The 57,671-nt window shown below is 61.6% G+C and carries 42 protein-coding genes (1 of these 42 running past the window's edge); 28 read left to right on the forward strand and 14 right to left on the reverse strand.

Annotated features, from left to right (window positions below):
- Position 1 precedes the first annotated feature (1 nt).
- Positions 2 to 5,284 (forward strand): type I secretion C-terminal target domain-containing protein, encoded by a 5,283-nt coding sequence (locus G4923_RS18470; protein ID WP_338120474.1) that lies wholly within the window; start codon positions 2 to 4, stop codon positions 5,282 to 5,284.
- A gap of 236 nt (positions 5,285 to 5,520) precedes the next feature.
- On the opposite strand, the gene G4923_RS18475 is transcribed toward G4923_RS18470, so the two are convergent.
- The gene (locus G4923_RS18475; protein ID WP_163137937.1) at positions 5,521 to 5,850 is read right to left on the reverse strand and encodes a translation initiation factor; all 330 of its coding nucleotides are present in this window, start codon (positions 5,848 to 5,850) and stop codon (positions 5,521 to 5,523) included.
- 119 nt (positions 5,851 to 5,969) lie between these two features.
- On the opposite strand from G4923_RS18475, the gene G4923_RS18480 reads away from it, so the two are divergent.
- Genes G4923_RS18480 through G4923_RS18490 form a run of 3 tightly spaced genes read left to right on the forward strand, consistent with a single transcriptional unit; the run spans position 5,970 to position 8,750 of the window.
- The gene (locus tag G4923_RS18480; protein WP_025327407.1) at positions 5,970 to 6,197 is read left to right on the forward strand and encodes a FeoA family protein; all 228 of its coding nucleotides are present in this window, start codon (positions 5,970 to 5,972) and stop codon (positions 6,195 to 6,197) included.
- Positions 6,194 to 8,464 (forward strand): Fe(2+) transporter permease subunit FeoB, encoded by a 2,271-nt coding sequence (feoB, locus tag G4923_RS18485; RefSeq protein ID WP_163137938.1) that lies wholly within the window; start codon positions 6,194 to 6,196, stop codon positions 8,462 to 8,464. Before G4923_RS18480 ends, feoB begins: the two co-directional genes overlap by 4 nt.
- A 43-nt stretch (positions 8,465 to 8,507) precedes the next feature.
- Positions 8,508 to 8,750, forward strand: a complete 243-nt coding sequence (locus tag G4923_RS18490; protein ID WP_163137939.1) for a FeoC-like transcriptional regulator — start codon at positions 8,508 to 8,510, stop codon at positions 8,748 to 8,750.
- 103 nt (positions 8,751 to 8,853) lie between these two features.
- Here G4923_RS18490 and glgC read toward each other — a convergent pair whose 3' ends face one another.
- The 3 genes from glgC to G4923_RS18505 form a co-directional block, all read right to left on the reverse strand.
- A complete protein-coding gene (gene glgC / locus G4923_RS18495; protein WP_111912664.1) occupies positions 8,854 to 10,125 on the reverse strand; it encodes a glucose-1-phosphate adenylyltransferase in 1,272 nt (423 codons plus the stop codon).
- Between the two features lie 287 nt (positions 10,126 to 10,412).
- Complete coding sequence (gene tapW, locus G4923_RS18500) at positions 10,413 to 11,552, reverse strand: type IVa pilus ATPase TapW (protein WP_139751448.1); 1,140 nt, start codon at positions 11,550 to 11,552, stop codon at positions 10,413 to 10,415.
- Positions 11,553 to 11,607: 55 nt separating this feature from the next.
- On the reverse strand, positions 11,608 to 11,964 hold the full coding sequence (locus G4923_RS18505; RefSeq protein ID WP_010675200.1) for a DMT family protein: 357 nt from the start codon (positions 11,962 to 11,964) through the stop codon (positions 11,608 to 11,610).
- A 112-nt stretch (positions 11,965 to 12,076) separates the two neighbouring features.
- Here G4923_RS18505 and G4923_RS18510 point away from each other — a divergent pair, with 112 nt between their 5' ends.
- From G4923_RS18510 to G4923_RS18520, 3 genes are all read left to right on the forward strand, one after another.
- A complete protein-coding gene (locus G4923_RS18510) occupies positions 12,077 to 12,826 on the forward strand; it encodes a substrate-binding periplasmic protein (protein ID WP_163137940.1) in 750 nt (249 codons plus the stop codon).
- A gap of 86 nt (positions 12,827 to 12,912) precedes the next feature.
- Positions 12,913 to 13,920 carry a vitamin B12 ABC transporter permease BtuC gene (btuC, locus tag G4923_RS18515; RefSeq protein ID WP_163137941.1) on the forward strand — a complete coding sequence of 336 codons (1,008 nt, stop codon included), beginning with the start codon at positions 12,913 to 12,915 and terminating at the stop codon, positions 13,918 to 13,920.
- Positions 13,907 to 14,692 (forward strand): ATP-binding cassette domain-containing protein, encoded by a 786-nt coding sequence (locus G4923_RS18520; protein ID WP_163137942.1) that lies wholly within the window; start codon positions 13,907 to 13,909, stop codon positions 14,690 to 14,692. The genes btuC and G4923_RS18520 overlap by 14 nt, the downstream gene beginning before the upstream one ends.
- A 105-nt stretch (positions 14,693 to 14,797) precedes the next feature.
- Here G4923_RS18520 and G4923_RS18525 read toward each other — a convergent pair whose 3' ends face one another.
- Entirely contained in the window at positions 14,798 to 15,862 is a 1,065-nt protein-coding gene (locus G4923_RS18525; RefSeq protein ID WP_163137943.1) for a 3-deoxy-7-phosphoheptulonate synthase, read from the reverse strand.
- Positions 15,863 to 16,003: 141 nt separating this feature from the next.
- Between G4923_RS18525 and G4923_RS18530 the strand changes: the two genes are divergently transcribed.
- A complete protein-coding gene (locus G4923_RS18530) occupies positions 16,004 to 16,384 on the forward strand; it encodes a diacylglycerol kinase (RefSeq protein ID WP_106886448.1) in 381 nt (126 codons plus the stop codon).
- 210 nt (positions 16,385 to 16,594) lie between these two features.
- Here the strand turns inward: G4923_RS18530 and serA are convergent, their stop codons facing one another.
- From serA to G4923_RS18555, 4 genes are all read right to left on the reverse strand, one after another.
- Positions 16,595 to 17,827, reverse strand: coding sequence for a phosphoglycerate dehydrogenase (gene serA / locus G4923_RS18535; protein ID WP_163137944.1), 1,233 nt, complete (start codon positions 17,825 to 17,827; stop codon positions 16,595 to 16,597).
- A 353-nt stretch (positions 17,828 to 18,180) separates the two neighbouring features.
- A complete protein-coding gene (gene rpiA / locus G4923_RS18545) occupies positions 18,181 to 18,834 on the reverse strand; it encodes a ribose-5-phosphate isomerase RpiA (RefSeq protein WP_025327396.1) in 654 nt (217 codons plus the stop codon).
- 171 nt (positions 18,835 to 19,005) lie between these two features.
- Positions 19,006 to 19,602, reverse strand: coding sequence for a 5-formyltetrahydrofolate cyclo-ligase (locus tag G4923_RS18550; RefSeq protein WP_163137945.1), 597 nt, complete (start codon positions 19,600 to 19,602; stop codon positions 19,006 to 19,008).
- 338 nt (positions 19,603 to 19,940) lie between these two features.
- Positions 19,941 to 21,287 carry a Na+/H+ antiporter NhaC family protein gene (locus G4923_RS18555; RefSeq protein ID WP_163137946.1) on the reverse strand — a complete coding sequence of 449 codons (1,347 nt, stop codon included), beginning with the start codon at positions 21,285 to 21,287 and terminating at the stop codon, positions 19,941 to 19,943.
- Between the two features lie 321 nt (positions 21,288 to 21,608).
- Between G4923_RS18555 and dapB the strand changes: the two genes are divergently transcribed.
- The 6 genes from dapB to G4923_RS18585 all read left to right on the forward strand — a co-directional run bounded on the left by dapB (position 21,609) and on the right by G4923_RS18585 (position 32,123).
- The gene (gene dapB, locus G4923_RS18560; RefSeq protein ID WP_163137947.1) at positions 21,609 to 22,421 is read left to right on the forward strand and encodes a 4-hydroxy-tetrahydrodipicolinate reductase; all 813 of its coding nucleotides are present in this window, start codon (positions 21,609 to 21,611) and stop codon (positions 22,419 to 22,421) included.
- A 668-nt stretch (positions 22,422 to 23,089) separates the two neighbouring features.
- Positions 23,090 to 24,226, forward strand: a complete 1,137-nt coding sequence (gene carA / locus G4923_RS18565) for a glutamine-hydrolyzing carbamoyl-phosphate synthase small subunit (protein WP_163137948.1) — start codon at positions 23,090 to 23,092, stop codon at positions 24,224 to 24,226.
- Between the two features lie 16 nt (positions 24,227 to 24,242).
- On the forward strand, positions 24,243 to 27,467 hold the full coding sequence (gene carB / locus G4923_RS18570) for a carbamoyl-phosphate synthase large subunit (protein ID WP_106886452.1): 3,225 nt from the start codon (positions 24,243 to 24,245) through the stop codon (positions 27,465 to 27,467).
- 525 nt (positions 27,468 to 27,992) lie between these two features.
- The gene (gene leuA / locus G4923_RS18575) at positions 27,993 to 29,651 is read left to right on the forward strand and encodes a 2-isopropylmalate synthase (RefSeq protein ID WP_163137949.1); all 1,659 of its coding nucleotides are present in this window, start codon (positions 27,993 to 27,995) and stop codon (positions 29,649 to 29,651) included.
- 254 nt (positions 29,652 to 29,905) lie between these two features.
- A complete protein-coding gene (locus tag G4923_RS18580; protein ID WP_163137950.1) occupies positions 29,906 to 30,811 on the forward strand; it encodes a GGDEF domain-containing protein in 906 nt (301 codons plus the stop codon).
- Positions 30,812 to 30,953: 142 nt separating this feature from the next.
- On the forward strand, positions 30,954 to 32,123 hold the full coding sequence (locus G4923_RS18585) for a DUF1615 domain-containing protein (protein ID WP_163137951.1): 1,170 nt from the start codon (positions 30,954 to 30,956) through the stop codon (positions 32,121 to 32,123).
- A gap of 66 nt (positions 32,124 to 32,189) precedes the next feature.
- Here G4923_RS18585 and G4923_RS18590 read toward each other — a convergent pair whose 3' ends face one another.
- Together G4923_RS18590 and G4923_RS18595 are read right to left on the reverse strand one after the other, a co-directional pair.
- Positions 32,190 to 33,083 carry a nuclease-related domain-containing protein gene (locus G4923_RS18590; protein WP_163137952.1) on the reverse strand — a complete coding sequence of 298 codons (894 nt, stop codon included), beginning with the start codon at positions 33,081 to 33,083 and terminating at the stop codon, positions 32,190 to 32,192.
- A 41-nt stretch (positions 33,084 to 33,124) separates the two neighbouring features.
- The gene (locus G4923_RS18595) at positions 33,125 to 34,054 is read right to left on the reverse strand and encodes an autotransporter domain-containing protein (RefSeq protein WP_234569368.1); all 930 of its coding nucleotides are present in this window, start codon (positions 34,052 to 34,054) and stop codon (positions 33,125 to 33,127) included.
- Positions 34,055 to 34,448: 394 nt separating this feature from the next.
- Here G4923_RS18595 and G4923_RS18600 point away from each other — a divergent pair, with 394 nt between their 5' ends.
- From G4923_RS18600 to G4923_RS18610, 3 genes are all read left to right on the forward strand, one after another.
- The gene (locus tag G4923_RS18600; RefSeq protein ID WP_106886458.1) at positions 34,449 to 35,099 is read left to right on the forward strand and encodes a DedA family protein; all 651 of its coding nucleotides are present in this window, start codon (positions 34,449 to 34,451) and stop codon (positions 35,097 to 35,099) included.
- A gap of 280 nt (positions 35,100 to 35,379) precedes the next feature.
- The gene (locus G4923_RS18605) at positions 35,380 to 36,675 is read left to right on the forward strand and encodes a DEAD/DEAH box helicase (RefSeq protein WP_162520135.1); all 1,296 of its coding nucleotides are present in this window, start codon (positions 35,380 to 35,382) and stop codon (positions 36,673 to 36,675) included.
- Positions 36,676 to 36,766: 91 nt separating this feature from the next.
- A complete protein-coding gene (locus G4923_RS18610) occupies positions 36,767 to 37,420 on the forward strand; it encodes a DUF2913 family protein (RefSeq protein ID WP_163137953.1) in 654 nt (217 codons plus the stop codon).
- Positions 37,421 to 37,561: 141 nt separating this feature from the next.
- On the opposite strand, the gene G4923_RS18615 is transcribed toward G4923_RS18610, so the two are convergent.
- Positions 37,562 to 38,548: a questin oxidase family protein gene (locus tag G4923_RS18615; protein ID WP_163137954.1), complete on the reverse strand. Its 987-nt coding sequence runs from the start codon at positions 38,546 to 38,548 to the stop codon at positions 37,562 to 37,564.
- Between the two features lie 72 nt (positions 38,549 to 38,620).
- Here G4923_RS18615 and soxR point away from each other — a divergent pair, with 72 nt between their 5' ends.
- The 4 genes from soxR to G4923_RS18635 all read left to right on the forward strand — a co-directional run bounded on the left by soxR (position 38,621) and on the right by G4923_RS18635 (position 41,678).
- Positions 38,621 to 39,079, forward strand: a complete 459-nt coding sequence (gene soxR / locus G4923_RS18620; RefSeq protein ID WP_205597081.1) for a redox-sensitive transcriptional activator SoxR — start codon at positions 38,621 to 38,623, stop codon at positions 39,077 to 39,079.
- A 353-nt stretch (positions 39,080 to 39,432) separates the two neighbouring features.
- Entirely contained in the window at positions 39,433 to 40,206 is a 774-nt protein-coding gene (locus G4923_RS18625; protein WP_163137956.1) for an amino acid ABC transporter substrate-binding protein, read from the forward strand.
- A 57-nt stretch (positions 40,207 to 40,263) separates the two neighbouring features.
- Complete coding sequence (locus G4923_RS18630) at positions 40,264 to 40,920, forward strand: amino acid ABC transporter permease (RefSeq protein WP_205597074.1); 657 nt, start codon at positions 40,264 to 40,266, stop codon at positions 40,918 to 40,920.
- Positions 40,917 to 41,678, forward strand: coding sequence for an amino acid ABC transporter ATP-binding protein (locus G4923_RS18635; protein WP_163137958.1), 762 nt, complete (start codon positions 40,917 to 40,919; stop codon positions 41,676 to 41,678). Before G4923_RS18630 ends, G4923_RS18635 begins: the two co-directional genes overlap by 4 nt.
- A gap of 83 nt (positions 41,679 to 41,761) precedes the next feature.
- Here G4923_RS18635 and G4923_RS18640 read toward each other — a convergent pair whose 3' ends face one another.
- A complete protein-coding gene (locus G4923_RS18640; RefSeq protein ID WP_163137959.1) occupies positions 41,762 to 43,177 on the reverse strand; it encodes an FAD-dependent oxidoreductase in 1,416 nt (471 codons plus the stop codon).
- A gap of 12 nt (positions 43,178 to 43,189) precedes the next feature.
- Positions 43,190 to 47,647 (reverse strand): glutamate synthase large subunit, encoded by a 4,458-nt coding sequence (gene gltB, locus G4923_RS18645; RefSeq protein ID WP_111912632.1) that lies wholly within the window; start codon positions 47,645 to 47,647, stop codon positions 43,190 to 43,192.
- Between the two features lie 613 nt (positions 47,648 to 48,260).
- Between gltB and mnmL the strand changes: the two genes are divergently transcribed.
- The 7 genes from mnmL to G4923_RS21310 all read left to right on the forward strand — a co-directional run.
- Positions 48,261 to 49,196: a tRNA modification radical SAM protein MnmL/YtqA gene (mnmL, locus tag G4923_RS18650; protein ID WP_163137960.1), complete on the forward strand. Its 936-nt coding sequence runs from the start codon at positions 48,261 to 48,263 to the stop codon at positions 49,194 to 49,196.
- Positions 49,197 to 49,567: 371 nt separating this feature from the next.
- Positions 49,568 to 51,712 (forward strand): type I secretion system permease/ATPase, encoded by a 2,145-nt coding sequence (locus G4923_RS18655; protein ID WP_106886467.1) that lies wholly within the window; start codon positions 49,568 to 49,570, stop codon positions 51,710 to 51,712.
- On the forward strand, positions 51,705 to 53,120 hold the full coding sequence (locus tag G4923_RS18660) for an HlyD family type I secretion periplasmic adaptor subunit (RefSeq protein ID WP_025327371.1): 1,416 nt from the start codon (positions 51,705 to 51,707) through the stop codon (positions 53,118 to 53,120). Before G4923_RS18655 ends, G4923_RS18660 begins: the two co-directional genes overlap by 8 nt.
- 35 nt (positions 53,121 to 53,155) lie before the next feature.
- A complete protein-coding gene (locus G4923_RS18665) occupies positions 53,156 to 54,487 on the forward strand; it encodes a TolC family outer membrane protein (RefSeq protein WP_106886469.1) in 1,332 nt (443 codons plus the stop codon).
- 99 nt (positions 54,488 to 54,586) lie between these two features.
- Positions 54,587 to 55,357, forward strand: coding sequence for a transglutaminase-like cysteine peptidase (locus G4923_RS18670; protein ID WP_420884905.1), 771 nt, complete (start codon positions 54,587 to 54,589; stop codon positions 55,355 to 55,357).
- A 3-nt stretch (positions 55,358 to 55,360) separates the two neighbouring features.
- Positions 55,361 to 57,286 carry an EAL domain-containing protein gene (locus tag G4923_RS18675; RefSeq protein ID WP_106886470.1) on the forward strand — a complete coding sequence of 642 codons (1,926 nt, stop codon included), beginning with the start codon at positions 55,361 to 55,363 and terminating at the stop codon, positions 57,284 to 57,286.
- A gap of 269 nt (positions 57,287 to 57,555) precedes the next feature.
- Positions 57,556 to 57,671, forward strand: part of the annotated coding region (locus G4923_RS21310) for a retention module-containing protein (protein ID WP_240455372.1) (this coding region is incomplete at its 3' end). 1,540 nt of the annotated region lie beyond the right edge of the window; 116 of its 1,656 annotated nt are in view.

Genomic DNA, 57,671 nt, shown 5'->3' on the forward strand with positions numbered 1-57,671 from the left:
CATCACCGGTACCAACGACGCCCCGGTCTCGACCAATGACAGCGTGACCACGGACGAAGGCACGGCGATTCTCCTCTCGCTGTTGGACTTTGGCAGTTACGCCGACGCGGAAGGCAGTGCCATTGCCGCAGTGAAAATCACCACCCTGGAAAACAACGGCAGCCTCGAGTTCTTCAATGGCAGCAACTGGGTCGGGGTTACGGCGGATCAGGTGATCAGCGCAGCAGACATCTCGGGAGGCAAGCTGCGTTTCGTGCCGGATGGCAACGAGAACGGCAGCCCATACGGCACCGTCGGCTTCAAGGTGAGCGACGGTGCCGTGTTCAGCACCAGCGAGTACGCTCTGACCCTGAATGTCACCGCAGTGAACGACAGCCCGAGCATAGAATTGTCTCCCACCACAAACAGTTACAACGTTCGTGATGAGTTCAGCGCAACGGCCTACAACAACAATGACGGGAGCACAAACTGGGCAAACAACTGGACGGAGAACGGCGAAGCTACGAATGCCACAGCTGGGGATATCCGTATTGTCAACGTTAGCGGAGCCATGGCTCTGCAGTTCGGTGACAGCGTCGGCGCCATCGACAATGCGGACGACTCCATCCAGCGCACGGTGAATCTGAGTGGAGCAGAGTCAGCAACCCTGAGTTTCGACTATCGTCGTGTAGACTTGGATAACGCCGGCGATCAGGTGCTTGTGCAGGTCTCCAGCGACAATGGCGCCAACTTCACCACGGTGCAAACCCTTGCAGGTGCTGGGAACGACGCATCATTCCTGAGCTCTAGCATTGATATCTCGGCGTACATCTCCGCTACGACCGTAGTCCGGATTGTTGCAAGTGCCGGCTTGAACAGCCTGACGGAGGGCGATTTTGTTTACATCGACAACGTCAACGTGGCCTATGTCATATCGAACACTCCTACCTACACAGAGGGCGGGGCCGCGGTACTTCTTGATAGTGGCGCGGCGCTGAGCGACCTGGAACTCGACGCGGCGAACAACTACGCCGGAGCAACGCTGACGCTGTCGCGAAATGGCGGAGCCAACGCCTACGACGTCTTCTCGGGCAACGGCTTGCTGTCCCTGAGCGGTGGCAACGTCATTTACAACGGCACCAACGTCGGTGCCTATACGCAATCAGGCGGCATGCTGGCCATCACCTTCAACGGCAACGCCACCAGCGGAGTGGCCGATGGGGTGCTGCAAAGCCTTGCCTATGCCAACACCAACACCACACCGCCGGCATCCGTGCAGATCCACTATGTGTTCAGCGACGGCAACAGCGGTGCTCAGGGCAGCGGCGGCGCCTTGTCGGCGGCTGGCGATGTCACTGTGAATATCGTCGCAGTCAACGATGCACCGGTGAACTCGGTACCGACGTCGATCTCGGTGACCGAAGACACGGCAACCAAGCTCACCGGCATCTCCGTCTCGGATACCGACATCGGTGGTTCCAACCTTACCGTAACGCTATCCATCCCGGGCAGCAGCGGTGCGCTTTCCGCGTTGAGTGCGGGCGGCGTCACGATCGGAGGCTCGGCAACCGCCATCACCCTGACCGGGACGCTCACGGCGATTAACGCCTTCCTGGCCAATCCGGCCCAGGGTGTGACTTATACACCGGTGGCCAACGCCACGGCGGATGTCATCCTCACAGTGACGTCGAGCGATGGCGGCGCCACAGGTACGGGTAGCACGCAAACGGACAGTGATACAGTGACGCTCGACCTACTCGCGGTGAATGATGCGCCAGTGCTGAATACAGCGGCCACCCCGACCGGAACTGCAGTTGCAGAGGATGCCGTTGCACCCGCGGGGGGCGTGGGCACACTGGTGTCGAGCTTGGTGGATTTCAACCCGCCAGCGGGAGGCAACAACAACGTATCCGATGTAGATAGCGGTCCGGTGACGGGCATCGCAGTCACCGCCGCCGATGCGGCCAACGGCACCTGGTACTACTCGCTCGATGGCGGCACGAACTGGCTTCTGCTGGGCATACCCACTGGCGGCGCGGCCCGGTTGCTGGCCGCGGACGTTGACAACCGGCTTTATTTCAGGCCTTACGCCGACTACGACGGCAGCGCCAGCATCACTTTCCGGGCCTGGGATCAGACAGCAGGCACTGATGGCGGCATCGCCGACACTACTGTGAACGGTGGCAGCACCGCCTACTCGACGGCGACCGATACGGCGATCTTCGACGTGACGGCGGTGAATGATGCCCCAGTTTTCGCGGCTTCAGGAGGCTTGCTGACCATTATCAGCAACTCCGGCAGCGGCTCGGTCAGTTTTACCGAAGCGGCGCTGGCGGCCTATTTCTCCGACCCGGAGGGATCGGCAATCGGCATCAATACCGTGCAGGAAAGCTCCGGGCTGGATGATGCCTCTGGGACTAGCCTGGGAGCAGGTAACGTTGGCACAGCCGGCACTATCACTATCGACGACAACGGCACGCTGGACGGCAGCTTCCTGGTCAATGCGACCGATGGCTCGGCCAGTAGCGCGACCGTCTCGATCGCATTCGACAATAACAACACCGGCACCTTCACCCTGAGCGCCACTGGCAGCGGGGACTCGATTATCGTCGCCGACCAGTCTTCGGACACTACGCTCAACGGTGGCGCAGGAGCGGATTACCTGATTGGCAACTCCGGCAATGACAAGCTGGTCGGCGCGGATAACGACAAGGTATTGAACGGCGGCAATGGAACCGACACCTTGCAGATCAACGCCCACTTCACCAGCAGCAGCGATTCGCAGATCGTCAATGTCGAGAGTGTGGTCTTGACGGTTGCTGCGACTCTGAATCTTAGCAATCAGAGCGAGGGCTTCACCGTTTCCGGCTCCACAGGGGCAGATAGCATCACCGGCGGCTCAGGAGGTGACCGCATCAATGGCGGCTCAGGCAACGATACCTTAATGGGGGGCAGCGGTAGCGATCAGTTCCGCCTACAGACCAATGGCGGCAATGACACCATTGTCGATTATGTCGATGGCACGGACGAGATTGCATTTCTCGATAATGGCTCTACAGGCAGCGGCAGCGTCAACTTTGGCAACACCAGTGGAGATACGGACGGCAATACGTTGAGTGGATCCGACTTCGATGCCCGAGCAAGCTTTGCTGCAATACAGAGCAGCGATGACAACCAAGTCGTGCGGATCAGTGCTGCTGGTATTGCCAGTGCCGATATTCTCGCGGCGGATGCAGGTGATGACGCCACCAACACCTATGTCATAGTGTTCAATGACGAACTGGATCGGGGTGAGATCTGGTTCGACACGAACTGGAATGACACGGCCAACCGCGTTCAGGTGGCAACGCTGAACAACATCACCACCCTGGCGCAACTCAACGCAATCGATGAAGACGATATCGATGTCTACAGCAGCCCAGTGGTTGCACCCGCAGGTGTAGCTGGATCACCGATCAACCTCGCTTTGACCGAGCCGACTGATGCCGCTGGCGACCTCACGGTCACCGTCAGCGGTGTCCCCGTCGGCTGGTCCATCAGCGGTGGCACCGACAACGGCGACGGCAGTTGGACCGTGGTCACCGATGATCCAAGCAGTCTCACCGTGACCACGGCTGCTGATTTTGCCGGTGCCATGGTGCTTCCGGTGAGCATGAGCTGGACCAACGCCGATGGCAGCGAAGGCCATGCCACCTTGCTGGACAATGTCGAAGCCTACGCCCCCGGCTCGCCGATCTTTGCGTTGTCCCAGGATGACAACCTCAGCGGCTCGTCCGGTGCCGATACCTTTGTGTTCGCCCAGCCCATAGCCCACAACCAGGTCTATGGCTTCGATGTGGCGGCCGACCGGCTGGATCTGATTGGGTTTGGTGCAGGTCTGGACTTCACCAGTCTGCAGATCGCAGGCGATGGTCAGGGCAATGCCGTCATCACCCTGGGCCCGGACTCCAGCATCACCTTGCGCGGGGTGGATGCCGGGGCGCTGGGGGCGGCGAACTTCGTGTTCGACCTGGCCCCCGAGATGAGCAACAGCGGCACCATGATACTGCACGATGGCGCCATGCTGCCGCTGGGGGGCTTCCTCGACAACAGCGGCAGCCTGGTGCTCGACTCACAGGGACGGGACACCCGCCTGGAGGTGCTGGTCGAGCACCTCACTCTGCGCGGCGGTGGTCAGGTGGTGCTGTCCGACAGCCCGACCAACCTGATCGTCGGCAGCACGCCGCAATCACGCCTGGTGAACGAGAACAACACCATCTCGGGCGCCGGCCAGCTGGGTGGCGGGCAGCTGATGCTGGCGAATGCGGGCCTTATCCTGGCCAACGGCCTGCATGCCCTGCTGCTGGATAGCGGCAACAACGTCATCGACAACAGCGGTACCCTGGCAGCGACGGGGGCGGGGGGCATGACGGTGACCAGCGCGCTGGATAACAGCGGACACCTGTGGGCCAACGGTGGCGATCTGCGCCTGCTTGGGGATGTGACGGGCGGCGGCAGTGCCACCATCGACGGCGATGCGACCCTCGCCTTCGGCGGGGCAGCCCGGCTTGGCAGCGTGGCCTTCCACGGTGACGGGGCGGGCACCCTGGCGGTCGAGGCGGATGATGCCATGTCGCTTGGCACCATCCTCGGCCTGGAGCAGGAGGACGGGCTGCTGCTGAGCGATCTGATCTTCGGCGCCGACACCCGGCTCAGCTACAGTGCCAGTGCCGATGGCACCGGCGGCTTGCTGACGGTGAGCGACGGTACCCAGAGTGCCGCACTCCGCCTGCTTGGCCACTACTCGGAGGGGGACTTCCAGCTGGCCGGGGAGGCGGATGGCAGCGTCAAGGTCGGCTATGGTGGCGCCGCCAGCGGTACCCTGATCGGCACCATGGAGGACGACGATCTGCAGGGAGGGGCTGGCAACGACATCCTGGTGGGCAGGGCAGGGAGCGACCTGTTGCACGGCAGCGGTGGCGCTGACACGTTCGCCTGGCTGCAGGGGGACCTCGAGGCTGGCAAGGTGACCCGGGACTATGTGGCTGACTTCAATCAGGGGGAGGGCGACAGGCTGGACTTGAGTGATCTGCTGGATCAGGATGGCAGCCAGACGATGGACTCTCTGAAGAGCCTGCTCTCCATGGTGCAGGAGACGGACGGGATCCATCTGCAGGTGCAGGACACCACCACCCATCAGGTGGCGCAGGATATAGTGCTGATGAATCACACCTTCGGCTCCCTGACAGGGGATGCAAGCAGCACGGCCTCCCAGGTGATCGACTACATGCTGAGCAACCACAGGCTTGATATCGATAACCCGTAAGCAGGAAGAGACGGGTAGGGAAGCGGCGGGTCATTCCGCCGCTTTTTTATCTCCCCCATTGCCCGGCGATAAAAGTGGGGGCGACGTGCTCGCCAGGGAGGGGGAACACCGGGAGTGCCAAGGCCCGGGCTGCACCTCAATAGACCCGACCATAGCAACTGGCCAGGTTTCGAAGTCTTGCCGAGCTCCCTGCCCCCTCAACCATCGATCCGGCAAGGGAGAGTGTCAGGCAGGGATCACCCGCCCACCAGCTTGACTTGAAAGCCGGCCTTCTCCAGCTCGGCCTTGATAAGGTCCCGTTTGTCCCCCTGGATCTCGATGATCCCCTCCTTGAGGCCGCCTCCGGTACCGCACTTCTTCTTGAGCAGGGTGGCGATGGTTTTCTGCTGGTCGGCTGGCACGCCGTGGATGCTGATGACACCGGCGCCCTTGCGACCCTTGGTCTCGCGGCGGATGCGCACGACCCCGTCGGCGGGGAAGGGGGAGGCGCTCTGGGTGGGGGTGGATTCCTTGATCATGCCGCCGTCCGTGCTGTAGACCAGGCGGCTGTTGTTGTCGTGACTCATGGCAATACTTTGTCGGTTAGCTAAGCGGAGTTTGATTTTACGCAAATAAATGTTGAGGGCACAGCTTATAATCCTCCCACTAAAAGCGAATTATTCTTGTTTAACTTCAGGAGCCCGTCATGGTACTCACAGAGTTGTCGCCGGGGCAGCGTGCTCGCATCAAGAACATGAACCATCTTGGCCGTACCTTGCGACGCAAGCTGATGGTGATGGGGCTCTTGCCCCAGACCGAGATCCTCTATCTGCGGGCGGCCCCCCTGGGGGACCCGCTTCAGATCCAGTGCCAGGGCATCTGCCTCTCCATGCAAAAGAGCCTGGCCCAGCAAATCGAGGTCGAACCGGTATGAACTACTCCCTGGTAACCGTAGGCAACCCCAACAGCGGCAAGACGTCCCTGTTCAACGCCCTGACCGGTGCCCGCCAGCAGGTGGGCAACTGGAGCGGGGTCACCGTCGACAAGAAGATGGGCGAGTTTTCCGCCAAGGGGCAGGATTACACCCTGGTGGACTTGCCCGGTATCTACTCCCTGGCCAATCAGGAGGCGAGCCTGGACGAGCAGATCGCCAGCCGCTTCGTGCAGGGCCAGCAGCCGGATTTGCTGCTCAACGTCATCGACGCCGCCAATCTGGAGCGCTCCCTCTATCTCACCCTGCAACTGCGGGAGCTGGGCCTGCCCATGGTGGTGGTGCTCAACAAGATGGATCTGCTGCAAAAGCGCCGCATCACCATAGACGAGGGGCTGCTTGGCCAGGCGCTCGGTTGCCCCGTGGTGTCGCTCTCGGCCCACAATCGCCAGCAGGTGGCGGCCTTCAAGGAGCAGATCCACCAGTTCATCGGCCAGCCCCAGCCCGCCCTGGTGCTCGATTACGGTCAGCCGCTGGAAGCCGACATCGCCGAGCTTGAGACCCTGCTCGCCCCCCACCACCTCAGTGACCGCGGCCGTGCCCTGCGTCTGCTGGAGGAGGACGTTGTCATGCAGGAGACCCTGGCGGCGGGTCAGCAGGCGGCGGCCGACAACGTGGTGAGCCGTGCCCACCACGCCCAGGACATAGATCTGCAACTGGCTGACTTGCGCTACGGCCACATCCACCACTGGTGTCAGCAGGCGTGCCGCCATCAGGACAAGCTCACCGTCGCCCAGAGCGAGCGGCTGGACAGGGTGCTGCTCAACCGCTGGGTGGGCATCCCCTTCTTCCTGCTGGTGATGTACCTGATGTTCATGTTCGCCATCAAGGTGGGCAGCGCCTTCATCGACTTCTTCGATATCCTGGGGGGCGCCCTGTTCGTGGACGGGGTGCATCACCTGCTGGGGCTGGTGTCGGCACCCGACTGGCTGGGGGCCGTGCTGGCGGACGGCGTCGGCGCCGGTCTGCAGACGGTGGCGACCTTCATCCCCGTGGTGGGCTGCCTCTTCCTGTTCCTCGCCGTGCTGGAGAGCTCGGGCTACCTGGCCCGCGCCGCCTTCGTGGTGGATGCCCTGATGCGCCGCCTTGGGCTGCCCGGCAAGGCCTTCGTCCCCATGCTGATGGGCTTTGGCTGCACAGTGCCCGCGGTGATGGCGACCCGCACTCTGGGGTCGGAGCGCGAGAGGCTGATGACCTCGGCCATGGCGCCCTTCATGTCCTGCGGCGCCCGGCTGCCGGTCTATGCCCTGTTTGCGGTGGCCTTCTTCCCCGAATCGGGCCAGAACCTGGTGTTCGGCCTCTACCTGCTCGGCATACTGGTGGCCGTGCTCACCGGCCTCTTCCTGCGCAGCACCCTGCTGCCGGGCAAGAGCGACTCCATGGTGATGGAGATGCCGGACTACGAGTGGCCCCGTCCGGTGGACGTGGGGCTGCGTACCTGGCAAAAACTCAAGGCCTTCATCTTCGGCGCGGGCAAGACCATAGTGCTGATGGTGGCGGTGCTGAGCGTGCTCAATTCGCTGGGTACCGACGGCAGCTTCGGCAACCAGGATCAGGAAAACTCTGTGCTGAGCAAGATCAGCCAGTCGGTGACCCCAGTGCTGCATCCCATCGGGATCCGGGAGGAGAACTGGCAGGCCACGGTCGGCATCCTCACCGGCATCTTCGCCAAGGAGGCGGTAGTGGCCACCCTCAACAGCCTCTATGCCGGCAGCGCCGGTGACGAGGAGGAGAGTGAATACTCCCTGCTCGGGAGCCTGAAGGAGGCGCTGGCCACCATTCCCGCCAACCTGGCGGACATAGATCCCGCCGATCCCATGGGGCTCAAGGTCGGGGAGCTGGCGGATCAGCAGGCGGCCGCCGAGGCCCAGGAGGTGGATACCTCCACCTACGGCAACATGCAGACCCACTTCGACGGGGCGGCCGGTGCCTTCGCCTACCTGCTGTTCGTGCTGCTCTACATGCCCTGTGCCGCCGCCATGGGCGCCTTGGTGCGGGAGACCGGCCGCCAGTGGGCCCTGTTCACCGCCGCCTGGTGCAACTACATGGCCTTCATGTGCGCCACCCTCTTCTATCAGCTGGCGACCTTTGCCGCTCACCCCGAGCAGAGCCTGCTCTGGACCCTGAGCTACGGGCTCTCCCTGGTGCTGCTGTGGTGGTTCGGCCGCCGCCACGGGGACATAGTCGCCCGCAAGGTGGTGACCCTGTGACGGCGCAAGAGAGGAGATGGACCCATCAAGGGGAGGTCACGCCATGATATTGCGAGAGCTGGGTGATTATCTGGCGGCGCAGCAGAAGGTGAGCCGGCGGGATCTGGCCCGCCACTTCCACACCTCGGAGGATGCGGTGGAGGCCATGCTCGGCGTCTGGATGCGCAAGGGCCGCGTCACCAAGCGGGAGACCCGGGTGTGCGGCGGCAGTTGCTGCGGCAAGAGCGAGGAGGTGATGTTCGAGTGGTGCGAACCCGGCCGGATCGGCCTGGTACAGCGGCGCTGAACGCGCTGCCGCCTGAGAGCGTTATCTGACAACAAGAGACCCGCCATTGGCGGGTCTCTTTTTTGCGTCTGCTGCCGATAGGCGGGGCGGGCAGATGTGGCCATCACAGCCTGGCCAGCATCTCCTGGGTGACCAGCACTATGCCCTGCTCGGAGCGGTAGAAGCGGCGGGCATCCTCGCAGGCGTTTTCCCCCACCACCAGCCCTTCCGGCAACCGGCAGCCCTTGTCGATCACCACCCGGCGCAACCGGCAACCGGCCCCTATCTCGACCCCGGGGAAGATCACCGCCTGATCCAGGGTGCAGAAGGAGTCGACCCGCACGTTGTTGAACAGCACGGAGCTCACTATGAAGGAGCCGCTGACTATGGTGCCGCCGGCGAACAGGGAGTTGATGGTCATGCCGTGCTGGCCGTTCTGATCCTGCACGAACTTGGCGGGGGCCGTCATCTTCTGGCTGGTCCAGATGGGCCAGTCCTGATCGTAGATGTCGAGCTCTGGCGTCACAGAGGCGAGATCCATGTTCGCCTCCCAGAAGGAGTCCACAGTGCCCACATCGCGCCAGTAGGGGCGCTTCTGCGGGCAGCAGCCGACGCAGGAGAGGCTGAACGGATGGGCATAGGCGGTACCCTCCTTGACCACCCGCGGGATCACGTCCATGCCAAAGTCGTGGTGGGACTGCTCGTTGGCAAGATCCTCTTCCAGCAGCTGATAGAGGTAGTCGGCGTCGAAGATGTAGACCCCCATGGAGGCCAGCGCTGTGTCGGGTTTGCCCGGCATGGCGGGCGGGTCGGCGGGCTTCTCGACGAAGGCGTTGATCTTGCGGCTCTCATCCACCGCCATCACGCCAAAGGCGCTGGCCTCCTGGCGCGGCACCTCGATGCAGGCCACCGTCACCCGGCTGCCCAGGTTGACGTGATCGAGCAGCATGGCGGCGTAATCCATCTTGTAGATGTGATCCCCCGCCAGCACCACCACATATTTGGGGCCGTGCTCGCGAATGATGTCCATGTTCTGGTAGACGGCATCGGCGGTGCCGCGATACCAGCTGACCTCGTCAATGCGCTGCTGGGCCGGCAGCAATTCGATGAATTCGTTCATCTGGTAGCGCAGGAAGGACCAGCCCGACTGCAGGTGACGCAGCAGACTGTGGGACTTGTACTGGGTGACCACGCCGATCCGGCGGATCCCGGAGTTGATGCAGTTGGAGAGAACGAAGTCGATGATGCGGAACTTGCCACCAAAATGAACGGCCGGTTTTGCCCTGCTGTCCGTCAGCTGCTGGAGCCGACTGCCTCGCCCCCCGGCTAACACCAACGCCATGGTCTCGTTCAATAACTGCCTGGACCTTGCTGTGTTGGCTGGTTGTAACAACATTGAATACCCCTTTATTGATATACCTCCTCAATGGTGCCTCTTTTGAGGCCTGTTTGAAAGGGCTTTCAATCAGCAGGGGATTCAAATTGATTTTTTTGTCATTTATGTGAGCGAGCGCCATTGCCAATCAGGAAGATGGCTAGGTTTGTGGTCGAATGCTGGGCAGAGGGCAGAGGGCAGAGGGCAGAGGGCAGAGGGCAGAGGGCAGAGCGAAGGGGGGCTGCCGTGCTCTTATCGAACACCCGGCCGCGAGGGCGGCCGGGTGTTGCGGGGGAGGGGGCGCCTGACTAGAAGAGATCGTTGTTATCATCCTTGGTGGGCTCCAGGCTCCAGCCGCTGGCCGCCGCACTGTTGCCTATCTGCCCCTTCTCTCTCCACAGCTTGATCTTGAGGCGCAGGTTGTTCTGGGAATCTGCGTTCTTGACCGCCTCTTCTTCGTCTATCACCCCCTCCACCACCAGATCGAACAGGGTGCTGTCGAAGGTGACCATGCCGAGGGCCCTGGATTTCTCCATGATCTCCTTGAGGCCGCCAAACTCGCCGCGCTTGATGAGATCGCGAATGGTGTGGGTGCCGAGCATGACCTCCACCGCCGCCCGGCGGCCGCCGTCTGTGGTCTTCACCAGCCGCTGGGAGACGAAGGCCTTGAGGTTGTTGCCAAGATCGTTGAGCAGCTGGGGGCGGCGCTCCTCGGGGAAGAAGTTGATGATGCGGTCCAGCGCCTGGTTGGCGTTGTTGGCGTGCAGGGTGGAGATGGCCAGATGCCCGGTCTCGGAGAAGGCCAGCGCATGCTCCATGGTCTCCCGGTCGCGAATTTCACCGATGAGGATGACGTCCGGCGCTTGGCGCAGGGTGTTCTTCAGGGCCGCGTGGAAGCTGCGGGTATCCACCCCCACCTCCCGCTGGTTGATGATGCTCTTGCGGTGGCGATGGACGAACTCCACCGGATCCTCGATGGTGATGATGTGGCCGCCGCTGTTGCGGTTGCGATGGTCGATGAGGGCCGCGAGCGAAGTGGATTTGCCCGAGCCGGTGCCGCCGACGAAGAGCACCAGACCGCGCTTCTCCATGATGGTATCGAGCAGCACGGGGGGAAGCTTCAAGTCTTCGAAGCGGGGGATCTCTGTCTTGATGTTGCGCGCCACCAGGGAGACCTCGTTGCGCTGCTTGAAGATGTTGACCCGAAAGCGGCCTATCTGGGGCAGGGAGATGGCGAGGTTCATCTCCAGCTCCTTCTCGAACTGCTGCTTCTGCTCCGAGTCCATGAGCTCGGCGGCTATCCTGGCCACCTCGCCCGGCTCGAGCGGCACCTCGTTCAGGGGGCTAAGGGCGCCGTTGAACTTGGCGCAGGGGGGCGCCCCTGTGGAGAGATAGAGGTCGGAGCCATCCTGCTTGGCCAGGATCTGTAGCATGTCTCGCAATTCCATGTGTTGCCTCGTCACTCAAAGAAATAGGGGGAGCAATGTGCTTGAGTGTACAGCCTCAGGCACCGGTCAGTTTCTCGCGAAACACAAAAAACACCGCGCCCAGGATGCACAGGCCGGCCCAGAGGTAGTCCCACTTCAGGTCCTCTTTCAGATAGAAGATGGAGAAGGGGACGAACACGGTGAGGGTGATCACCTCCTGCAGTATCTTGAGCTGACCGACCGAGAGCACGGTGTGGCCGATGCGGTTGGCGGGCACCTGCAACAGGTACTCGAACAGGGCGATACCCCAACTCACCAGGGCGGCGATGATCCAGGGTTTGTGGTTCATGCTCTTGAGATGGGCATACCAGGCGAAGGTCATGAAGACGTTGCTGCAGATCAGCAGACCGATACTGGTCATGATAGGGTTCATTAGGTTCTCCTTTGAAATCAATGCATTTTATCTCGACTCCATGGGTTTTCATAAGTGGCACATGAGGGTATTTTTAACCCACAAGGATGTGACAACAGAAGGTTGAAACTGGATGGGCAAGACAAGCTGGGGAGTGCTTTGTCTGTTGTTTGCCTGTATGACGCCCGTTACCGCTATGGCAAACGGCGCGCCAACCCTGACGGTGGTGACCGATGTCTGGCCCCCGTTTCGCATGCTGGCGCAGAACGACGAGTTCCATGGTCTGGATATCGACATTCTGCGCCAGTTGCAGGCTCGCAGCGGCATAGCGCTCACCCTCAAGCGGGTGCCCTGGGGACGGGCACTCAAGCAGATGCAGACAGGTCAGGCGGACTTGATGATAGGGTTGGCCCACACCCCGGAGCGGGCGGCCTTCATCGATTACCTGCAACCTGCCTATTACCAGTGCCGGCCAGCCTTCTACGGCAAGGCGGCGGCGGTGGCCACCCTGAAAACCTACGAGGATCTGCGCGGCAGGGAGATAGGCTATGTGCTCAACTCCGCCTATTTCGCCCCCTTCGACGACGACGGCCAGCTCGACAAGCACGGGGTGCCCACCGAGGATCAGTTGCAGCGCATGGTGGAGCGGGGCCATCTGCCCCTGATGATAGGCACCGACTGCCAGGTGGATTACGCCCTGAGCCAGCGCAACGACGCCGGTCTCATCAAGGCGGACTATCGTCCGCCCCATCCTGTGGTGCTCTATCTGGGCATGAGCAAGTACTCACCCCACCATGATCTCGGGCCTGCACTGGCGCAGGCGTTGCAGACCATGGTGGAGAGCGGCGAGATAGAGGCGCTGGCACGGCCTTACCAGCCTTGACCTTGGGTGGTAACGCGCTGTTATCATGCAGCTTTCCTGCTGGCCCCCGGTTCGGGGCGGCACCTGTCTCATTTCGGGGATCCCGCGTGTATCTCGCTCTCATCCACCGCCAGCAGCGCTGGCAGCGCCACTGGCTGCTCGCCCTGTCGCTGCTGGTCCTGTCCCTCTTCCTGCTCTCCCTTGCCCTGGGGGAGTTCGTGCTGCTGCCCTGGCAGCCCCAGGGGGAGCTGGAGCTGCGTATCTTGCTGGAGCTGCGCCTGCCGCGCGCCCTGCTGGCCCTGCTGGCGGGGGCGGCGCTCGCCTGTGGCGGGGCCGTGCTGCAGGTGATGCTGCACAACCCTGTGGCCGAGCCCGGCCTGCTCGGCGTCTCGAGCGGGGCTGGCCTCGCCGCCATGGTGGCGATGGCGGTGGCCAAGTCCCTCGGCGTCTATCTGCCGGGCTGGGGGTTGTCGCTCGCGGCCTTTGGTGGCGCCCTGGTGGTGACCATGCTGCTCATCCACCTGGCGCGCCGGGCCAGGCTCGGCCATACCCGGCTGCTGCTGTTCGGGGTGGCCATCGGCATCCTCACCAATGCGGCCATGACCTGGCTGATGTACTTCGCCGACGACGGCTCCCTGCGGGAATTCATGTTCTGGATGATGGGCAGCCTCTCCTATGGCAGCCAGCAGCTCGGCTGGTGGTGGCTGGTGCTGCCGCTGACCCTCGGCTGGCTCTGCTGGCAGGGCAGGGCGCTGCAACAACTGCTGCTGGGGGAGACCCAGGCCCGGCTGATGGGGATGAACGTGGACAGGATGCGGGTGCGGCTGGTGCTGGCGGTCTGCCTGCTCACCGGGGTCGCGGTGTCCCTGTGTGGTGTCATCGGCTTCGTCGGCCTGGTGGTGCCTCACCTGCTGCGGCTGTGCGGCGGCAGCGATCAGCGCTTCCTGCTGCCCGCCTCGGCGCTGGGAGGGGGCGCCCTGCTGCTGGGCGCCGATCTGGTGGCGCGCTCGGCCCTTAGTGCCGGTGAGCTGCCCATTGGCGTCATCACCGCCTCGGTCGGGGCGCCGCTCTTTATCTATCTGCTGCTGAGGCAAGATGCCGATGTCTCCCGTTAACTCCTCCCCCGATCCCCTCTGGTTGCTGGAGGCGCGGGCCCTCGGGATCCCCGCGCGGCTCGCGCCCCTGGATCTCGCCTGGGCCGGGGGCCAGCTGGTCGCCCTGCTCGGCCCCAACGGCAGCGGCAAGTCGACCCTGCTCGGCGCCCTGGCGGGCATTCTGCCCGCCGAAGGCGCCGTGCTGCTGGGAGGGGAAGTGCTCACTGACCTGAGCTGGCCTGAGCTTGCCAGGCGCCGCGCCATGCTGCCCCAGCGTCAGCCCCAGCTGTTCCATATCCCGGTGTTCCAGGTACTGAGCCTGGGACTGGAGGAGGGGGGGCTGCCAGAATCACAGGGTCGGGCGGTGGCCGAGATCTGCGCCGCGCTCGAGCTGGATGCCCTGCTGGCGCGGGACTTCAGCCGCCTCTCCGGCGGTGAGCAGCAGCGGGTGCTGATCGCCCGCACCCTGCTGCAACTGTGGCCCGGCCTCAACACTGATGGACGGGTGCTGCTGCTGGACGAGCCCCTGGCGGGGCTGGATCTGCACCATCAGCTGGCCCTGCTGCGGCTGCTCAAGCGCCTCTCCCGGCAAGGTCTGTTGGTGGTGATCGCCATCCACGACATCAACCTGGCCATCGACTGGGCGGATCGCATCCTCTGCCTGCAACAGGGTCGGGTGGTGAGCGAGGGGGGCGTCGATGTCATCGACGAAGCCTTGCTGGAGCGGGTGTTCCAGATAAGGACGGATCGCATCGAGGCGGCCGGCCGCACCTGGTTTATGCCGAGCCTGTAACGACGGGTCAAACTGTCTTGGGCGGCAGGTGCCTTGATGAGAATGCGAGGAAAAGAGAAAGGGGCCGGAATCAGTGATACCGGCCCCTTTGCATGGGGGGATTGCTCAGGCTTTCTGCTTGTCCAGCCGCACCTGGGCCGCGTCGGCCAGCATGGCCAACAGGGTCTCTGTGTCTTCCCACGACAGGCAGGCATCGGTGATGCTCTGACCGAAGGTGACGGCGCAGCCGTTCTCCACATCCTGACGCCCTTCCACCAGGAAGCTCTCGGCCATGATGCCGGCGATGCCGGTGCGGCCGCGGCGCAGCTGATCGCAGATATCCTGCGCCACCAGCAGCTGGCGACGGTGATCCTTCATGCTGTTGCCGTGGCTGAAATCCACCACCAGCCGCTCGGGCAGGCCGACATCGGCCAGTGCCTCACAGGCCTCGTCTATGCTGGCGGTGTCGTAGTTGGGCCTGTGGCCGCCACGGAGGATCACGTGGCCATAGGGGTTGCCGGCGGTGCGGTAGATGGTCATCTTGCCGTCCTTGTCCGGGGAATAGAAGATGTGGCTGTGGCGGGCGGCGCGCACCGCATCGATGGCGATGCGGGTGTTGCCGTCGGTGCCGTTCTTGAAGCCCACCGGGCAGGAGAGGGCGGAGGCCATCTCGCGGTGCACCTGGGATTCTGTGGTGCGCGCCCCTATGGCGCCCCAGGTGATGAGGTCGCTGATGTACTGGCCGGTCACCATGTCGAGGAATTCGGTGGCGGTGGGCATGCCCATCTCGTTGATGTCCACCAGCAGCTGGCGGGCCAGCTTCAGCCCTTCATTCACGTCGAAACTGCCGTCGAGGCGCGGATCGTTGATAAGCCCCTTCCAGCCGACTATGGTGCGCGGCTTCTCGAAGTAGGTGCGCATCACTATGCACAGGCTCTCTTTGTATTGCTCGCGCAGGGTGTTGAGGCGCTGGGCGTATTCGCGGGCGGCGGCCGGATCGTGGATGGAGCAGGGGCCAACGATGACCAGCAGGCGCTGATCCTCACCGGCCAGAATGGCTTCTACATCGTGGCGGGCATCCAGCAGATTCTGGGCGACGGTGTCGTTTAACGGGAAGGCGTGCGCCAGCTCGCTCGGAGTGATCAGAGACTCCAGGCGACGGGTGCGCAATTCATCGGTGTGAATGGACATACGACTCTATTCTCGAGTGAATAAGGGGGGCGGGATGCCAAAATGCAAGGGGATAAAATAAAGCAAAACTCCCCCGATGGAAACCTTGGGAGGCTCTGATAGGATGTGAGCCTAAAAGCCATTTCAAATGAGGTAGTTATCGTGGCAAAGCCAGGCGCGACCGGGGTCACCCGCATCATCAACGCAACCGGTTACAGCATGAAGGGTCTCAAATCGGCCTGGATTAACGAGGCGGCCTTCCGTCAGGAGCTGGTGCTTGTCTTGGCTCTGATGCCGCTGGCTGGCTGGCTCGGCGACTCCCTCAACGAGATCCTGCTGCTCATCTGCATCAGCTGGCTGGTGGTGATCGTCGAGGTGCTCAACTCCGCCATAGAGGCTGTGGTGGATCGCATCGGCTCAGAGCATCATGAGCTGTCGGGGCGCGCCAAGGATCTCGGCTCCGCCGCCGTCTTTATCGCCCTTGCCCTCAATGCCCTGGTGTGGGGCGCCTTGATTGGCCGCAATCTGCTGGGGTGGTGGTAGAGCACATATCTTGCGGGTGAGTTTGCACCCTCTCCCTCTGGGAGAGGGCAGGGTGAGGGTTGTATCTTCTCGCCCCTCATCCCCAACCCTTCTCCCGCGAGGGGAGAAGGGGGCAAAGGAGCAAAGACGCGGACGTGCGTTGAGCATCGCGACATAAAAAAGCCCGTCATATGACGGGCTTTTTGCTGGCCGAGCAACCGGCTCAGGGCATCAGTGCAGGATCCGGGCACGTATGGTGCCGTTGATCTCCTTGAGACGGGAGAGCGCCTTCTCGCTGTGCTCAGTCTCCACGTCGATCACCACATAACCGATCTCGCTGCTGGTTTGCAGGTACTGACCGGCGATGTTGATCCCCTCGTCGGCGAAGATCTGGTTGATCTGGTTCATCACGCCCGGCTGGTTGCGGTGGATGTGCAGCAGACGGCTGGAGCCCTTGTGGCCCGGCAGTGAGACTTCCGGGAAGTTGACTGCGGAGAGGGTGGAGCCGTTGTCTGAGTATTTGACCAGCTTGTTGGCCACTTCCAGACCTATGTTTTCCTGGGCTTCCTGGGTGGAACCGCCGATATGGGGGGTCAGGATGACGTTGTCCAGGCCGCGCAGCGGGGTCAGGAACTCCTCGTCGTTGGACTTGGGCTCGCTCGGGAAGACGTCGATGGCGGCGCCGGAGAGGTGACCGCTCTTGATGACGTCGGCCAGGGCATCTATGTCCACTACGGTACCGCGGGAGGCGTTGATGAAGATGGCGCCCGGTTTCATCATGCGCAGCTGCTCGACACCGATGAGATCCTTGGTGGAGGCTGTCTCCGGCACGTGCAGGCTGATGACATCAGACATGTTGAGCAGCTCCACCAGGTTCGGCACCTGGATGGCGTTGCCCAGCGACAGCTTGTTCTCGATGTCGTAGTAGTAGACCTTCATGCCGATCATCTCGGCGATGATGCCAAGCTGGGTGCCGATGTGGCCATAGCCTATGATGCCGAGCTTCTTGCCGCGGGCTTCCACCGAACGGTTGGCGAGTTTCTCCCAGACGCCGCGATGGCACTTGGCGTTCTTCTCGGGGATACCGCGCAGCAGCAGCAGTATCTCACCCAGCACCAGTTCGGCCACGGAGCGGGTGTTGGAGAAGGGGGCGTTGAAGACGGGGATGCCGCGCACGTGGGCGGCATCCAGGGAGACCTGGTTGGTGCCGATGCAGAAGCAACCGATGGCGACCAGCTTGCCAGCGGCATCCAGCACCTTCTCGGTGATCTGGGTGCGTGAACGCAGGCCCACGAAATGCACGTCACGAATGCGCTCGATCAGCTCCTCTTCCGACAGTGAGGTCTTCAGATACTCAACATTGGTGTATCCGGCTGCCCGAAAGGTCTCTACCGTGTTGGGATGCACTCCCTCCAGCAGCAGTACTTTGATCTTATCCTTGTCCAGCGAAAACTTGGCTGTCATGACGTTCCCTCTATTGTTTGAAAATGCGTTCAGGCTTGCAGTGTGAAGAAAACCGTAAAGTAGCAAAAACGTTTGGGAGAGGGAATATTTGTGACGAAAGTCAAATTCTTTGAAGTTATCAACGTTTTTTGCAGCCTGCTTGGTGCAACCCATTGAGCCATAAATAGAAACGGCACCATCAGGCGCCGTTGTCCATTCGCGGGGGCAATAATGGGGTCTGGTGACCCCGCGTGCCCCCCCGCAGTCAGCCTTATTGCGTGACTACGCCCTCTGGCGTGCCAATCAATACCACGTCAGCGCCGCGATGGGCGGAAGATAGATCGTTGGTGACCACGCCGACCATGGCAGATGCCTTATTGGGTGACGACCCCATCCGGAGTACCGATCAGTACCACGTCAGCGCCGCGGTGGGCGAACAGGCCGTTGGTGACCACGCCAACGATGGCGTTGAGCTGAACTTCCAGCCCCTTGGCGTCTGTGATGGCCATGCCCTTGACGTCAAGAATGATGTTGCCGTTGTCGGTCACCACACCCTCACGCCAGACTGGGTTGCCACCCAGCTTCCTGATCTCGCGGGCCACGTATTCGCGGGCCATGGGGATCACTTCGACCGGCAGCGGGAACTGGCCCAGCACCTCGACTGTCTTGGTGTTGTCGATGATGCAGATGAACTGGTCGGCCACGGCGGCGACTATCTTCTCGCGGGTCAGGGCGGCGCCACCGCCCTTGATCATGTCGCGGGTCCCGTTGATCTCGTCGGCACCATCCACGTAGACGGAGAGGGCATCGATGTCGTTGAGATCAAACACCGGGATGCCGAAACCCTTGAGACGCTCGGTGGAGGCGATGGAGCTCGATACCGCGCCCTTGATCTCGTCCTTCATGGTCGCCAGTGCGTCGATGAAGTGATTGACGGTAGAGCCGGTGCCCACCCCGACTATGGTGCCGGGTACCACGTATTTGAGCGCAGCCCAACCGGCCGCCTTCTTCATTTCATCTTGAGTCATGATGGATCCTTATGGAAAAAGCGGGCGCATTATATCCAAGCATCCTGCCCAGAGCGACCATGGCGGTCACGTTCCGGGGCAAAAAGCCCCAAGATGTAAATCGTTTGCCTGTTTATTGAACCAATGTGCGGGGGAAGGGGAACCTGTCCCCCGGCAGCAGGGCAGTGCCTGCTAGGAGAAGCGCCAGCAACGGGCGGGGGTGATGATCTGGGGCAGCGGCACGTCCCACTGCGACTGGGGCACTGACTCCACCTGCTGGCAGTCGTGGGCGAGCCCCAGCGGCCTTGGGCCCAGCCCGTGTTCGTGCCAGCAGGCCAGGGTGCGATCGTAATAGCCGCCCCCCATGCCGAGCCGGTTGCCCTCGGCATCGAAGGCCACCAGCGGGGTGCAGATGAGATCCAGCATGCTGTGGGGCAGCACCTGCTGCACATCGAGTTCGGGCTCGGCGATGCCATAACGGTTGCGGGTCATGGGGCTGGTGGCGGTGTAGCGCAAGAAGAGCAGGTGACCCGGGGTGAAGGGGTGCAGCACCGGCAGGTAGACCTCCTTGCGCTGGCTCCAGAGCCAGTGAATGGCGGGCAGGGGATCGAGCTCGCCGTCATTGGCCAGATAGAGGGCGATGCGTCTGGCCGCCTGGATCTCGGGGTGTTCCTGAAAACGCGTGACCAGTTGCTGGGCCGCCGCCTGCTGCTCGGCCTGACTCAGGCTCTTTCTGCGTTGGCGGATGAGTTGGCGCAGGCTCTGCCGCTCGGGTTGGGTATCCGGCATGGGTGCTCCTGTGGTGGGGCTAAAGGGCAGAGTTACCTTAACAAGGGGCCATCGGGATGAAAAGTGGGGAAGGGACTGTGCCGGGATCTGGCCGAGGACGATGGGATCGTCCCCGGCCAGCGAGGGCCCTGACTCAGCTCTGGGGGGAGGGCTCGGCCGCCGTACGCAGCTGATGCTTGACGAACACCGCGATTATGGCGGCCAGCCCCAGGTCTCAGTGGTAGAAGCTGATGATCAGGCAATCTGTCGACTATCGGCGCCGCCGCGCACCTGGTGCTTGATAAAGACGGCGACGAGTGCGGCCAGCCCCATTGCCCATCAGCGGTAGAAGCTGATGATCAGGCGACCTGTCGACTATCGGCGCCGCCGCGTACCTGATGCTTGATAAAGACGGCGATTATGGCGGCCAGGGCCAGGGCCATGGGGTAGAAGCTCATGCTCACCACGGCCAGGGGGGAGAGGGCGAAGATGGAGCCCAGCAGCAGCGCCTGGGCGCCCCAGGGGATCAAGCCCTGCACCACGCAGGAGAAGATATCCAGCATGGAGGCGGCGCGGCGCGGGGTGACACCGTGATGCTCAGCCAGATCCCGGGCCACCTTGCTGGCGACTATGATGGCCACCGTATTGTTGGCGGTGCAGAGGTTGGTCAGCCCCACTACGCCGGCGATGCCGAGCTCGGCCGCCTTCTCGTTCTGCTCGCCGTCATGATGACGGGTGAAGCGCGCGATGAGGGCGGCGATGCGGGCGCTGATCCAGGCAAGGCCTCCCTGGCGCTCCATCAGGGCGCCGAGGCCACCGATGAGCATGGAGAGCAGGAAGATCTCCTGCATGCTGGTGAAGCCCTGGTAGATGTCCTTGCTGAACTGGCCCAGGGGATAGCCTCCGATCATGCCTACGCCACCGGCGGCCAGTATGCCAAGGCCGAGCACCACGAAGACGTTCATGCCACCGAGTGCCAGCACCAGGATCAGCAGGTAGGGCATTACCTTGAGCAGATCCGCGCTGGCGGTGGCGGTGGGGGCATCACCGGTGGAGCCCAGCAGCAGGTAGAGCAGGATCACCAGCACGGCGGCGGGGGTGGCAATCTTGACGTTCTCGCGGAACTTGTCCTTCATCTCGCAGCCCTGGCTGCGGGTCGCGGCTATGGTGGTGTCCGAGATGATGGAGAGGTTATCGCCGAACATGGCGCCGGAGAGAATGGTGCCCGCCATCAGCACGGGATCTATGCCGGTGGCCTGGGCGACGCCGAGGGCCACGGGGGCCACTGCCCCTATGGTGCCCATTGAGGTGCCCATGGCGGTGGCAATGAAGGCGGAGATGAGGAAGAGCCCCGGCAGCAGGAACCAGCCCGGGATGAGCGACAGGCCGAGGGCGACGGTGGCATCCACCCCGCCGGTGGCCTTGGCCACGGTGGCGAAGGCGCCCGCCAGCAGATAGATGAGGCACATGGCCATGATGTTGCTGTCACCCACCCCCTTGAAGAAGGTCTCAAGGTTGCGGTTGAAGCCCTCTTTGCCCAGCATCAGCGCCAGCATGACGGCGGGCAGGGCGGCCACGGGGGCGGGTAACTGGTAGAAGGCGAACTCGACCCCCTGCAGGGTCAGCCAGGTGCCGGTACCGATGAAGAGAGCAAGAAAGACCAGAAGGGGCAGCAGGGCTCTGGCACTGGGTTGGGTCTGGATCATGTGTTCCTCGAAACTTGAACAATGACCTCCTGTCGCAGCCTGTGTTGGCCCGAGTATGCTCGGACACAGGGTAGGCATCCTGCCGCTATGGGGGGCTTACAGTAGTGAGTCGGGGGCATCCGGTCAAGATAGACGTCCAGATGGATAAGTCTTTTTCTCTTGTGATTCTGATGTACTGATTAAATCCGTCAATTATTCGGATTTAATAACTATTTGTTGTTGATATGGCGGCACTGTGCGAGCGGCCACGGAAGGCTTTTCAAAGCCGGCGCGGGCTGGTAAAACGGTCTCTTTCCATAATAAAGAGATGAGAGGGTGGAGATGGACAATCCGATCCGTGTGGCCGTGATGGGCTGTAATGGTCGTATGGGCAAGGTGCTGCTGGAGGCCATCACCAACGCCGAGGGCGTGGTGGTGGGTGCGGCGCTGGAGCGACCTGGCTCTGCCGTGATAGGCCTGGATGCGGGTGAACTCAATGGCCTGGGCCGACTTGGGGTCATCATCAGCGACAGCCTGGACAAGGTGCGCGATGAGTTTGATCTCATCATCGACTTCACCCGTCCCGAGGTGACCCTGGCCAACCTGGCCTTCGCCCTGGCCCATGGCAAGCAGATGGTGATAGGCACCACCGGCTTTGATGAGGCAGGCAAGGCCGCGCTGCAAGAGGCGGGCAAGCAGATCGGCATCGTCTTCGCGTCCAACTACTCGGTCGGCGTCAACCTGGTGTTCAAGCTGCTGGAGCAGGCCGCCAAAGTGATGGGGGATTACACCGACATCGAGATCATCGAGGGGCACCACAGGCACAAGGTGGATGCACCGTCCGGCACCGCGCTCTCCATGGGGGAAGTGGTGGCCAAGACCCTCGGACGTGACTTGAAAGAGTGCGCCGTCTATGGCCGCGAGGGGATCACCGGCGAGCGGGATCGCAACACCATCGGCTTTGCCACCATTCGTGCCGGGGATCTGGTGGGGGAGCACACCGTCATGTTTGCCGACATCGGCGAGCGGGTGGAGATAAGCCACAAGGCCTCGAGCCGCCTGACCTTTGCCAATGGCGCCGTGCGGGCTGGCAAGTGGCTCGGCCAGCAGGGGGCGGGTCTCTACGACATGCAGGACGTGCTCGACCTCAAATAGGGCACAGTGGGAGCCCGACCAGGGCTCTCCTCTCTACGTTCAGGTTGTCAGACCCCGGCTCGCCGGGGTTTTGTTTATGGTTTTTGTAAAAACAAGCATTAAGCGCCGCTTTTGTGGTGAACTAGCCTAAATAGCCCCCTTCTCATTCCAGTGCCACACTCATGCGACAAAAATGTCATCAGAGGGTAACGGGATTGGGTCTCAATCTCCCCTGTAGTCCGCTTTTTTCACACCCAGCTAAACAGACTAAAAATGCAATCAAAGAAAAACGTTTTCTATTTTTCTCGGTCAGTTTTCTATCGCCAAATGGCGCTTTTTGGCTTTCGTTGTTTGTTTTTTAAATTCATATTCATCTGTTTATTAACGATAAAATATCGATTTTTGTCTGTTGGGTGGCATGGGTGCATGCTTTTGTTTCGGGTTTTGGCTTTTCTTTTGGGGGAGGGGGTTGCAAAGCGCTTTAGTGCATAGATAATGGGTAATGTTGCTTGTTTATTGAATTTAGATGCATTTCAAACGAGAAAAGACGTTGAAATGCGATCGTTTTTAAGTAGAATGCGCCCAATTTGCCAGAAATCTGCCGGGTTTGAGCCCTGTTTCAAACAGCGTTCGGACCCGCAACACCCAGGTAAATTGCTGAATTTAAAGCTAAATAACTGGAGGTTGTCTTGAATCACACTGCATTGCTAGTGCTGGAAGATGGAACTGTGTTCAAAGGCGTGTCGATAGGCGCCGAGGGATGTTCCGTTGGTGAAGTGGTTTTCAATACGTCGATGACGGGCTATCAGGAAATCCTCACCGATCCCTCTTATTCCCGTCAGATAGTCACCCTCACTTACCCCCATATAGGCAACACCGGCACCAACAGCGAAGATGAAGAGTCCAGTCAAATCCACGCGCAGGGATTGATCATCCGGGACCTTCCGATACTTGCCTCCAATTTCCGCAATCAGCAATCCCTCTCCGATTACCTCAAGTCTCACAACATCGTTGGCATCGCCGACATCGACACCCGCAAACTGACCCGCATCCTGCGCGAGAAGGGTGCCCAGGCCGGTTGCATCCTGGCCGGCAAGCAACTCGATGAAGCCCATGCCCTGAACCAGGCCCGCGCCTTCCCCGGCCTCAAGGGGATGGATCTGGCCAAGGAAGTGACTGTGTCTGACGCCTACGCCTGGACCGAAGGCAGCTGGCAGCTCGGCAAGGGGCACGTCACCCCGGCGGCCGACGAGCTCAAGTACCACGTGGTGGCCTACGACTTTGGCGTCAAGCGCAACATCTTGCGCATGCTGGTGGACCGCGGCTGCCGCCTGACAGTGGTACCGGCCAAGACCCCGGCCGCCGAGGTGCTGGCGATGAATCCCGATGGCATCTTCCTCTCCAACGGCCCCGGTGACCCCGAGCCGTGCGACTACGCCATCGAAGCCATCAAGACCTTCCTTGGGACCAACACCCCTGTGTTCGGCATCTGCCTGGGTCACCAGCTGTTGGGTCTGGCCTCCGGCGCCAAGACAGTCAAGATGAAGTTCGGCCACCACGGTGCCAACCACCCGGTGAAGAGCCTGGACGACAACACAGTGATGATCACCGCCCAGAACCACGGGTTTGCGGTGGACGAGAACAGCCTGCCCGAGTGCCTGCGTGCCACTCACGTCTCCCTGTTCGACGGCTCCCTGCAAGGCATACATCGCACCGATCGTCCGGCCTTCAGCTTCCAGGGTCACCCCGAAGCGAGCCCGGGCCCCCACGATTGTGCCGGTCTGTTCGACCACTTTATTGAATTGATTAAGCAGTATCGCGCCTAAGAGGATAAAGAGAGCCATGCCAAAACGTAACGACCTACAGAGCATCCTGATCCTCGGCGCCGGCCCCATCGTCATCGGTCAGGCCTGCGAATTCGACTACTCCGGCGCCCAGGCCTGCAAGGCCCTGCGTGAGGAGGGATACCGCGTCATCCTGGTGAACTCCAACCCGGCCACCATCATGACAGACCCGGAGATGGCGGACGCCACCTACATCGAGCCCATCACCTGGGAAGTGGTGCGCGAGATCATCAAGAAAGAGCGTCCGGATGCCGTGCTGCCCACTATGGGTGGCCAGACCGCGCTCAACTGTGCGCTGGATCTGGAGAAGCACGGCGTGCTGGCGGAGTTCGGTGTGGAGATGATAGGCGCCACCGCCGATGCCATCGACAAGGCGGAAGATCGTCGTCGCTTCGACATCGCCATGAAGAGCATCGGCCTCGAGTGCCCCCGTGCCGGTATCGCCCACAACATGGAAGAAGCGTGGAAGGTGCAGCAGATGGTCGGCTTCCCCTGCATCATTCGTCCCTCCTTCACCATGGGTGGCTCGGGTGGCGGCATCGCCTACAACACCGAAGAGTTCGTCGAGATCTGCGAGCGCGGCCTGGATCTTTCCCCGACCAAGGAGCTGCTCATCGATGAGTCTCTGATCGGCTGGAAAGAGTACGAGATGGAAGTGGTGCGGGATCGCAACGACAACTGCATCATCGTCTGCGCCATCGAAAACTTCGACCCCATGGGCATCCACACCGGTGACTCCATCACGGTCGCGCCAGCCCAGACGCTGACCGACAAGGAGTACCAGCTGATGCGCAACGCCTCCATGGCGGTGCTGCGCGAAATCGGCGTCGAGACCGGCGGCTCCAACGTCCAGTTCGGTATCAACCCGAAAGATGGCCGCATGGTCATCATAGAGATGAACCCGCGGGTCTCCCGCTCCTCCGCGCTGGCCTCCAAGGCGACCGGCTTCCCCATCGCCAAGATCGCCGCCAAGCTCGCCATCGGTTACACCCTGGACGAGCTGATGAACGACATCACCGGCGGTCGTACTCCGGCCTCCTTCGAGCCGGCGATTGACTACGTGGTGACCAAGATCCCGCGCTTCAACTTCGAGAAGTTTGCCGGTGCCAACGACCGTCTCACCACCCAGATGAAGTCCGTGGGCGAAGTGATGGCCATAGGCCGCAACTTCCAGGAGTCCCTGCACAAGGCGCTGCGCAGCCTCGAGACCGGCAAGACCGGCTTCGATCCCATGGTGGACCTCAATGCCCCCGACTCCCTGACCCGTATCCGCCACGAGCTGCAGGATGCCGGTTGTGACCGTATCTGGTACATAGCCGATGCGTTCCGCGCCGGCCTCTCCATGGACGGTATCTTCAAGCTGACCAAGATTGACCCCTGGTTCCTGGTGCAGATAGAAGAGCTGGTGAAGCTGGAAGAAGAGGTAAAAGAGCGCGGCATGGCCGGGCTCGATGCCGACTTCCTGCGCGCCCTGAAGCGCAAGGGCTTTGCCGACGCACGTCTCGCCAAGATCCTCGGCGTGGCCGAGGGCGAGGTGCGCAAGGCCCGTGCCCGCCACAACATCTTCCCGGTCTACAAGCGGGTCGATACCTGCGCCGCCGAATTCGCCACCAACACCGCCTACATGTATTCGAGCTATGACGAGGAGTGCGAAGCGGCCCCGACAACTCGCGACAAGATCATGATCATCGGTGGTGGCCCGAACCGCATCGGTCAGGGCATCGAGTTTGACTACTGCTGCGTGCACGCGGCCCTGGCCCTGCGCGAAGACGGTTACGAGACCATCATGGTCAACTGCAACCCGGAAACCGTCTCCACCGACTACGACACCTCCGACCGTCTCTACTTCGAGCCGGTGACCCTGGAAGACGTGCTGGAAATCGTGCGGGTCGAGCAGCCCAAGGGCGTTATCGTCCAGTACGGCGGCCAGACCCCGCTCAAGCTTGCCCGTGCCCTGGAAGCGAACGGCGTACCTGTCATCGGCACCAGCCCGGACGCCATCGACCGCGCCGAAGACCGCGAGCGTTTCCAGTCCGCCGTCGAGCGCCTCGGCCTCAAGCAGCCGGAAAACGGCACAGTCACTGCCCTGGAGCAGGCGGTACAGGTCGCCGCCCGCATCACCTACCCCCTGGTGGTTCGCCCCTCCTACGTGCTGGGTGGCCGCGCCATGGAAATCGTCTATGACGAGCAGGATCTGCGCCGCTACTTCGCCGAAGCCGTGAGCGTCTCCAACGAGTCACCAGTACTGCTGGATCGCTTCCTCGACGACGCCACCGAGGTGGACGTGGACGCCATCTGCGACGGCGTGGACGTGGTCATCGGCGGCATCATGGAGCACATCGAGCAGGCCGGTATCCACTCCGGTGACTCCGCCTGCTCCCTGCCGCCCTACACCCTGTCCAAGGCCATCCAGGACGAGATGCGCGAGCAGGTACGGAAATTGGCACTGGAGCTCGGCGTGGTGGGCTTGATGAACGTCCAGTTCGCGGTCAAGGACAACGAGATTTACCTCATCGAGGTGAATCCCCGTGCCGCCCGTACAGTGCCCTTCGTCTCCAAGGCCACAGGTGCGCCGCTGGCCAAGATTGCCGCCCGTGTCATGGCCGGCCAGAGCCTGCAGGATCAAGGTTTCACCACCGAGATCATCCCGCCCTACTACTCGGTCAAAGAAGTGGTACTGCCCTTCGCCAAGTTCCCGGGTGTCGACCCGCTGCTGGGGCCGGAAATGCGCTCCACCGGTGAGGTGATGGGGGTGGGCAGCAGCTTCGCCGAGGCCTATGCCAAGGCGCAGCTGGGTGCCGGTCACCAGGTGCCGAGCGAAGGCCGCGCCCTGCTCTCCGTGCGCCACGGCGACAAGGAGCGGGTGGTGAATCTGGCTGCCAAGCTGCTGGAGCTGGGTTATGACCTCGACGCCACCCACGGCACCGCGGTGACCTTAGGTGAAGCGAGCATCAACCCGCGTCTGGTGAACAAGGTGCATGAAGGCCGTCCGCACATTCTGGATCGCATCAAGAATGGCGAGTACACCTACATAGTCAACACCGCCGAGGGCCGCCAGGCGATTCAGGATTCCAAGCAGCTGCGCCGCGGCGCCCTGCAGCACAAGGTGGCCTACACCACCACGCTGCACGCGGCCTTCGCCACCTGCATGGCCATCAGCGTCGATGCCACCGCCAACGTGAACTCGGTGCAGGAGCTGCACCACAAGGTCAAGCACCGCTAAGGTGCGCGCAGTCAGGGCCGACTCTTCCGGCCCTGAAGCAAGCCTGTCAACACCCCGCCAGCGATGGCGGGGTGTTTCTTTTGGCGGGGGCGGCGGATCCCGAGCGCATGGGCCCTTCATGCACGAGGTGACGTAAATAGCGAGGATGAAGGGTGATAAACGCCCTTAAATAGACTAAACGAAATCATAAATTGCCTATTGAATGCCATTGGTAACAATCTTCGCAATCACTCACCCCGAACGCCTCCCTATACTGGTTTCTCATCACATGCGTGAGCAAACAAGGTCGTCCGCACCGGCAAGCATTCAGTGTCAGAGGGTTGCGAGAGGATCAGGGCCGGCGTTATCGCGCCAGCCTGGTCGGCCCCTTCCACCGATAGGGACCAATGGAAACCGGCTGTGGGGTAACCGCCGCACCGCCAGTCAGGGCCAGCGTTATCGCGCCAGCCCGCTCCCCCTCCTTGCCCCCTCTGTTACCTGCCCGGTCGCCTGGCACCTCAGCATATCTGCCAAGGGAATCTGAATATGAGCTTCGATCATCGCAAATACCGCCCGGCCCCCGTCATCGCTCTGGCGGACCGTCAATGGCCCAACCGGGTGATGACGCAGGCGCCGCTCTGGTGCGCCGTGGATCTGCGGGACGGCAACCAGGCGCTGGTCGAGCCCATGACGGTGGCCCAGAAGCTGCAAATGTGGGCCCTGATGACCCATGTCGGCTTCAAACACATCGAGGTCGGCTTCCCCGCCGCCTCCCAGCCCGATTTTGATTTCGTACGCGAGCTTATCGAGCGGGATCTTATCCCGGAGGACGTCACCATTCAGGTGCTGGTGCAGGCCCGGGAAGATCTCATCGCCCGCACCTTCGAATCCCTCAGGGGGGCCAAACGCGCCATCGTTCATGTCTACAACTCGGTCAACCCGACCCAGCGCAACTATGTGTTCAACACAGATCGCGAGGGGGTCAAGGCCATCGCCGTGCAGGGTGCGCGCTGGGTGCGGGAATACGCGGCCAGGAATCCCGGCACAGAGTGGAGCTTCCAGTATTCCCCCGAGAGCTTCAGCAGCACAGAGGTGGAGTTCGCGGTGGAGGTGTGCGACGCCGTCATCGACGAGTGGCGCACTGCCTCCCGTCCCATGATCCTCAACCTCCCCGCCACGGTCGAGGTGAGCACCCCCAATGTGTTCGCGGATCAGGTGGAGTGGTTCTGCCGCCACCTCAAGGCGCGCCCCGAGGTGAGCATCTCCATCCACACCCACAACGATCGGGGCTGCGGCGTGGCCGCCGCCGAGCTGGCGGTGCTGGCGGGGGCCGATCGCATCGAGGGCACCCTGCTCGGCAACGGCGAGCGCACCGGCAACATGGACATAGTCACCATGGCCATGAACCTCTACAGCCAGGGCATAGATCCCGAGCTGGATCTCGCTGACATGGATGCCATAGTGGCGACCGTGGGGGCCTGCACCCAGATTGCCCTGCACCCGCGCCACCCCTATGCCGGCGAGCTGGTCTACACGGCGTTTTCCGGCAGCCACCAGGATGCCATTCGCAAGTCCCTGGCGGCCGAGAAGCCTGATGCCTACTGGGATGTGGCCTATCTGCCCATAGATCCTGCCGATCTGGGCCGCAGCTACGAGGCGGTGATCCGCATCAACAGCCAGTCCGGCAAGGGGGGCGTCACCTATCTGCTGGAGCGCGACCTCGGCCTGCAACTGCCGCGCTGGCTGCAGATCGACTTCAGCCGCCGGGTGCAGGCGCAAGCCGAGGCGAGCAGCAGCGAAATCAGCCCGGAGCAGATCCGCGCCCTGTTCGAGCAGCACTACCTCGAGCCGGTGCACGGTTATCGCATCGGCCGCTTCCAGCTTGGTCACGACAGCCAGGAGACACTGCGCCTCGAGCTGCAGACCCCGGACGGCAGCCTGCAGCTCTGTGGTGAGGGGGAGGGGGCCATCACGGCCCTGGTCAACGGCTGGGAGCGCCAGACCGGCATGCACATCGACGTGCTCGACTACTCGGAACATGCTCTCACGGCGGGCACCGAATCCCGCGCCGCCGCCTATGTGCTGCTGAGCGTCGACGGAGTGCGCATGTGCGGGGTCGCCATAGGCCGCGACGTGGTCAACGCCTCCTTGCAGGCGGTGATCAATGGCGCCGCCCAGATCCGCGCCCTGCGCCAGAGTGCATGAGGGGCGGGCCAGCCCCTTGAAGGACGTCCTGTGCACCGCCTGTGCCAGGGGGTAGCCGGCGGCAACAGGGCGGCGCACAGTGGAAAATGGTACCAGGATCCCTTCAGCACTGTGCTGAGGGGATTGTTTTTTATGGAAAAATCGGCTCACAATACGAGCGCCGTGCGGCCAGGATTGGCCTTGCGGTTCATTGGGTGCTGGCGGCTGAGTGCAGCCGCCAGGGATAGAGGCAATGCAGGTTTGGAGCCATAACGATGATGAAGACTCCCCTCAGGTTATCCGTACACCCCGCCCGGTTCTTCTCGCTCTCCCCTGGCCGCCGCTTTGCCCTGCTGAGCCTGCTCTGCCTGTTGCTGCTGACGGGGGGCCTGGATGCCGCCAGCTTCGAGCGCCTGCCCGAGCATAACCTCTACACCATCGGCGCCCTGGCCGAGGCCATCAATGTGCTGACCCTGCTGTTCATGTTCTGGGTGGTGCAGTGTGCCCAGATCTCGAACCGGACCTACCTGTTTCTCTGCGCCGGTCTGGGGAGCTGGCTGGTGTCGGGGACCATAGATCTGGTTGACGAGGCCTACTTCCAGCCCTGGTGGCTCTCCACGGTGGAAGACAGCCTGCGCACCCTCGGCATGCTGGCCACGGCCTGGGGCGTGCTGCTGATGGTGCAACAGATGTATGGCGTCCAGACCCGGCTGGCCTCGCTTGCCATGTCCGACGAACTGACGGGTCTTTCCAATCGCCGCGCGTTTCGCGCCGTGCTGGAGGCCCATGTGGATCAGGGGACGCCGCTGCTGCTGCTGGATCTCGATCACTTCAAGCAGATCAACGATCGCTACGGCCACGGCATAGGTGACAATGTGCTGCAGGAATTCAGCGCCTTGCTGTGTCAGCACTGCCCGCCGGATGGGGTGGTGGCGCGGCTGGGGGGCGAGGAGTTCGCCATCTGGCTGCCCGGCATGCTGAGCGACAAGGCCCAGGCACTGGCGGAGCAGATAAGAGCCGCCACCGAGGCTCTGGTCGCCTGCGAGGAGATAAGGTTCACCGTGAGCATCGCCGTCGGCATAGGCCAGGCGGGGGAGGCGGTCGAGGCGCTGGTCAAACGCACCGATCTCGCGCTCTACCGGGCCAAACACCTGGGGCGCAACCGGGTCGAGCTGGCGTGATGACGCCAGGGGATGCCGCAGCCCCGGGCCCCGGCCGCTCTGCCGCCTTCAGATTGCCCGCACCATCCACTACAATGGCCACCTGTTTGCATTCGGGGCCCGTCATCCGGCATGAGGGGCCCGCACTTTATCGGAAGCCCTCATGATCCCCTCTCGCCCTTTGTCTTTCTCCCCCTGGCGCCTCTGCGCACTGCTGGCTGCCGCCGTGCTGGCGGGCTGCGCCAGTGAACCGACACCCCCTACTCCTACTGTCGAGGAGGCCGCCGCCATCGCCAAACAACCCAAGGCGATGCAGCCGCGCAAGCCTGCGGACATGAAGAGCCGCATAGTGCGCTTCCTGCCGCGCCAGGTACAAGACAAGCAGGGCTGGGCCAACGACGTGGTGACGGCGCTCAGCACCCAGGGGCTGACGGTGAACGATCACAATGTCTGCTCAGTGCTGGCGGTGGCGGAGCAGGAGGCCACCTATCAGGCCGATCCCGTGGTGCCCGGCCTTGGCAAGATAGCCTGGAAGGAGATCAACGCCCGGGCCGCCAAGCTGCTCATCCCCGAGTTCGTGGTGCGCACCGCCCTCTCCATCAAGTCCCCCACGGGCAAATCCTACGCCGCGCGCATAGATGCCCTTCGCACCGAGCGGGAGATGAGCGAGATCTTCGAGGACATGATAGGGGCCGTGCCCATGGGCAAGCAGCTCTTTGGCAACCTCAATCCGGTACGCACCGGGGGCCCCATGCAGGTGAGCGTGGCCTTCGCCGAGGCCAACGCCCGCGGCTACCCCTATCCCGTCAAGGAGTCCATCCGCCACGAAGTCTTTACCCGCCGGGGCGGCATCTGGTTTGGTACCAAACACATCTTCGGCTATCCCGCCGACTACCCGGACACCCTCTACCGTTTCGCCGACTTCAATGCCGGCTGGTATGCGAGCCGCAACGCCGCCTTCCAGGCCGCGGTGAGCCGGGTCAGCGGCAAGCCCCTGGCCCTGGACGGGGATCTGGTTCGCTACGACTCCGACCTGCCCGGCAAGACGGAGCTTGCGGTGCACAGCATCGCCAGCCGCGTCAACATGAGCAAGCAGGCCATCCATCAGAGTCTGCTCAAGGGAGACAGCAGCGACTTTGCCCAGACCGACCTCTATCACAGGGTCTTTACCCTGGCCGACAAGCAGGCGGGCAAGCGCCAACCCCGCGCCGTGCTGCCCGGCATCCAGCTGAAAAGCCCCAAGATCACCCGCAACCTCACCACTGCCTGGTTCGCCAAGCGGGTGGATGACAGGGAGCAGGCCTGCGTCAGGAAGATGGCGACCATTCGCTGACAGTCAGAGATAACAAGGGCGGCCAAGTGGCCGCCCTTGTTTCAGTATCAACTGGATGTTCTGGGGTCAGGCCCTGGTGTCCTGTGTCGCCGTCCCTGGGTGCGTCTTCCCAAGGGTCAGTATCCCCCTGCATGTCGGATATCCGTTGCATCCCCAAAACTGATTGCCTCTGTTTTCTCCCCGGCTGGCGGTACGCAAGACCATGGCATTGCCACATCTGGGGCAAGTCGGATTTTGGTCACCGAGCGGTTGGGCGGTGACAGGGGAGGGCGCCGCCCTCTTTTCGTCAGGCACTGCCTTGGCGGATAACGGCTTGCGTGGCGACTCGCTGTGACGCGCCTTCAGCTGGGCCACATGCTGCCTGTGGGTCTGCCAGTTGGCTGCCAGCCGTCCCTGTTGGATGGTCTCGACCACTCGGGTGACCTCGGCCGGGGTCAATACCTGGGTGGTTTTTCCTTTGATATGGCGGATCAGCCCGCGGTTCATCACGTTGTCTGGCATGGGAGTCTTGAAAGTGCAATCGCCAATGAAATAGATGACTGAGTGGAGCTGATGATCCGCCACCCCCAGCAGGGATTTGAGGGTCATCATGTGCAGGTGGTTCTGGTGCAGGGGATTCTGGAAGCGGTGCTTGCGGCGATAGATCTGCTGGGTCCAGCTTTTATGAGCCGGATTGCCGAATATCCAGCCTTTCATGTTCTTGGTCTCAATCACGAATATCCCGAAGCGGGAGACGATCACATGATCGATCTGGGTGCTGCCCTGAGGGATGAGCAGGGTCACATCCTTGAGCAAGTGATATTCCCGCTGGTCGAGAAAGAGCCGGATGCTGAGGTTGATAAACCACTCCCCGATCATGCCCTTGAACCAGGGGCTTTTGGCTAGGGTCGCCAGCAACAGCAGTGGCAACAGATACCAGAGCTGGTCGAGCAAGGGATAAATAACGGCAGAGAAGTCCATTTCATGTCTCCATGATGCCAACTGTTCGAGTGACGGTATCGTTAGAAACTCATCGCCAGCCCGATGGAGTAGCCGCTGGTGTTGTGGCTGAACATATAGCGGGCAACCAGCCGGGTGCGGGTGATGAAGATGTCGTACTTGCTGCTGTCGAGCTCGAACCCGAGGCCCAGGGAGTTGAGGCTGTTGAAGCCGAGCAGGCCTCGTTGCTCTCCCAGGTATTCGGTTCTGGCCCCCTCCAGTACATAGCGCAGCGGGCGATCCAGCAGGGTCCAGGTGAAGAGTGGAGCCCGGCGACGCAGGTAGAGACCGAGGTTCTCCGCCTCGGCCTGGCCGGTGATGCTGTCGGCGGTGCCGGTGAAACTCTGCAGATGCTGATAGGAGTAGCGCAGCTCGACATCTATGTCCTGTGGCTTGGAGAAGAGCTCGTAGTCGAGCATCAGGGAGCCCCCCAGGCCATACACATTGAGCCGGCCGCCGTCGAGGAAGTCGAGGTTCCTGCCCGTCCTGTGCTGGATCAAGGCGGCGCCGATGCGCAGATCGCTCGCCACTGTGCCCAGGGTGAAGTTGGCGATGGGGCGCAGCACCAGGTTGCCGCCAAAGCGGTCACGGTGCAGGCTGAAGTCCCAGCCGATGCCGCCGGTGGCGCTCAGGCTGTTCCATTTGGTGGGGATGGTGCGGGTCTCGTTGCCGTCGGTGAACACGAACTGGGGATCGTAGCGGCTGTAACCCAGGGTGCCCTCCAGATAGATGGGGAAGCCCTCGCTCATGGTGGCGCCGCCGCCGAGCTGGGTGATGGTCAGGGCCGAGCTTTCGTTGGTGCCACCCCCTATGTCCAGGTTGCTGGCGGTGATGTCCGGCACCACAGTGAAGCTCATCAGGGAGACGACCGCATTGGCCCGCTGCTGAACCAGGGTCCCGTCATTGGCCTGAGCGGCCTGGCTGAAGAGCCCGAGCCCGCTCAGCAGAAGCATGCTTGCATGAAGATAAGAAGAGGGGGGATGCGCCATACCTAGCTCCGTGGACCTCCTCGTCCACTGAGGAGTCCTTACACTGTAACGGTTTTTCTGGCGCCATGGCAGCCCGGTTCAGTGCCAACTGACTATATTCTTTGCGGTTTTGCGGTTTTGCGGCTAAGGCCCAAGGGAGCTCCCGGGGCGAGAGCACCTTGTCGCCAGCGCACCGGGCTGGCGGCGCCGGATGACGGAGTATCCACATAAATGGCAGACATTAATTTATTGTTCAGTTCCCCGGGTGTATAACGGGCCTCCCGCAGGAGCTTATGGGGTGGTACCAGGGAGGGGTGGCCAGACTGGGCCTTTGGGCCGTCATGACGGATGCGCATTACGTTGATGGGAGTCATACCAGATGCAGGACATGCTGCTTGCCATATGGCATCAGGACTTTGAGCAATTAATACAACTGCAGGCGGTCGGTCTGCTCGTCACCTGTCTGGTGGTGATCCTCTTTCTCGAATCGAGCTTCGTCTTTTTGCCGCTACCGGGGGACAGCCTGGTGCTGCTGGCCGGTGGTCTGGTGGGCATGGGAGTGCTCGGGCCCGAGGTGGTGTTCCTCTATCTGCCCCTGGCCGCCGGCGTCGGCAGCGTGATGGCGTATTGGCAGGGCCATGCGCTCCATGGTACCCGCTTCATGGGCCAGGTGGAGCGGGTGATCCCGGAAGGCAGTCTGCCCCGTGCCTCCCGACTGCTCGAACGCTATGGCTTCTGGGCCATGTTCGTCTCCCGTTTCATCCCCTTCGTCAGGGTGCTGACGCCCATGCTGATGGGGATCTCCCGCCTGAACCTGCTGCGGGTGGCCATGACCAGCTTTGCCAGCGCCTTTCTCTGGGCCCTGGCCCTCAGCATGGTCGGCAAGTTCATGATGGCAACGCCGCTCTTGGCCGATCATCACGAGCTGTTGACCAAGTGTCTGCTGGTGACCTCCTTCGCCCTCTTCGTCATCGCCGTGGCCGCCATCGGCATGCGGCTGCTCAAGCGCTCGACCAAGAGAGCGCGCTGAGCTAAGCACGGGGATATAGGGGGAGGGGCCTGCCCCCTGTCCCTTGTCCCCAAGCCGCCCGTGTCAGGCGGCTCGCCCCGGTGGCGTAAAAATACAGGCCATTTGAGGCGGAAATCCTGATGCCTATCTGTTACACTTCGCGCCCGCCATTTTCCGGCTCATCTTCTGACGTGATGTCAGACCCAGCCGTCCTTGGCCCCAAGCCTCGCCGAGGCCGTGCCACATGCCGGCCCAGGCCACTTAAGCCAACTACAGCTCAGCTGGAACACAGGAACCCATTATGAGATTTGAATCGTTCGATTTTGCCCCCGAGATTTTGCGTGCCGTCTCAGAGTGCGGTTATCAGGAGATGACCCCTGTGCAGCAGCAGGCGATCCCGACCATACGCCGTGGCAGCGACGTGCTGGCCAGCGCCCAGACCGGGACCGGCAAGACGGCGGCCTTTGCGCTGCCCATACTGCAACGTCTGGTGGATAACCCGGCCCCGGCCCAGCCTTCCAACGCCCGGGTGCTGATCCTGACCCCGACCCGCGAGCTGGCCGCCCAGGTGGCGAGCAACATCAACGACTTCGCCAAATATCTGGACATCAGCGTGCTGACCCTGGTCGGTGGTGGCAAGCAGGACGTGCAGGCCCGCAAACTCAAGGCGGGTGCGCACATCATAGTGGCGACCCCGGGCCGCCTGCTCGAGCACCTGACCGCCTGCAACCTCAGCCTCTCCGGTGTCGAGACCCTGGTGCTGGACGAAGCGGATCGCATCCTCGACATGGGCTTCAGTGCCGATGTGCAGCAGATCCTGCAGGCTGTGAACAAGACCCGTCAGAACCTGCTGTTCTCCGCCACCTTCTCCGACGCCGTGAAGAAGCTGGCCAACCTGATGCTGGACAGACCCCAGATCATCAGCGTCAACAAGCAGAACTCCACCGCCGATACCGTCAGCCACACCGTCTATCCGGTCGAGCAGAAGCGCAAGCGCGAGCTGCTCTCCGAACTCATCGGCAAGCAGAACTGGCAACAGGTGCTGGTGTTCGCCAGTACCCGCGAGAGCTGTGATGTGCTGGTGGAAGAGCTGAACCTCGACGGCATCAAGTCCGCCGTGGTCCATGGCGAGAAGGCTCAGGGCAGCCGTCGCCGCGCCCTGCGCGAGTTCATGGAAGGCAAGGTACGGGTGCTGGTCGCCACCGAAGTGGCCGCCCGTGGTCTGGACATCCCGGATCTGCAGTACGTGGTCAACTACGATCTGCCCTTCCTGGCGGAAGATTACGTCCACCGCATCGGCCGCACCGGCCGCGCAGGCAAGAGCGGCATGGCGGTCTCCTTCGTCAGCCGCGAAGAGGAGCGCACCCTGCTGGAGATCGAGGCGCTGATCGGCCAGAAGATCCGCCGCATCATGGTGCCGGGCTACGAGGTGAGCAGCCGTGACGAGCTGATCAAGCAGTTGCAGGAGCGCCGCCGTTTCGGCAAGCGTCCGCAGCGGGAAGACAACGCCGCCGCCCAGGTGATGGCCGAGGCCAAGCTGCAGGGCCAGCGCCTCAAGCGTCTGGCGGCCGCCAAGAAGCCTCGCCAGTCGAAGTAAGCGGACAAGATGATGCAGGGGAGCCTTGGCTCCCGACTCAAGGCGCCGTTGGCGCCTTGATGCTGTTTACCGATCACCCAGAGGACGTGCGATGATCCCGCCAGTCAAGAACCCGCAAGATTACAATCAGGCCCTGCTCGACATGGCCACCCAGAGCCTGGCCGAGCTGGCCCGTACCGCAGAGCAGAAGGCGGGCAAGCGCACTCCGGCGCAAGAGAGCCACTTCCTCTGCACCTGGATGGCGGACTCCCTCAAGGAGAAGCGCTTCTCCCGCCTGGTGATGGAGGACTTGAAAGCCTGGGTGCAGCTGGGCCGCACCCTGGGAGCCGGAGCCGATCTCAAGGGGCTGCTGTCGCGCATCGTCTGCCAGTACGGTCGGGCCATGGCCGAGCCCGGGCAGTTGGGCGCCAGGCTCGCCACTCTGGTCGCCGAGCTGGAGCGCGCGGGTTGGCTGGTGTTTACCGACAGCGAACTGAGCGCCAAACAGCGGCTGCTGAGCCAGGGTCAATCCAGCCTGGTCATCTCGGCCAGCGAGTATCAGGGCCATATCGAGGGGGGAGAGCTGGTGAAGCCTCTTACCCTCTATGTGCGCGGGGATGAAAAACAGCTGGCCGAGGCAGCCTTCAAGCAGGGCCTGCTGCTGAGCCAGGGTGACAAGAAGGCCACCCTGGTCAAGCACCACAAGGCCTACCGGCTGGTGCCGGGCAATGCCCAACCCGCCCTGGCGCTGCTGGCCGCGGGCTAAGCCTGATCGGCGCCCTGACGTTCATGCCAGTCTCACTACCCCGGCCCTGTGCCGGGGTTTTTTATGGCTGATCGCCGTACAGGCCATGGATGCAGGGTGAGCTGACTCTGATCCAGGATCCGCCGCGACTTGTCGCCTGCGCTATGACGCGCCCTGGGGGAGGGGAGACGCCGCGCCGAGCAATCCCACAGCGCGGGCGGCGATCGCCAGATAATGGGGCGAGCGGGCCTGCTCCCGCCAGCAGCAGTGCACCAGCTTGATCACGTGGTCGTCCAGGCTCTCGATCGCCCGCGGCAACACCTGTGCCCAAGCCAGCCCAGTTGTATCCGGCCAGTGCTGGGCGTGCTGCGCCGGCGCCCCGACTGTGACATAGGCAGCGGCCACCGCCTGCCACATCAGGCGCTGCCAGGGAGCTTTCAGCTCATCCGGCAGATGACGGTCGACGATGGTGGCGGCCCGGCTGCCGGTCACCATATGCAAGACGGTGAAGTTGCCGGTCTGCCAGTAGAGGGGTAGGGCGGCCTCGGCCAGCTGTGCCAGCACATCTTGCCCGTCATCGAGGCTTTGCGGCAGCGACTCCGGCCAGTGGGGATCCGCCGCCACCTGGCGCAGGCGGGCGCTGATCCAGCCTCCTTCCCAGCGTGACCCCTCCCAATGGGCCGACAGCCCCGCCAGCAGGCGGGTGACGTCCCGGCAGGGGGCACCCATTCCGGCAGGCAGGATCAGGGCCTTGCACTGCCAGGCGGCCAGCGCCGCCGCCTGCTCCCCCAAGTGGCCGTTTTCCAGCGCACAGGCGAAACGGATGAGGGGATGAAAGGCGCCTCCCGCCGGGGAGAAACGCTGCGCCAGCAGCTCTTCGAAGCATGGCAACCAGCCCTCTTCGGCGAATCGGGTCAGCAGTTGCTGGCGCAGTGCCACGAACAGGGTCTCCTCCTCTTCGCCCTGGTTGTCCACTCCGGCTGGCAGGGCTTGAGTGGCCTGCCAGTGGGTAAAGAAGCGCTGCAACTGCCGGGGGCTGGCCCCCATCTCGTGCAGGGCGTGCAACGCCATGGGACAGTGGTTGGTGGTGCCGCGACCATTGAGGGCGAAGGCCTGGTTGGCATCGAGCAGAGCGTAGAGATGATCCATTAGCGTTTGACTCCTTTTGTCAGGGGAGACAGGATTATGCAAGTTGAAGTTAACTTGAGATCAAGGATGAGATTGGATCGTAAGTGGCTGGCCATAGGCCAGATAGCCAAACGTGCCGGCGTGAACGCCAGCGCCCTGCGCTTCTACGAGCAGAAGGGGCTGATCCAGAGCCTGCGCAGCGAAGGCGGCCGACGTCTCTACCCACAGGATGCGCTGCGGCGTATCGCCTTTATCCGGGTGGCGCAAGGGATGGGCTTAAGCCTCGAAGAGATAGCCGGGGCCCTCAGCGGGTTGCCCGATGGTCGCACGCCGGATCGCCACGACTGGGATCGGATCGCCGGTCAGTGGCAAACGCTACTGGACAGCCGCATCGCCGCCCTGCAACTGATGAAGCGCAAGCTCAGCGCCTGCATCGGCTGTGGCTGCCTGTCGCTCGAGCATTGCGCCCTCTACAACCCGGGGGACAGTGCCGCAGGCCAGGGGGGCGGCCCTCGTTACTTGCTGGGGGATTTGTCCCCCGTCGATGAATAGCGTGCGGGTGAGCCCCTGATCCTGGGGCCTCCCGGTGCCTTCGTCTTCTCTCTTTGCTCTTTCTGGTTCCTCTTTTTCTGCCCCTTGCTCTGCCCCTCTGCCAGCGCATCGCCACGTCTGTTGGCGTTATCCAATATTTCGCTAAATATCCTCGTATTTCATGGTTGGGAGATGAAAGGTCCCGGGATATGTTTTGTCCATGCCGATAGTCAGCCGGATTAACCTTCGATATTGCAGTGAAGAATATTAATCGGTCCGCTACGGATTCAGGTTTTAAAAATAACAATTGCATGGCGCCAATCAATATTATTTGGCAAGCGTTCCAAGTGTTTATAAATATAACGAGGCGGATCATGAATAAAGTACGCTCCCTATTTTTGCTGGCGGCGCTTCCGCTGGCCCTGATGACCTCGGCCGAGGCCCAATCCAGCCTCGCCGCCATCCAGAGCGCCGGGGTGATCAAGATAGGGACCGAAGGGGCCTATCCTCCCTTCACCTATCACGACAAGAGCGGCAAGCTGGTGGGCTTTGATGTGGAGATTGGCGAGCTGATAGCAAGCGGTCTCGGTGTCAAGCCGGAGTTCGTCGAAGGCAAGTGGGACGGGCTCATCGCCGGGGTGGATGCCAAGCGCTACGATCTGGTGCTCAACGAAGTGGCCATCACGCCGGAGCGACTGAAAAAATATGATTTTTCAGATCCCTACATCACCTCCAAGGCGGTGATAGTGGTGCACAGCGACAACGATAGCATCAAGAGTTTCGCGGATCTGAAGGGCAAGAAATCCTCCCAGTCTCTGACCAGCAACTTCGCCCAGCTGGCGAAGTCATCGGGCGCCGAGGTGGTGGCCACCGAGGGCTTCAACCAGTCCTTGGAGCTGGTGCTGACCGGGCGGGTGGATGCCACCATCAACGACAGTCTCTCCTTCCTGGACTTCAAGAAGCAGAAACCGGACGCCAGACTGAAGGTGGCGGCCACCGAGGCGAAGGGGGATCAATCCGCCGCCTTGCTGGCCAAGGGGCAGCCGGAATTGCTGGCCGCCATCAATCAGGCGCTGCGCACCGCCAAGCAGGATGGCAGCTATCAAAAAATATCGGTTAAATATTTTGGCACTGACGTCTCGCAATAATATTGCGGCAACATAATAACGACAGAGGTAATTAACGTGCCAGCCTGGTTGCAGTTAATGATCGACTCTTTTTGGCCCCTGCTCAGTGCGGGGCTTATTTTTACCGTGCCGCTGACCCTGATCACCTTCGTGCTGGGAATATTGCTCGGTTTCCTGGTAGCGCTGGCAAGGTTGTATGGCCCCACTCCGCTGGTGGCCCTGGTCCGTTTCTATGTCTGGCTTGTTCGGGGCACGCCGCTGCTGGTGCAGCTTTTCCTCATCTTCTACGGCCTGCCGAGCGCCGGCATAGTGCTGGATGCCTTCACCGCGGCCGTCATCGGCTTTACCCTCAACATCGGCGCCTACAGCTCGGAGATCATCCGTGCCACCCTGGCGGCCATCCCCAAGGGGCAGTGGGAGGCGGCGCACTCCATCGGCATGAACTGGCCCCAGGCGATGTGGCGGGTGATATTGCCGCAGGCGGCGCGCATCGCAGTACCGCCCCTCTCCAACACCTTCATCTCCCTGGTCAAGGACACCTCGCTGGCGGCGGCGGTGACAGTGCCTGAGCTGTTTCAGGCGGCCCAGCGGCTCGCCTCGGTCACCTATGAGCCGCTCATTCTCTACATAGAGACGGCCTTCATCTATCTGCTGTTCAGCTCAGTGCTCTCCACCCTGCAAGACCGGCTGGAGCGCAGATTGACCCACAAAGAGACCCGGGAGGTCGCCTTATGATCCGGTTGAGCAGTATCGAGAAACACTTTGGTGGCAAGCCTGTGCTCAAGGGAATAGGGCTTGCGATGGCGGCGGGCAGCGTCACCGCCCTGATAGGACCCTCCGGCAGCGGCAAGAGCACACTGCTGCGCTGCGTGAATCTGCTGGAGCGACCGGATGCGGGGCAACTGGTGCTGGGGGGGAGCGAGCTCGACTTCTCCCATCACCTGTCACGGCAAAGCGTGCTGGCCCTGCGCCAACAGACCGGCATGGTGTTTCAGAACTTCCAGCTGTTCCCCCACATGACGGTGCTGGAAAACGTGATGGAGGGACTGGTGACAGTGTTGAAGTGGCCAAAGGAGAAGGCGGAGGCGCGTGGCCTGCAACTGCTCGACAAGGTGGGGCTCAGGAACAAGGCCGAGGCGGTGCCCGCCACCCTCTCAGGGGGCCAGCAGCAGAGAGTCGCCATCGCCCGTGCCATGGCCCCCGCGCCCAAGGTGCTGCTCTGTGACGAGCCCACCTCGGCGCTGGATCCCGAGCTGGCCCAGGAGGTGGTGGCCGTGCTGCGCCAGCTGGCCCGGGAAGGCACCACCATGCTGATCGCCACCCACGACTTGCGCCTCGCAGCCCAGATAGCGCAGCAGGTGATCTTTCTGGAAGCGGGGGAGGTGGTGGAGGCGGGCAGTGCGCGCCAGATGTTCACCACTCCCAAGCGGGCGCGCACCTTCGAATACATCTCCACCCTGACCGAGCGCCTGCCGGAGAGCTGGAGCATCTAGCGGCGCTTGCCCGGACGACAGCCATATAAAAAAACAGCCCCGCAGATGCGGGGCTGTTTGCTTGGGGAGGCTTGGATGGCAGCTTACACGGCCAGGTAGTCCATGATCCCTTCGGCGGCCTTGCGGCCCTCATAGATGGCAGTCACCACCAGATCCGAGCCGCGCACCGCATCGCCACCGGCAAACACCTTGGGATTGCTGGTCTGGAAGGCATGTTCGGCCTTCTCGGGGGCCTTGATGCGATCCCGGCTGTCGAGCTCGATACCGTGATCACGCATCCAGGGCTGGGGGTTGGGCTGGAAGCCGAACGCCATCACCACAGCATCGGCAGCCAGCACCTGTTCGGAGCCCTCGATCACCACAGGATTGCGACGACCGTTGGCATCGGGCGCACTGAGCTCGGTGCTCACTACCTTGATGCCGCAGGTGCGGCCCTGGCCGTCCAGTTCAACGCCGACCGGCTGGAGGTTGAACATGAATTCCACCCCTTCCTCCTGGGCGTTCTTCACCTCCCGCTTGGAGCCCGGCATGTTCTCGGCATCGCGGCGGTAGGCGCAGATCACCCGTTCGGCCCCCTGGCGGATGGCGGTGCGCACGCAGTCCATGGCGGTATCGCCACCGCCGAGCACCACCACCTGCTTGCCGGCGAAGTCGATGTAATCGCTCTGCGCCTTCTCGAAGCCCAGCAAGCGGTTCGCGTTGGAGATGAGGTAGGGCAGGGCGTCGTAGACTCCCGGCGCCTCTTCGTTGGCAAAGCCGCCTTTCATGTACTTGTAGGTGCCGACCCCGAGGAAGACGGCATCGAACTCGCCCAGGAGGTCGGCGAAGGTGACGTCACGACCCACTTCGGTCTCGAGACGGAACTCCACCCCCATGCCCTCGAAGATCTCGCGACGACGCTGCATCACCTCTTTTTCCAGCTTGAAGGAGGGGATGCCGAAGGTCAGCAGGCCGCCGATCTCCGGATACTTGTCAAACACCACTGGGGTGACGCCATTGCGTGCCAGGACGTCGGCACAGGCGAGGCCGGCGGGGCCGGCGCCGATGACGGCGACCCGCTTGCCGGTCTTCACCACCTTGGAGAGATCCGGGCGCCAGCCCATCTCGAACGCCTTGTCGGTGATGTATTTTTCGATGTTGCCTATGGTCACGGCGCCGAATCTGTCATTCAGGGTGCAGGCACCCTCACAGAGTCTGTCTTGCGGGCAGACCCGGCCGCACACCTCCGGCAGGCTGTTGGTCTGGTGGGAGAGCTCCACCGCCTCCAGGATGCGTCCCTCGTTGGCCAGTTTCAGCCAGTTGGGGATGTAGTTGTGCACCGGGCACTTCCACTCGCAATAGGGGTTGCCGCAGTCGAGGCAGCGATCCGCCTGCATACCGACCTGGGCCTGGTTGAAGGGCTCGTAGATCTCCACAAACTGGATCTTGCGGATCTTGAGCGGCTTCTTGGGCGGGTCGACCCGCTGGACATCGATAAACTGGAATACGTTCTGGCTCATAGGGTTCCCTCCTTATTGCGCCTGGATTCTGAGTTCTGCACTAGAGCGGCTGGTGTGACCAAGCAGGGACTTGACGTCGCTGGACTTGGGTTTGATCAGCCTGAACTTGGGCACATAGGAGTCGAAGTTGGCCAGTATCTCCTCGGCGCGCGAGCTGCCTGTCTCATTGAGGTGCGCCGTGATGATGCCGCGCAGGTGCTCCTGATGGATGGCGAGATCCGCCACGTCCAGCAGTTCCACCAGCTCGGGGTTGGTGCGCTTGGCAAAGTTGCCGCACTCGTCCAGCACGTAGGCAAAGCCCCCTGTCATGCCCGCCGCGAAGTTGACCCCGGTGGTACCAAGTATGGTGACGATGCCGCCTGTCATGTATTCACAGCCGTTGTCGCCAATCCCCTCGACCACCGCGAGGGCCCCCGAGTTGCGAACCGCGAAGCGCTCGCCCGCCGTACCTGCTGCGTAAAGCTTGCCGCCGGTGGCGCCGTAGAGGCAGGTGTTACCTATGATGGCCGCCTCATGGGACTTGAAGGCCACGCCGACATGGGGTTTGACCACCAGCTTGCCGCCGGTCATCCCCTTGCCCACGTAGTCGTTGGCGTCGCCGGTGAGTATCATCTCGAGGCCGCCGGCGTTCCAGACGCCGAAGCTCTGGCCTGCGGTACCGTTGAAGTGAACCCGTACCGGATCGGCGGCCATGCCCTGGTTGCCGTGACGCTTGACGATCTCGCCGGACAGGCGCGCACCCACAGAGCGGTCGGTGTTGCGGATGTCGTAGCGGAACTCGCCACCGCTCATGTTTTCCACCGCCTCCAGCAGGTCGTCCACCATCTTGAGGTTGAGCGGCCCCTTGTCGAAAGTCGGGTTGTGTTGCTGGCTGAACAGGCTGGAGCCTGCCGGTGCCACCGGGCTTGCCAGAATGCCGGAGAGATCCAGCTTGGCCTGACGGGCGGTGAGGCCGGGCAGGGCTTCCAGCAGGTCGGTGCGACCGATGAGGTCGGTGAGCTGGGTGACGCCGAGCTCAGCCATCAGCTCCCGGGTCTCTTCGGCGATGAACTTGAAGTAGTTCATCACCATCTCCGGCAGGCCGGTGAAGTGCTCGCGGCGCAGCTTCTCGTCCTGGGTGGCGACGCCGGTGGCGCAGTTGTTCAGGTGGCAGATGCGCAGGTATTTGCAGCCGAGCGCCACCATGGGGCCGGTGCCGAAACCGAAGCTCTCGGCGCCGAGGATGGCCGCCTTGATGATGTCCAGACCGGTTTTGAGACCGCCATCCACCTGCAGCCGCACCTTGTGGCGCAGGCCGTTGGCCACCAGGGCCTGCTGGGTCTCGGCCAGCCCCAGCTCCCAGGGGGAGCCGGCGTATTTGACCGAACTCAGCGGGCTGGCACCTGTGCCGCCGTCATAACCGGAGACCGTGATGAAGTCCGCATAGGCCTTGGCTACGCCGCAGGCTATGGTGCCGACGCCGGGCTCGGAGACCAGCTTGACCGACACCAGGCAGTCCGGGTTGATCTGCTTGATGTCGAAGATGAGCTGGGCCAGATCCTCGATGGAGTAGATGTCGTGGTGCGGCGGCGGGGAGATCAGGGTCACGCCGGGCACGGAATAGCGCAGCTTGGCGATCTGGGCCGTCACCTTGTCACCGGGCAGTTGGCCGCCTTCGCCGGGCTTGGCGCCCTGGGCCACCTTGATCTGCACCACATCGGCGTTCATCAGGTAGTGCGGGGTGACGCCGAAGCGCCCCGAGGCGACCTGCTTGATGCGGGAATTCTTCTCGGTGCCAAAGCGCTTGGGATCTTCACCGCCTTCGCCCGAGTTGCTCTGACCGCCGAGGCGGTTCATGGCCACCGCCAGCGCCTCGTGCGCCTCAGGGCCCAGCGCGCCTATGGACATGGCGGCGGAGTCGAAGCGGGGGAACAGCTTGGCGGCGGGCTCAACCTGCTCCAGCGCAACCGGCGTCGTTCCCTGCTTGAGGACGAGCAGATCGCGCAATGTGGCGACGGGGCGCTCGTTCACCAGGCGGGCGTACTCCTTGTAATCGGCGTAGTTGCCGGAGCGCACCGCCACTTGCAGGGTCTGCACCACGTCCGGGTTGTAGGTGTGGTACTCGCCGCCGTGGACGAACTTGAGCAGCCCGCCCTGAGTCAGTGGCTTGCGGCCGAGCCAGGCCTGACGGGCCAGATTGACCTGATCCTGCTGGATGTCGGTGAAATCGGCGCCCTGAATGCGGCTGGAGACGCCGCGGAAGCAGAGCTCGACCACGGATTTGGACAGACCCACGGCTTCGAACAGCTGGGAGCAGCGGTAGCTTGCCACAGTGCTGATGCCCATCTTGGACATCACCTTGTAGAGGCCCTTGTTGATGCCGTTGCGGTAGTTGAGCATGGCCTGGCGCAGGCTCATCTTCAGCACCCCTTCCTCGACCTGTTTGGCCAGGGTCTCGTAGGCGAGATAGGGATAGATGGCGGTGGCGCCAAAGCCCAGCAGCACGGCGAAGTGGTGCGGGTCGCGCACGCTGGCGGTCTCCACCAGGATATTGGCGTCGCAGCGCAGGTTGTTGTCCACCAGGGTGCGTTGCACCGCCCCCACCGCCATGGCGGCCGGAATGGGCAGGGTGTCGGCACTGATGTCTCTGTCAGACAGCACCAGCAGCACGGTGCCATTGCGGGCCTTGTCGGCCGCGTCGGCACAGAGCCGCTCCAGCGCTGCCTGCAGCCCCTCTTCGGGCTGATAGTTGAGGCTCAGCACCGCATGGCGGTAGTGTTCCCCTTCCAGCGCCAGCAACTGGTGGAAGTCGGAGTAGAGCAGGATAGGCGACTGGAACAGCACCCGGTGGGCGTGGCCGAAGGTCTCGTTGAACACGTTCTGCTCGCGACCTATACAGGTGGCCAGCGACATGACGTGGTTTTCCCGCAGCGGATCGATGGGCGGGTTGGTCACCTGGGCGAACATCTGGCGGAAGTAGTCGTACAGGGTACGCTGGCTGGAGGAGAGCACCGCCATCGGGGTGTCATCCCCCATGGAGCCTACCGCCTCCTGGCCGTTCTCGCCGAGCACGCGGATGATTTGATCCAGCTCCTCGTAGGAGTAACCGAACAGTTTCTGATAGGTCTTGAGCTGATCGTCAGGGAGCTCGCGGGCGCCTGTGCTGGCGTCATCCATCTGCTCGAACGGCACCAGTCGCTTGCAGTGCTTGTCCATCCACTGCTTGTAGGTGTGACGACTCTTGAGATCGTCATCGATCTCGAAGCTGGTCCACACCTTGCCGTTGCTGGTATCCACCACGAACAGCTCGCCCGGGCCGACCCGGCCCTTCTCCAGCACTTCGTCCGGGGTGTAGTCCCAGGTGCCGACCTCAGACGCGAGGGTGATGAACTTGTCCTTGGTGATGACGTAGCGGGCCGGGCGCAGGCCGTTACGGTCCAGGGCGCAGGTGGCGTAGCGGCCATCTGTCATGACGATGCCGGCGGGGCCATCCCAGGGCTCCATGTGCATGGAGTTGAAGTCATAGAAGGCGCGCAGGTCGTCATCCATGTTCGGGTGTTTTTGCCATGCAGGCGGGATCAGCAGGCGCATGGCGCGGAACAGGTCCATGCCACCGGCCAGGAAGAGATCCAGCATGTTGTCGAGGCTGGAGGAGTCGGAGCCGGTGGTGTTGACGAAGGGGGCCGCCTCTTGCAAGTCAGGGATCAGCGGAGTGGCGAACTTGTAGCTGCGCGCCTTGGCCCACTGGCGGTTGCCGGCGATAGTGTTGATCTCGCCGTTGTGGGCGAGATAACGGAAGGGTTGCGCCAGCGGCCAGCGCGGGCTGGTGTTGGTGGAGAAGCGCTGGTGGAACACGCAGATGGCGGCCTGCATGCGGATGTCGGCGAGATCCAGATAGAAGCGCGGCAAATCCACCGGCATGCACAGTCCTTTATAGACGGTGACCAGGTTGGAGAGGCTGACCACATAGAAGTAGTCGTCGCTGATGCGCTTCTCGATGCGGCGGCGCACTATATAAAGGCGGCGCTCGAGATCCTTGTCGACCCAGCCTGGCGGCGCGTTGACAAAGACCTGTTCAATGCTTGGCAGGGACGCCTTGGCGATGGGACCGAGCACATTGGTATCGATGGGCACCTTGCGCCAACCGACCAGACTCAGGGTCTCTCTTTCCAGCTCCTCGTCGATGATGTCGCGGGTCTGCTGGGCCAATACGGGGTCCGGGTTCAGGAACAGCATGCCGACCGCATAGTTGCGGCCCAGGTGCCATCCCTTCTCTTCGGCGACAGCGCGATAGAAGCTGTCCGGTTTTTGCAGCAGCAGACCACAGCCATCGCCGGTCTTGCCGTCGGCGGAGATGCCGCCGCGGTGCTGCATGCGAGCCAAGGCTGACATCGCGAGACGGACAAGCTTGTGGCTGGCTTCCCCTTCCATGTGGGCCAACAGGCCGAAGCCACAGTTATCCCTCTCCAGCTTTGGATCATATAGTGACATTGCATTTCTCCCTTGCTCGGCCTTCCATCGCACTGTCATCGACAGACTGCATAAATTGCGATTGGCTCTTGTGGTTCCGTCCGCCTGAGGTGGCGAATCTCCAAACTAATGGGATTTTCGGGCAAGGTCAATTGGACATCCCGCTTGTTTGCAATGTTACACCGCCATAACAAAATGCGGGTTTCAGAGACTCAATCCAGTTTTTGCTATACAAAAGTCCATGAATTTTATTTTTTTAAAGTTGATTAAACTGATAATGATGGATTTGGTGGTTGACTGCTTTGCGACGCTGAACTGTAGTAATTTTACCAATTCATCCCGACGGGGGTGGGCGGGGATCACATTTCAGGATCCTGCGTCTTGCATTTATCCGGATGCGGGCTAAGCGAGATTTTTGCAGTGCTAACAGCCGGTTAGAGGGGAGGCATAGTTCCACTTTTCCCTCTTTGTCGAAGGTCTGTGGTTTCCAAAAGTAACCTTAAAACCCTGTCTGTGGGTATTTATCGCACGCAATGTGAATATTTATATGGTTTTTGGGGGCGGGACGGCTTGATCCAGCTCAGCCTGGCGGGGAGCCTCTGCCAGTACAATGACAGCTCATATCGGAGGTGTCATGCAGTTACACGAACTCATCAATACATTCGGCCAGGATCTCAAGCAGCGCCACGGCCAGAAGATCCACAAACTCTCCATCCACGGCGCCTTCACCTGCCCGAACCGGGACGGCACCCTGGGCCGCGGTGGCTGCACCTTCTGCAATGTCTCCTCCTTCGCCGACGAATCGACCCAGCAGCTCTCGGTGGTGCAACAACTGCTGGCGCGCCGGGACGAAGTGACCCGTGCCAAACGCTATCTCGCCTACTTTCAGGCCTATACGAGCACCTATGCCGAGGTGGAATACCTGCAACGCATGTATGAGGAGGCGTTGTCGGTCAGCGACATGGTGGGGCTCTGTGTCGGGACCCGGCCCGATTGCGTGCCGGATGCGGTGCTGGATCTGTTGGCGGGCTATCAGGCCCGTGGCTACGAGGTGTGGCTGGAGCTGGGGCTGCAAAGTGCAAGCGACAAGACACTGCAGCGCATCAATCGCGGCCACGGTTATGCTGCTTATGAGGATGCGGTAAGACGTGCCCATCGGCGTGGTATCAAGGTCTGTGCCCATCTGATTGTCGGTCTGCCCGGTGAGGTGCCCATGGATAGCCTCGATACCCTGCATCGCATCGTTGCGACCGGGGTCGAGGGGATCAAGCTGCATCCGCTCCACGTGGTGGAGGGGAGCACCCTCGGCAAGGCGTGGCAGGCAGGGCGGCTGGAGGTGCTGACGCTGGAACACTATGTGGAGGCGGCTGTGGCCATGATCCAGCACACGCCCCCCGAGGTGGTCTATCACCGCATCTCGGCGTCGGCACGCCGTCCGACCCTGCTGGCCCCAGCCTGGTGTGAAAATCGCTGGACCGCCATGGCAGAAATTGCCGCTGAACTGACTCGATCAGGCCCCCAGGGGGCTGCCCTGGGCCGACCCTTCTCGCTCGCTCCTTTTAATGAGTGACGACTCTAATTTCATTAAAAAAACAGAGGGTTATTAGATGAAATTCAGTCTTTGCAGTATAGTTTCGTTCAAGTCGCCTTGATAAGATGGTCGGCTTGAAAAAGATATTGTTATCAATAACTCTTTAGTAATTAATGGACCGGGCAGGATATCTCGCACTCCTTGCCGTCATCAGATGACGTGCGTGGCTCCTCTCTTCCCGGCTTGACGATGTGTGAGTCTGGCGATGGCATTGGATGTCATTGCCCAGTGCGCTAATTGGGTTGTCGGTTCGCGATGATGGGATCTGCTCTGCATTCACAGGTCGCCACCAGGTTCCGGGTGATGATTTCCCTGCGACAACCGTCTGAATCATGTTTTGACAGGATGCTATGCAAGCAGAAACCAGCCATATAGATGAACTATTGGAATGCTTGGTCTTTTTGACCCGTTTTTATGGCGTACCCAATAGTCAGGATGCCCTCACCACGGGCTTGCCACTGGTCTCGGGCCGTCTGAGTACGGCACTCTTCAGTCGCGCTGCCGAGCGTGGCGGTTTGTCCGCCCGTGAGGTGATCCAGCCACTCGAAAACATCTCTCCCCTGCTGTTGCCCTGCGTCTTGCAGACGCGGCAGGGCGGCGCCTGCATCCTGCTGGAGTGGAACAAGGACAGGAGCCAGGCCAAGGTCATCTTCCCCCAGGCCGGTGATGCGGCGCAGTGGGTCAGCACAGCCCAGCTGGGCGACGAGTACAACGGCCGGCTGTTCTTCGTCAAGAAGCAGTTCAAGTTCGATGAACGCTCCCCCAAGGTGCTGGAGACCCGGGACGGTCACTGGTTCTGGAGCACGCTGTTTGAATCCCGCGGCATCTATCGCGATGTGCTGATTGCCTCCATCCTCATCAACCTCTTTGCGGTGGCCAGCCCCCTGTTCACCATGAATGTCTACGACAAGATAGTGCCCAACCTGGCGTTCGACTCCCTCTGGGTGCTGGCGGTAGGGGCCATGGTGGTGTTCACCTTTGACTTCGTGATGCGCCAGTTGCGCAGCTATTTCATCGACATTGCCGGCAAGAAATCGGATGTGCTGCTGTCGGCCAAGATCTTTGCCAAGGTCATGGGGATGAAGATGGAGTCCCGCCCGGCCTCGACAGGGGCGTTCGCCAAGCATCTGCAGGAGTTTGAATCGGTACGGGAGTTCTTCACCTCCGCCACCGTATCGACCCTGATTGATCTGCCGTTTGCGGTCTTCTTCCTCTTCATCATCTGGCTGTTTGCCGGCGTCATGGTGGTGGTGCCCATCGTCGCCATGCTGATCCTGGTGGCCTACAGCTTCTATATCCAGGCACCGCTCAAGCAGTCCATCGAGGAGGGCTCCCGCCTGGCCTCCCAGAAGAACGCCAACCTGATCGAAAGCATCTCAGGCCTCGAGACCGTCAAGATCTTCGGCGCCGAGAGCATGTTCCAGCACCGCTGGGAGCAGGCGGTGTCCCACATCTCGACCTGGGGCGTGCAGACCCGTCGCATCACCAACTCAATGTCCTCTCTGGCGAGCTATATCCAGCAGGTGGTGACTGTGGGGTTGGTCATCGTCGGGGTCTACCAGATCTCCGAAGGGCTGGTGACCATGGGGGGTATGATCGCCGCCGTCATGTTGTCCAGCCGCGCCATCGCCCCCATGGTGCAGCTCTCCGTGCTGTCGACCCGCTACAACCAGGCCAAGTCCGCCCTGGAGATCCTAGAGAAGATCATGATGACGCCGGGCGAGCAGGAGGAGGGCAAGCAGTACATTCACCACCCCATCATCCAGGGCCGCATCGAGTTCGAAAACGTCTCCTTCAAATACCCGGGCATGGAAAGCAGCACCTTGCATAACATCAACCTGCGTATCGAGCCGGGGGAGAAGGTGGCCATCATAGGGCGGATCGGGGCGGGCAAGACCACCCTTGAGAAGCTGCTGATGGGGCTCTACCGACCGACGGACGGTCTGGTGCGCCTCGATGGCTTCGAGCTGGATCAGCTGGCGCCGGCCGCCATCCGTCGCAACATCGGCTGTGTGCCGCAGGACGTGACACTCTTCTTTGGCTCGGTGCGAGACAACATCATGCTGGGCAACCCGCTGGTGGATGATGCCCGGGTTGTGCGCGCCGCCAAGCGGGCCGGCGTCACCAACTTTACCAATCGGGATCCCAATGGGCTGGACCGGCAGATAGGCGAGGGAGGGCGTCAGCTCTCGGGTGGTCAGCGCCAGGCCATTTTGCTGGCCCGTGCCCTGCTCAACGATCCCCCCATCCTGGTGATGGATGAGCCGACGTCCAACATGGACAACCAGTCAGAGATGCATGTGAAGCAGGAGCTGGCAAGGCTGGGTCCTGAAACCACGCTGATCCTCATTACCCACAAGACCTCCATGCTGGACGTGGCCTCCCGGGTCATCGTCGTGGAGCAGGGGAAGATAGTGGCTGACGGCCCCAAGGAGACGGTGCTGCAACAACTGAAGGAAGGCAAGGTGCGGGTGCAGGAGACGGCCAATGGCTAACAACTGGTTCAAGAAAACGGCACCAGACACAGTGTTGCCCGCCCCCGAGCATCTCGAGTATGTCGACGACGGTGCCGCCGCCGTCTTGCTGAGCACGCCAACCCGCGCCAAGGTGCTGCTCTGGGCCTGTTTCCTGTTCTTCATGAGTGCCATCATCTGGGCCGCCTGGGCCGAGCTTGACGAGGTCACCGTCGGTCAGGGCAAGGTCATTCCGTCCCGCCAGCTGCAGGTGATCCAGAACCTGGAAGGGGGGATCGTCAAGGAGATCTTCGTCAAGGAGGGGGACATAGTCGAGGAGGGGCAGCCTCTGCTGCGCATAGACGATACCCGCTTCAAGTCGGATTTTCGAGAGCGTGAACAGGAGCTGGTGATCCTCAAGGGCGACATCGCCCGTCTGCGTGCCGAGATCCGCAGTGTGGTGGTCAAGAGAGAACCCAACCTCGGCTGGCGTGAGCAGGTGGTCATCGACAAGCAGCCTATCGTCTTCCCCGAAGGGTTCGAGAACGTCTTTGCGGAATACGTGGCCCGTGAAAAGTCGGTACAGGACGAGCGGCTCAACAATTTGAACAACCAGCTCTACATTCTCGGTCAGCAGATCGAGCAGAAGGAGCAGGAGACCATAGAGCTCAATGCCAAGATACGGACGGTGAGTCGCAGCGTGGATCTGGCCCGCCAGGAGTTGAACATCAGCCGGCCTCTCGCAAAAGAGGGTATAGTTCCTCAAGTGGAGCTAATTAAACTGGAGCGGCAGGTCAACGAGATGCAGGGTGAGCTGGAAGCCAACCGCCTGCTCATCCCCAAACTCAACTCGGTGCTGCGGGAGACCATCTCCAAGCGCAATGACATCGCCTTGAAGTTCAGAGCGGACTCCCAGACCGAGCTCAATGAACGTCAGGGCAAGCTGAGCCAGTTGTCCGAGGGCCAAGTCGGTCTGCGGGACAGGGTCGATCGCACCAGCGTGATAGCGCCGCTCAAGGGCACCATCAAGAAGCTCAAGATCAATACCCTTGGAGGGGTCGTGCAGCCTGGCATGGATCTGATGGAGATAGTGCCGCTGGAGGACACCCTGCTGGTGGAAGCCAAGGTATCACCCAAGGACATAGCCTTCCTGCGACCCGGGCTGGAGGCCGTGGTCAAGATAACCGCTTATGATTTCACTGTTTATGGAGGTTTACATGGCAAGGTTGAACAGATAAGTGCCGACTCGATCCAGGATGAGGAGGGCAACTCCTTCTATCTGGTTCGGGTGCGTACCGAGAAGAGTTATCTGGGCGATGAGCTTAACGCACTTCCCATCATCCCCGGTATGTTAGCCAGTGCAGATATCATTACTGGCAAAAAAAGTGTCCTAGACTACTTGCTCAAGCCCATCCTGCGGGCTAAGCAGTCGGCACTGAGAGAACGATAAGCCAACAATCTAAAAACAACATGACTGGAGATACCATGAAGAAGACGATTGTTGCCATGCTGGTTAGTGGCACCATACTGTTCCCGGGCCTGAGCCAGGCACAGACACTGGAACAGTCAGTGGCACAGTCACTGGCTACCCATCCGAAAATCAAGGAAGCTTTTGATCTCTATCAGGCACGACTGTACCAGCATGATGGAGCCAAAGGCGGCTACTATCCCACCATAGATCTGCGTGGCGGCGTTGGTTACGAGAAGACCGACAGCCCCTCGACCCGTGCGGCGGGTGCCAACTCGCAGACGATCGATGATTCCATGACTCGTAAAGAGGCCGGGATCAGCCTGCGCCAGATGCTGTTTGACGGCTTCGATGTCAGCAGCAACGTGGCCCGGACCGATGCCGCAGCCCAGGCCCAACGTCTGGCCATGATCTCCGAGGCGGAGAACACGGCGCTGCGTGTGGCCGAGGTGTACCTCAACATGCTGCGTCAGCAGGAGATCCTGGAGCTGTCCAAGCAGAACCTGGAAACCCACGAGCAGATCCGCAGCGACATCCAGAAACGGACAGACTCAGGTTTGGGCTCGACCGCGGACCAGACCCAGATAGATGGTCGTGTGGCACGTGCCTATTCCAACCAGGCGGCCGCGGAGAACAACTATCGGGATGCCGAGAGCGAGTTCATCCGGGTCGTGAATGAGGTGCCCAAGGATCTGGTGCAGCCAGCGCCCAACAGCCAGTTGATCCCGGCCACCCTGGAGGATGCGCTGAAGACGGCCACCGAGGTTCACCCGACCCTGCTGTCCTCCCTGCAAGACATCGAAGAGGCCAAGTATCAGCATGAAGGCTCCAAGTCCGGGTTCTACCCGAACGTGGCCTTCGAGGTGGATCAGAACTGGAACGAGGACATCGATGCGGTCAAAGGACGCAACGACGATCTCACCGCCATGGTCCGGATGCGTTACAACCTGTTCCGTGGCGGCTCCGATCTGGCTGAAAGCAAGGCCACCTCGGCACTCTATTCCCAGGCAAAAGACATTCACCTGAATGCCTTCCGTCAGGTGGAAGAGGGGACCCGCCTCGCCTGGAATGCCAAGGAGTCGCTGGCCAAGCAGAAAGTCTTCCTGAAAGAGCACGTGGACGCCAGCTACGACACCGTACAGGCGTACAAGAAGCAGTTTGGTCTGGGACAACGGACCTTGCTGGACGTGCTGAACACGGAGAACGAACTGTTCGAGGCTCGCCGCAGCTACATCACGGCCGAGTATGACTCCCTGCTGGCGGATTACCGTATCCTCAATGCCACCGGGGGACTGCTCAATGCCATGAATGTACAGCAGCCCGCTGATTGGCAGGCCAACAACAACTGATGGTCATCGTGCTGATGCCATATCAGTCAGAAGAAATGGCTGCAGCTTGCTGCAGTCATTCTTTTATGTATTTGGCTTTCAACTGAAGATTGCAATGGCATGCCGCAGGGGAAACATGTGACATCGTGGTGCAAGGCAGGGAGCCGCAGGCTCTTCTGGCCAGCATGGCTCATCCGCCCCGTGCAGCGTTGGCGGCTCCAGCTATTGTGGCTGGTGCTGCTGTCGATCCCTCTGCTGCTCAGCGCCAGCCAGCCCTTGTCGTCGGAAGATCTGAAGCTGGTCAAGCGGGCGGAGGAGGCCTATGGCCCTCGTGCAGGCAAGCGGGTCATCAGCTGGCGCACGCTGGCCATGCAGAACCGGGCTGCGGGTCTGACGGAGCGGCAGAAGCTGGAGAAGGTGAACCAGTTTTTCAATCAGATGCGGTTTATCGATGACATCAAGCTGTGGCGCAAGAAGGATTACTGGGCGACCCCGCTGGAGTTTTTGGGGGCGGCTGGCGGAGATTGTGAAGACTTCAGCATTTCCAAATACTTTACGCTGCTGGAGCTTGGCATCCCGGATGAAAAAATGCGGATGGTATATGTCAAGGCATTGGATTATAACCAGTTTCATATGGTTGTTGCCTATTATGAGACGCCCGCATCAGTGCCTCTCATTCTGGACAATCTCGTCGGCGCCATTCGCCCGGCCAGTCAGCGGGCGGATCTGGTGCCAATTTACAGCTTTAACGGTAGTCACTTGTGGTTGATGAAGGCGCGTGGTCAAGGGGAACTGGCCGGGCAATCATCCCGCTTGGGATTATGGACTGACTTACGCAATCGCATGACTTCAGGGCGATTGGCTCGGCCTGTGGTGAATTTGGATGATTAACCTATGACGCTCTACAGACAACTATTGGCAACCATGCTGTTACTGTTCGGATTGCTGTTTGCCGCCACCTACTGGGTACAGTTCAATTCGACCCGCAACTATCTGGCGCAACAGCAGGAGACCACAGTCATCAACACCTCCACCGCCCTGGGTCTGGCGTTGACGCCTTATCTGGAGAACGGGGACAAGGTGAGTGCCGAATCCGTCATGAAGGCCGTGTTCGACGGCGGCTACTATCGACTGGTCCGACTCGATCTGCTGGCTTCCAAGGATGTCATCGAACTTGAAAACAGCAGCAACATACAGGGAGTGCCGCAGTGGTTCATCGAGCTGGGCCTCTTCCCTGAGGTATCCAACGAATCCATTCTGACCTCGGGCTGGTTGCAACTGGGCAAGCTGAAGATAGTGGGCCATCCGGGACAGGCCTACTACGAGCTCTGGAAGGGGATGAGCGAGCTGGCGACCTGGTTCCTGGTGGGCTTCCTGATCACCACCATTCTGCTGATGCGGGCACTCAACTACCTGCTCAAACCGCTCAAGCTCATCTGCGAGCAGGCGGTCGAGATAGAGCTGCACCATTTTGGTCACACTATTCCCGAGCCCAAGAGCCGCGAGTTGAAACAGGTGGTGCAGGCCATCAACACCCTCTCGAGCAAGCTGGCGGTGCAGTTCAAGGAGCAGGCCGATGAAGCCGAGAATCTGCGCGCCCGCGTCTATGTGGATGCGGTCTCCGGGCTCGGCAACCGCTCCTACTTCGTGGGACAGGTCAATGCCTGGATCGCCGAAGCGGGACAGGGGGGTGTCATGCTGGTGGCCGTCGACATGCTGGACGATCTCTATCGTGAGGAAGGCTATGCGGCGCGGGACAACATGGTCAAGTCTATCGCCCAGGTGCTCAGGGAGCTGCTGGACGGCTGGGATGGTGCGGCGCTGGCCCGGATCTCGGCCACCGAATACGCCCTGCTCTGTCCTACCGATGATCTGTCACAGCTCAAGGATCTGGCGGAGCTTATCAATAGTCGTATCGCCGATCTGGTGGTCAATCCCATGGGTGAGAGCGGTGCGCTCTCCGTGGTCGGGATCGCCGGCCGTGATGGCGATGATGACCTCTCCGCCCTGCTGACCAAGGCGGACAATGCGCTGGGCAAGGCGCGCAACGAGCGACGGGGTGCCGTCGTCATGGAAGGGGGCTCGGATCAGGGGTTGATGGGGCGCCTGGCCTGGCGTGATCTGGTACAGGATGCAATGGCCCGAAACCTGTGGCGCTTCAAGGCGCAGCCTGCCTGTCGCTTCGATGATGGTACGCGCCTGCATGCGGAGCTGTTCGCTTCCATCTCGCGCGATGGGACCGACTATTTCGCAGGCCAGTTCTTGCCCGCCATAGAGCAGTTCCAGATGGGGGCCGAGTTTGACAAGGCCGTTCTGGAAGCCTGCGTGCCCTTGTTCAAGCAGCAATCCGAGCTGGTGCTCGCGGTCAACATCACTGCTGGGTCGCTCTGTTCGGATGAGTTCCTGACCTGGCTGAGCGGCTATCTGGCCGTGAATGGCGAGTTGAAGGAGAGACTGCTGTTCGAGATCCCTGAGGCTGCCATCATGAAACACAAGCAGCATGTGACCAACCTGGTCGAGGTGCTGCGAGAGCAGGGCTTCCTGTGGGGGGTCGATCACTATGGTCGCCACTTCCAGTCCCTCGGATATCTGGAGGAACTGGCCCCTGCCTACGTCAAGGTGGATCATGGCTATACCAGCCAGGTCATGGAGCCGGGAGCCGATACCTCCTTCCTGGCAGCGGTCTGCCGGGCCGCCCACAATGCGGGTGTCACGACCATCGCCACTCGAGTGGAGGATCAGCAGCAGGTCGAGGTGCTGGCCAGTCTGCATATAGACGGTTATCAAGGCTTCGTTCATCCGGCATTCCCACTGCCGTGAATCACGCAATTATATTGAAAAGGGCCCCAATGAGGGCCCTTTTTTATATCCATTTAGAATATATGAAGGTGCTTTGCTGCGATGAACATGCAGAAGGGCTGAAAGGCGAGTTGTTAGTGTATTGATTTGTCTGTGTAAAAAACATTCATTCGATTCGCTGCATCGGATGAAGCCAAACAGATTCAATGTTGTACATTTTTGCAACTGAAGCTCGATGGGCGCGCATCTAGAGTGTAGGCATCAAGATCTGTCACCCTGGAGCAATGGATATGCGCACCCAAATCATCGACAAAACCGTCGTCGTCTCTTCCGTGGAAGGCAATGTTCAGATCCTGCTTGCCGATGGCAGCAGCCGTCCTCTCCAGCCTGGCGAGATATTGCAACC

The organism is Aeromonas rivipollensis (genome assembly GCF_010974825.1).
GTDB classification, from domain to species: domain Bacteria; phylum Pseudomonadota; class Gammaproteobacteria; order Enterobacterales; family Aeromonadaceae; genus Aeromonas; species Aeromonas rivipollensis.

Bases quoted from the DNA above. Each gene is read 5' to 3' on its own strand.
- G4923_RS18510 (WP_163137940.1), top strand. From the start codon at position 12,077: ATGGGCAAGACAAGCTGGGGAGTGCTTTGTCTGTTGTTTGCCTGTATG.
- carB (WP_106886452.1), top strand. From the start codon at position 24,243: ATGCCAAAACGTAACGACCTACAGAGCATCCTGATCCTCGGCGCCGGC.
- glgC (WP_111912664.1), bottom strand. From the start codon at position 10,125: ATGTTGTTACAACCAGCCAACACAGCAAGGTCCAGGCAGTTATTGAAC.
- dapB (WP_163137947.1), top strand. From the start codon at position 21,609: ATGGACAATCCGATCCGTGTGGCCGTGATGGGCTGTAATGGTCGTATG.
- rpiA (WP_025327396.1), bottom strand. From the start codon at position 18,834: ATGACTCAAGATGAAATGAAGAAGGCGGCCGGTTGGGCTGCGCTCAAA.
- G4923_RS18590 (WP_163137952.1), bottom strand. From the start codon at position 33,083: ATGGACTTCTCTGCCGTTATTTATCCCTTGCTCGACCAGCTCTGGTAT.
- G4923_RS18605 (WP_162520135.1), top strand. From the start codon at position 35,380: ATGAGATTTGAATCGTTCGATTTTGCCCCCGAGATTTTGCGTGCCGTC.
- gltB (WP_111912632.1), bottom strand. From the start codon at position 47,647: ATGTCACTATATGATCCAAAGCTGGAGAGGGATAACTGTGGCTTCGGC.
- G4923_RS18665 (WP_106886469.1), top strand. From the start codon at position 53,156: ATGAAGAAGACGATTGTTGCCATGCTGGTTAGTGGCACCATACTGTTC.
- feoB (WP_163137938.1), top strand. From the start codon at position 6,194: ATGAACTACTCCCTGGTAACCGTAGGCAACCCCAACAGCGGCAAGACG.
- G4923_RS18660 (WP_025327371.1), top strand. From the start codon at position 51,705: ATGGCTAACAACTGGTTCAAGAAAACGGCACCAGACACAGTGTTGCCC.
- G4923_RS18585 (WP_163137951.1), top strand. From the start codon at position 30,954: ATGATCCCCTCTCGCCCTTTGTCTTTCTCCCCCTGGCGCCTCTGCGCA.
- G4923_RS18525 (WP_163137943.1), bottom strand. From the start codon at position 15,862: ATGTCCATTCACACCGATGAATTGCGCACCCGTCGCCTGGAGTCTCTG.
- tapW (WP_139751448.1), bottom strand. From the start codon at position 11,552: ATGGAATTGCGAGACATGCTACAGATCCTGGCCAAGCAGGATGGCTCC.
- G4923_RS18640 (WP_163137959.1), bottom strand. From the start codon at position 43,177: ATGAGCCAGAACGTATTCCAGTTTATCGATGTCCAGCGGGTCGACCCG.
- G4923_RS18625 (WP_163137956.1), top strand. From the start codon at position 39,433: ATGAATAAAGTACGCTCCCTATTTTTGCTGGCGGCGCTTCCGCTGGCC.
- G4923_RS18480 (WP_025327407.1), top strand. From the start codon at position 5,970: ATGGTACTCACAGAGTTGTCGCCGGGGCAGCGTGCTCGCATCAAGAAC.
- mnmL (WP_163137960.1), top strand. From the start codon at position 48,261: ATGCAGTTACACGAACTCATCAATACATTCGGCCAGGATCTCAAGCAG.
- G4923_RS18520 (WP_163137942.1), top strand. From the start codon at position 13,907: ATGTCTCCCGTTAACTCCTCCCCCGATCCCCTCTGGTTGCTGGAGGCG.
- G4923_RS18615 (WP_163137954.1), bottom strand. From the start codon at position 38,548: ATGGATCATCTCTACGCTCTGCTCGATGCCAACCAGGCCTTCGCCCTC.
- G4923_RS18675 (WP_106886470.1), top strand. From the start codon at position 55,361: ATGACGCTCTACAGACAACTATTGGCAACCATGCTGTTACTGTTCGGA.
- leuA (WP_163137949.1), top strand. From the start codon at position 27,993: ATGAGCTTCGATCATCGCAAATACCGCCCGGCCCCCGTCATCGCTCTG.
- G4923_RS18550 (WP_163137945.1), bottom strand. From the start codon at position 19,602: ATGCCGGATACCCAACCCGAGCGGCAGAGCCTGCGCCAACTCATCCGC.
- G4923_RS18580 (WP_163137950.1), top strand. From the start codon at position 29,906: ATGATGAAGACTCCCCTCAGGTTATCCGTACACCCCGCCCGGTTCTTC.
- G4923_RS18610 (WP_163137953.1), top strand. From the start codon at position 36,767: ATGATCCCGCCAGTCAAGAACCCGCAAGATTACAATCAGGCCCTGCTC.
- G4923_RS18635 (WP_163137958.1), top strand. From the start codon at position 40,917: ATGATCCGGTTGAGCAGTATCGAGAAACACTTTGGTGGCAAGCCTGTG.
- G4923_RS18670 (WP_420884905.1), top strand. From the start codon at position 54,587: ATGCCGCAGGGGAAACATGTGACATCGTGGTGCAAGGCAGGGAGCCGC.
- G4923_RS18655 (WP_106886467.1), top strand. From the start codon at position 49,568: ATGCAAGCAGAAACCAGCCATATAGATGAACTATTGGAATGCTTGGTC.
- G4923_RS18555 (WP_163137946.1), bottom strand. From the start codon at position 21,287: ATGATCCAGACCCAACCCAGTGCCAGAGCCCTGCTGCCCCTTCTGGTC.
- G4923_RS18490 (WP_163137939.1), top strand. From the start codon at position 8,508: ATGATATTGCGAGAGCTGGGTGATTATCTGGCGGCGCAGCAGAAGGTG.
- G4923_RS18600 (WP_106886458.1), top strand. From the start codon at position 34,449: ATGCAGGACATGCTGCTTGCCATATGGCATCAGGACTTTGAGCAATTA.
- G4923_RS18505 (WP_010675200.1), bottom strand. From the start codon at position 11,964: ATGAACCCTATCATGACCAGTATCGGTCTGCTGATCTGCAGCAACGTC.
- G4923_RS18595 (WP_234569368.1), bottom strand. From the start codon at position 34,054: ATGCTTCTGCTGAGCGGGCTCGGGCTCTTCAGCCAGGCCGCTCAGGCC.
- G4923_RS18475 (WP_163137937.1), bottom strand. From the start codon at position 5,850: ATGAGTCACGACAACAACAGCCGCCTGGTCTACAGCACGGACGGCGGC.
- G4923_RS18630 (WP_205597074.1), top strand. From the start codon at position 40,264: ATGATCGACTCTTTTTGGCCCCTGCTCAGTGCGGGGCTTATTTTTACC.
- serA (WP_163137944.1), bottom strand. From the start codon at position 17,827: ATGACAGCCAAGTTTTCGCTGGACAAGGATAAGATCAAAGTACTGCTG.